66 protein-coding genes, 3 tRNA genes, 1 other RNA gene and 1 pseudogene (1 of these 71 cut by a window edge) are annotated in these 55272 nt (G+C 50.5%); 56 read left to right on the forward strand and 15 right to left on the reverse strand.

Annotated elements, in window-relative coordinates; genetic code table 11:
- The 4 genes from AYI96_RS05575 to gltX form a co-directional block, all read right to left on the reverse strand.
- Nucleotides 1–76, reverse strand: a tRNA-Glu gene (locus AYI96_RS05575).
- A gap of 60 nt (nucleotides 77–136) precedes the next feature.
- Nucleotides 137–212 (reverse strand) — tRNA-Glu (locus AYI96_RS05580).
- A gap of 51 nt (nucleotides 213–263) precedes the next feature.
- Nucleotides 264–339, reverse strand: a tRNA-Ala gene (locus AYI96_RS05585).
- A 106-nt stretch (nucleotides 340–445) separates the two neighbouring features.
- Nucleotides 446–1855 (reverse strand): glutamate--tRNA ligase, encoded by a 1410-nt coding sequence (gltX, locus tag AYI96_RS05590; RefSeq protein ID WP_071476245.1) that lies wholly within the window; start codon nucleotides 1853–1855, stop codon nucleotides 446–448.
- A gap of 266 nt (nucleotides 1856–2121) precedes the next feature.
- Between gltX and AYI96_RS05595 the strand changes: the two genes are divergently transcribed.
- From AYI96_RS05595 to AYI96_RS05615, 5 genes are all read left to right on the forward strand, one after another.
- Entirely contained in the window at nucleotides 2122–2349 is a 228-nt protein-coding gene (locus tag AYI96_RS05595) for a hypothetical protein (RefSeq protein ID WP_025890110.1), read from the forward strand.
- A 261-nt stretch (nucleotides 2350–2610) separates the two neighbouring features.
- Complete coding sequence (locus AYI96_RS05600; RefSeq protein WP_039033792.1) at nucleotides 2611–3630, forward strand: TRAP transporter substrate-binding protein; 1020 nt, start codon at nucleotides 2611–2613, stop codon at nucleotides 3628–3630.
- A 45-nt stretch (nucleotides 3631–3675) separates the two neighbouring features.
- Entirely contained in the window at nucleotides 3676–4314 is a 639-nt protein-coding gene (locus AYI96_RS05605) for a TRAP transporter small permease (RefSeq protein ID WP_025012078.1), read from the forward strand.
- Between the two features lie 8 nt (nucleotides 4315–4322).
- Nucleotides 4323–5720 (forward strand): TRAP transporter large permease, encoded by a 1398-nt coding sequence (locus tag AYI96_RS05610; protein ID WP_039033791.1) that lies wholly within the window; start codon nucleotides 4323–4325, stop codon nucleotides 5718–5720.
- An 88-nt stretch (nucleotides 5721–5808) separates the two neighbouring features.
- The gene (locus AYI96_RS05615) at nucleotides 5809–6720 is read left to right on the forward strand and encodes a cache domain-containing protein (protein ID WP_144361146.1); all 912 of its coding nucleotides are present in this window, start codon (nucleotides 5809–5811) and stop codon (nucleotides 6718–6720) included.
- Nucleotides 6721–6974: 254 nt separating this feature from the next.
- On the opposite strand, the gene AYI96_RS20460 is transcribed toward AYI96_RS05615, so the two are convergent.
- The gene (locus AYI96_RS20460; RefSeq protein WP_260852953.1) at nucleotides 6975–7748 is read right to left on the reverse strand and encodes a helix-turn-helix transcriptional regulator; all 774 of its coding nucleotides are present in this window, start codon (nucleotides 7746–7748) and stop codon (nucleotides 6975–6977) included.
- A 131-nt stretch (nucleotides 7749–7879) separates the two neighbouring features.
- Between AYI96_RS20460 and AYI96_RS05625 the strand changes: the two genes are divergently transcribed.
- The 50 genes and pseudogenes from AYI96_RS05625 to AYI96_RS05870 all read left to right on the forward strand — a co-directional run bounded on the left by AYI96_RS05625 (nucleotide 7880) and on the right by AYI96_RS05870 (nucleotide 42178).
- Nucleotides 7880–8137, forward strand: coding sequence for a helix-turn-helix domain-containing protein (locus AYI96_RS05625; protein WP_144361147.1), 258 nt, complete (start codon nucleotides 7880–7882; stop codon nucleotides 8135–8137).
- Between the two features lie 11 nt (nucleotides 8138–8148).
- On the forward strand, nucleotides 8149–10155 hold the full coding sequence (locus tag AYI96_RS05630) for a transposase domain-containing protein (RefSeq protein WP_144361148.1): 2007 nt from the start codon (nucleotides 8149–8151) through the stop codon (nucleotides 10153–10155).
- Between the two features lie 24 nt (nucleotides 10156–10179).
- On the forward strand, nucleotides 10180–11124 hold the full coding sequence (locus tag AYI96_RS05635) for an AAA family ATPase (protein ID WP_144361149.1): 945 nt from the start codon (nucleotides 10180–10182) through the stop codon (nucleotides 11122–11124).
- 182 nt (nucleotides 11125–11306) lie between these two features.
- Complete coding sequence (locus tag AYI96_RS05640; protein ID WP_144361150.1) at nucleotides 11307–11624, forward strand: hypothetical protein; 318 nt, start codon at nucleotides 11307–11309, stop codon at nucleotides 11622–11624.
- Between the two features lie 8 nt (nucleotides 11625–11632).
- Entirely contained in the window at nucleotides 11633–11977 is a 345-nt protein-coding gene (locus AYI96_RS05645; protein WP_144361151.1) for a hypothetical protein, read from the forward strand.
- A 13-nt stretch (nucleotides 11978–11990) separates the two neighbouring features.
- On the forward strand, nucleotides 11991–12350 hold the full coding sequence (locus AYI96_RS05650; RefSeq protein WP_144361152.1) for a hypothetical protein: 360 nt from the start codon (nucleotides 11991–11993) through the stop codon (nucleotides 12348–12350).
- 16 nt (nucleotides 12351–12366) lie between these two features.
- On the forward strand, nucleotides 12367–12987 hold the full coding sequence (locus AYI96_RS05655; protein WP_144361153.1) for a DUF3164 family protein: 621 nt from the start codon (nucleotides 12367–12369) through the stop codon (nucleotides 12985–12987).
- A gap of 10 nt (nucleotides 12988–12997) precedes the next feature.
- Nucleotides 12998–13276, forward strand: a complete 279-nt coding sequence (locus tag AYI96_RS05660) for a hypothetical protein (protein WP_144361154.1) — start codon at nucleotides 12998–13000, stop codon at nucleotides 13274–13276.
- Entirely contained in the window at nucleotides 13266–13505 is a 240-nt protein-coding gene (locus tag AYI96_RS05665) for a hypothetical protein (protein ID WP_144361155.1), read from the forward strand. Before AYI96_RS05660 ends, AYI96_RS05665 begins: the two co-directional genes overlap by 11 nt.
- Nucleotides 13480–13665, forward strand: coding sequence for a hypothetical protein (locus AYI96_RS05670; RefSeq protein WP_144361156.1), 186 nt, complete (start codon nucleotides 13480–13482; stop codon nucleotides 13663–13665). Before AYI96_RS05665 ends, AYI96_RS05670 begins: the two co-directional genes overlap by 26 nt.
- A complete protein-coding gene (locus AYI96_RS05675; RefSeq protein WP_144361157.1) occupies nucleotides 13658–14116 on the forward strand; it encodes a hypothetical protein in 459 nt (152 codons plus the stop codon). Before AYI96_RS05670 ends, AYI96_RS05675 begins: the two co-directional genes overlap by 8 nt.
- Nucleotides 14117–14126: 10 nt before the next feature.
- Nucleotides 14127–14199: hammerhead ribozyme type II (locus AYI96_RS05680), an RNA gene on the forward strand.
- An 11-nt stretch (nucleotides 14200–14210) separates the two neighbouring features.
- Nucleotides 14211–14480 carry a hypothetical protein gene (locus AYI96_RS05685; protein WP_144361158.1) on the forward strand — a complete coding sequence of 90 codons (270 nt, stop codon included), beginning with the start codon at nucleotides 14211–14213 and terminating at the stop codon, nucleotides 14478–14480.
- A 28-nt stretch (nucleotides 14481–14508) separates the two neighbouring features.
- Nucleotides 14509–14763 (forward strand): hypothetical protein, encoded by a 255-nt coding sequence (locus tag AYI96_RS05690; RefSeq protein WP_144361159.1) that lies wholly within the window; start codon nucleotides 14509–14511, stop codon nucleotides 14761–14763.
- A gap of 273 nt (nucleotides 14764–15036) precedes the next feature.
- The gene (locus tag AYI96_RS05695; protein ID WP_144361160.1) at nucleotides 15037–15537 is read left to right on the forward strand and encodes a gp16 family protein; all 501 of its coding nucleotides are present in this window, start codon (nucleotides 15037–15039) and stop codon (nucleotides 15535–15537) included.
- Between the two features lie 84 nt (nucleotides 15538–15621).
- The gene (locus AYI96_RS05700; protein WP_144361161.1) at nucleotides 15622–16047 is read left to right on the forward strand and encodes a Mor transcription activator family protein; all 426 of its coding nucleotides are present in this window, start codon (nucleotides 15622–15624) and stop codon (nucleotides 16045–16047) included.
- A gap of 9 nt (nucleotides 16048–16056) precedes the next feature.
- Nucleotides 16057–16506 carry a hypothetical protein gene (locus AYI96_RS05705; RefSeq protein ID WP_144361162.1) on the forward strand — a complete coding sequence of 150 codons (450 nt, stop codon included), beginning with the start codon at nucleotides 16057–16059 and terminating at the stop codon, nucleotides 16504–16506.
- Nucleotides 16507–16584: 78 nt separating this feature from the next.
- Nucleotides 16585–17133 carry a glycoside hydrolase family 108 protein gene (locus tag AYI96_RS05710; protein ID WP_144361163.1) on the forward strand — a complete coding sequence of 183 codons (549 nt, stop codon included), beginning with the start codon at nucleotides 16585–16587 and terminating at the stop codon, nucleotides 17131–17133.
- Nucleotides 17133–17411: a hypothetical protein gene (locus AYI96_RS05715; RefSeq protein ID WP_144361164.1), complete on the forward strand. Its 279-nt coding sequence runs from the start codon at nucleotides 17133–17135 to the stop codon at nucleotides 17409–17411. Before AYI96_RS05710 ends, AYI96_RS05715 begins: the two co-directional genes overlap by 1 nt.
- The gene (locus AYI96_RS05720) at nucleotides 17396–17995 is read left to right on the forward strand and encodes a hypothetical protein (RefSeq protein ID WP_144361165.1); all 600 of its coding nucleotides are present in this window, start codon (nucleotides 17396–17398) and stop codon (nucleotides 17993–17995) included. Before AYI96_RS05715 ends, AYI96_RS05720 begins: the two co-directional genes overlap by 16 nt.
- On the forward strand, nucleotides 17992–18225 hold the full coding sequence (locus AYI96_RS05725) for a TraR/DksA C4-type zinc finger protein (RefSeq protein WP_260852954.1): 234 nt from the start codon (nucleotides 17992–17994) through the stop codon (nucleotides 18223–18225). The genes AYI96_RS05720 and AYI96_RS05725 overlap by 4 nt, the downstream gene beginning before the upstream one ends.
- Nucleotides 18225–18527 (forward strand): DUF2730 family protein, encoded by a 303-nt coding sequence (locus AYI96_RS05730; RefSeq protein WP_144361166.1) that lies wholly within the window; start codon nucleotides 18225–18227, stop codon nucleotides 18525–18527. The genes AYI96_RS05725 and AYI96_RS05730 overlap by 1 nt, the downstream gene beginning before the upstream one ends.
- An 8-nt stretch (nucleotides 18528–18535) precedes the next feature.
- On the forward strand, nucleotides 18536–18826 hold the full coding sequence (locus AYI96_RS05735; protein WP_144361167.1) for an ArsR family transcriptional regulator: 291 nt from the start codon (nucleotides 18536–18538) through the stop codon (nucleotides 18824–18826).
- Between the two features lie 9 nt (nucleotides 18827–18835).
- Nucleotides 18836–19417 (forward strand): DUF3486 family protein, encoded by a 582-nt coding sequence (locus tag AYI96_RS05740; RefSeq protein ID WP_144361168.1) that lies wholly within the window; start codon nucleotides 18836–18838, stop codon nucleotides 19415–19417.
- Nucleotides 19417–19608, forward strand: a complete 192-nt coding sequence (locus AYI96_RS05745; protein ID WP_144361169.1) for a hypothetical protein — start codon at nucleotides 19417–19419, stop codon at nucleotides 19606–19608. Before AYI96_RS05740 ends, AYI96_RS05745 begins: the two co-directional genes overlap by 1 nt.
- Before the next feature lie 5 nt (nucleotides 19609–19613).
- The gene (locus tag AYI96_RS05750; RefSeq protein ID WP_144361170.1) at nucleotides 19614–21173 is read left to right on the forward strand and encodes a terminase large subunit domain-containing protein; all 1560 of its coding nucleotides are present in this window, start codon (nucleotides 19614–19616) and stop codon (nucleotides 21171–21173) included.
- Entirely contained in the window at nucleotides 21170–22753 is a 1584-nt protein-coding gene (locus AYI96_RS05755) for a DUF935 domain-containing protein (protein ID WP_144361171.1), read from the forward strand. Before AYI96_RS05750 ends, AYI96_RS05755 begins: the two co-directional genes overlap by 4 nt.
- On the forward strand, nucleotides 22746–23519 hold the full coding sequence (locus AYI96_RS05760) for a phage minor head protein (RefSeq protein ID WP_144361172.1): 774 nt from the start codon (nucleotides 22746–22748) through the stop codon (nucleotides 23517–23519). Before AYI96_RS05755 ends, AYI96_RS05760 begins: the two co-directional genes overlap by 8 nt.
- 313 nt (nucleotides 23520–23832) lie before the next feature.
- Nucleotides 23833–24804 (forward strand): phage protease, encoded by a 972-nt coding sequence (locus tag AYI96_RS05765; RefSeq protein WP_144361173.1) that lies wholly within the window; start codon nucleotides 23833–23835, stop codon nucleotides 24802–24804.
- Complete coding sequence (locus AYI96_RS05770) at nucleotides 24804–25703, forward strand: Mu-like prophage major head subunit gpT family protein (protein WP_144361174.1); 900 nt, start codon at nucleotides 24804–24806, stop codon at nucleotides 25701–25703. Before AYI96_RS05765 ends, AYI96_RS05770 begins: the two co-directional genes overlap by 1 nt.
- A gap of 64 nt (nucleotides 25704–25767) precedes the next feature.
- Entirely contained in the window at nucleotides 25768–26025 is a 258-nt protein-coding gene (locus AYI96_RS05775) for a hypothetical protein (protein ID WP_144361175.1), read from the forward strand.
- 2 nt (nucleotides 26026–26027) lie between these two features.
- Entirely contained in the window at nucleotides 26028–26564 is a 537-nt protein-coding gene (locus tag AYI96_RS05780; protein ID WP_144361176.1) for a hypothetical protein, read from the forward strand.
- Nucleotides 26565–26602: 38 nt separating this feature from the next.
- A complete protein-coding gene (locus AYI96_RS20275) occupies nucleotides 26603–27256 on the forward strand; it encodes a hypothetical protein (protein WP_186300020.1) in 654 nt (217 codons plus the stop codon).
- A 10-nt stretch (nucleotides 27257–27266) separates the two neighbouring features.
- Entirely contained in the window at nucleotides 27267–27701 is a 435-nt protein-coding gene (locus AYI96_RS05790) for a gp436 family protein (protein ID WP_144361177.1), read from the forward strand.
- Complete coding sequence (locus AYI96_RS05795) at nucleotides 27701–28240, forward strand: phage virion morphogenesis protein (protein WP_144361178.1); 540 nt, start codon at nucleotides 27701–27703, stop codon at nucleotides 28238–28240. The genes AYI96_RS05790 and AYI96_RS05795 overlap by 1 nt, the downstream gene beginning before the upstream one ends.
- Nucleotides 28237–28830: a hypothetical protein gene (locus tag AYI96_RS05800; RefSeq protein ID WP_144361179.1), complete on the forward strand. Its 594-nt coding sequence runs from the start codon at nucleotides 28237–28239 to the stop codon at nucleotides 28828–28830. The genes AYI96_RS05795 and AYI96_RS05800 overlap by 4 nt, the downstream gene beginning before the upstream one ends.
- 24 nt (nucleotides 28831–28854) lie before the next feature.
- A complete protein-coding gene (locus AYI96_RS05805; RefSeq protein ID WP_144361180.1) occupies nucleotides 28855–29037 on the forward strand; it encodes a DUF2635 domain-containing protein in 183 nt (60 codons plus the stop codon).
- A gap of 2 nt (nucleotides 29038–29039) precedes the next feature.
- Nucleotides 29040–30518, forward strand: a complete 1479-nt coding sequence (locus AYI96_RS05810) for a phage tail sheath subtilisin-like domain-containing protein (protein ID WP_144361181.1) — start codon at nucleotides 29040–29042, stop codon at nucleotides 30516–30518.
- Nucleotides 30519–30534: 16 nt separating this feature from the next.
- On the forward strand, nucleotides 30535–30888 hold the full coding sequence (locus AYI96_RS05815; RefSeq protein WP_144361182.1) for a phage tail tube protein: 354 nt from the start codon (nucleotides 30535–30537) through the stop codon (nucleotides 30886–30888).
- Nucleotides 30888–31241 carry a phage tail assembly protein gene (locus AYI96_RS05820; protein WP_144361183.1) on the forward strand — a complete coding sequence of 118 codons (354 nt, stop codon included), beginning with the start codon at nucleotides 30888–30890 and terminating at the stop codon, nucleotides 31239–31241. Before AYI96_RS05815 ends, AYI96_RS05820 begins: the two co-directional genes overlap by 1 nt.
- Before the next feature lie 209 nt (nucleotides 31242–31450).
- Entirely contained in the window at nucleotides 31451–33121 is a 1671-nt protein-coding gene (locus AYI96_RS05825) for a hypothetical protein (RefSeq protein WP_222116201.1), read from the forward strand.
- 11 nt (nucleotides 33122–33132) lie between these two features.
- Entirely contained in the window at nucleotides 33133–34455 is a 1323-nt protein-coding gene (locus tag AYI96_RS05830; protein ID WP_144361185.1) for a DNA circularization protein, read from the forward strand.
- A gap of 6 nt (nucleotides 34456–34461) precedes the next feature.
- A complete protein-coding gene (locus AYI96_RS05835; protein WP_144361186.1) occupies nucleotides 34462–35541 on the forward strand; it encodes a phage baseplate assembly protein in 1080 nt (359 codons plus the stop codon).
- A gap of 4 nt (nucleotides 35542–35545) precedes the next feature.
- Nucleotides 35546–36154, forward strand: a complete 609-nt coding sequence (locus AYI96_RS05840; protein WP_144361187.1) for a phage baseplate assembly protein V — start codon at nucleotides 35546–35548, stop codon at nucleotides 36152–36154.
- 7 nt (nucleotides 36155–36161) lie between these two features.
- Complete coding sequence (locus AYI96_RS05845; RefSeq protein WP_144361188.1) at nucleotides 36162–36614, forward strand: phage GP46 family protein; 453 nt, start codon at nucleotides 36162–36164, stop codon at nucleotides 36612–36614.
- On the forward strand, nucleotides 36604–37671 hold the full coding sequence (locus AYI96_RS05850; RefSeq protein ID WP_144361189.1) for a baseplate J/gp47 family protein: 1068 nt from the start codon (nucleotides 36604–36606) through the stop codon (nucleotides 37669–37671). Before AYI96_RS05845 ends, AYI96_RS05850 begins: the two co-directional genes overlap by 11 nt.
- 20 nt (nucleotides 37672–37691) lie before the next feature.
- On the forward strand, nucleotides 37692–38240 hold the full coding sequence (locus tag AYI96_RS05855; protein WP_260852956.1) for a YmfQ family protein: 549 nt from the start codon (nucleotides 37692–37694) through the stop codon (nucleotides 38238–38240).
- A 63-nt stretch (nucleotides 38241–38303) separates the two neighbouring features.
- Nucleotides 38304–39806 carry a hypothetical protein gene (locus AYI96_RS20280; protein WP_186300022.1) on the forward strand — a complete coding sequence of 501 codons (1503 nt, stop codon included), beginning with the start codon at nucleotides 38304–38306 and terminating at the stop codon, nucleotides 39804–39806.
- A gap of 90 nt (nucleotides 39807–39896) precedes the next feature.
- Nucleotides 39897–40814 (forward strand): annotated as a pseudogene (locus tag AYI96_RS05865) (sensor histidine kinase); the annotation flags it as partial.
- The gene (locus tag AYI96_RS05870) at nucleotides 40811–42178 is read left to right on the forward strand and encodes a sigma-54-dependent transcriptional regulator (protein ID WP_144361191.1); all 1368 of its coding nucleotides are present in this window, start codon (nucleotides 40811–40813) and stop codon (nucleotides 42176–42178) included. The pseudogene AYI96_RS05865 and the gene AYI96_RS05870, both read left to right, overlap by 4 nt.
- Here AYI96_RS05870 and AYI96_RS05875 read toward each other — a convergent pair.
- A complete protein-coding gene (locus AYI96_RS05875) occupies nucleotides 42157–43419 on the reverse strand; it encodes an MFS transporter (protein ID WP_071239202.1) in 1263 nt (420 codons plus the stop codon). The genes AYI96_RS05870 and AYI96_RS05875 overlap by 22 nt on opposite strands.
- 145 nt (nucleotides 43420–43564) lie before the next feature.
- Here AYI96_RS05875 and AYI96_RS05880 point away from each other — a divergent pair, with 145 nt between their 5' ends.
- Nucleotides 43565–44446, forward strand: coding sequence for a LysR family transcriptional regulator (locus tag AYI96_RS05880; protein WP_039033787.1), 882 nt, complete (start codon nucleotides 43565–43567; stop codon nucleotides 44444–44446).
- Nucleotides 44447–44499: 53 nt separating this feature from the next.
- On the opposite strand, the gene AYI96_RS05885 is transcribed toward AYI96_RS05880, so the two are convergent.
- From AYI96_RS05885 to phhA, 9 genes are all read right to left on the reverse strand, one after another.
- The gene (locus AYI96_RS05885; RefSeq protein WP_144361192.1) at nucleotides 44500–44961 is read right to left on the reverse strand and encodes a hypothetical protein; all 462 of its coding nucleotides are present in this window, start codon (nucleotides 44959–44961) and stop codon (nucleotides 44500–44502) included.
- A gap of 10 nt (nucleotides 44962–44971) precedes the next feature.
- Nucleotides 44972–47089, reverse strand: a complete 2118-nt coding sequence (locus AYI96_RS05890) for a S8 family serine peptidase (protein ID WP_039033785.1) — start codon at nucleotides 47087–47089, stop codon at nucleotides 44972–44974.
- 703 nt (nucleotides 47090–47792) lie between these two features.
- Nucleotides 47793–48239 carry a hypothetical protein gene (locus tag AYI96_RS05895; RefSeq protein ID WP_039033784.1) on the reverse strand — a complete coding sequence of 149 codons (447 nt, stop codon included), beginning with the start codon at nucleotides 48237–48239 and terminating at the stop codon, nucleotides 47793–47795.
- A gap of 12 nt (nucleotides 48240–48251) precedes the next feature.
- The gene (locus AYI96_RS05900; RefSeq protein ID WP_144361193.1) at nucleotides 48252–50363 is read right to left on the reverse strand and encodes a S8 family peptidase; all 2112 of its coding nucleotides are present in this window, start codon (nucleotides 50361–50363) and stop codon (nucleotides 48252–48254) included.
- Between the two features lie 460 nt (nucleotides 50364–50823).
- Nucleotides 50824–51483, reverse strand: coding sequence for a maleylacetoacetate isomerase (maiA, locus tag AYI96_RS05905; RefSeq protein ID WP_144361241.1), 660 nt, complete (start codon nucleotides 51481–51483; stop codon nucleotides 50824–50826).
- 165 nt (nucleotides 51484–51648) lie between these two features.
- Nucleotides 51649–52638 carry a fumarylacetoacetate hydrolase family protein gene (locus AYI96_RS05910; protein WP_144361194.1) on the reverse strand — a complete coding sequence of 330 codons (990 nt, stop codon included), beginning with the start codon at nucleotides 52636–52638 and terminating at the stop codon, nucleotides 51649–51651.
- Nucleotides 52639–52899: 261 nt separating this feature from the next.
- On the reverse strand, nucleotides 52900–54438 hold the full coding sequence (gene tyrR / locus AYI96_RS05915; protein ID WP_144361195.1) for a transcriptional regulator TyrR: 1539 nt from the start codon (nucleotides 54436–54438) through the stop codon (nucleotides 52900–52902).
- Nucleotides 54439–54636: 198 nt separating this feature from the next.
- Nucleotides 54637–54975: a 4a-hydroxytetrahydrobiopterin dehydratase gene (locus tag AYI96_RS05920; protein ID WP_025010903.1), complete on the reverse strand. Its 339-nt coding sequence runs from the start codon at nucleotides 54973–54975 to the stop codon at nucleotides 54637–54639.
- Between the two features lie 54 nt (nucleotides 54976–55029).
- Nucleotides 55030–55272: the 3' portion of a phenylalanine 4-monooxygenase gene (phhA, locus tag AYI96_RS05925; RefSeq protein WP_039033780.1), read on the reverse strand. The gene runs 549 nt beyond the window's last position; only the last 243 of its 792 coding nucleotides appear in the window; the start codon falls outside the window, past its right edge; its stop codon occupies nucleotides 55030–55032.

Below are 55272 nucleotides of genomic sequence, written 5' to 3' on the forward strand. Positions count from 1 at the left end.
TGGCATCCCCTAGGGGATTCGAACCCCTGTTACCGCCGTGAAAGGGCGGTGTCCTAGGCCTCTAGACGAAGGGGACCCCGGACTCACGCTTTAGACTCTGTGATAAGAGTACAGGTTTTACTAAACACTGCAAAATTGGCATCCCCTAGGGGATTCGAACCCCTGTTACCGCCGTGAAAGGGCGGTGTCCTAGGCCTCTAGACGAAGGGGACCCCGGACTTAAGCATTTAAACTCTGCTTAAAAAGAGCTGATTGAGAGTAGTTGGTGGAGCTAGACGGGATCGAACCGTCGACCTCTTGCATGCCATGCAAGCGCTCTCCCAGCTGAGCTATAGCCCCAAGCTATCTCTCATTACATTTGAGTGTACTGCCAGCAACTTGCTGCCCTGTGTCTCAACTGCGAGGCGCATTCTATGCAGCACACCCAAATGTGTCAACGCCTTTTTTAGGAATTTATTCTGGCTGCTACAAATTCAACCGCTTTGGAGATTCTTTGCTCGCAACGAGCTTTCCCAATGAGAAATAAGGTTAAATCCACAGCAGGAGATTGGCCCGCACCAGTTACGGCAACCCGTAAAGGCATACCGACTTTACCCATTCCCACCTCAAGCTCGGCCGCTGTTGACTCAATGGCATTGTGAATCGCTTCCACGGTCCACTCAGGCAAAGCCGCCAACTTCTGCTGCACCAGTTGCAAGGGCTCCAATGCGACCCCGCGCAAGTGCTTCTTGGCCTGCGCTTCATCAAACGCCTCGAAGTCTTCATAGAAGTAGCGGCTGGAAGCAGCCATCTCTTTAAGTGTCTTGCTGCGCTCTGCCAATGCAGTAACGATTTCAGCCAGGGCCGGGCCATTACTGGTATCTATCTGCTGATCACGCATATGCCATTCAAGGAAACCGGCCACATATTCTGGATCCAGCGACTTCATATAGTGCTGGTTCAACCAAATCAGCTTCTCGGTATTGAATGCCGAAGCCGCCTTATTGATATCGTCCAATTTGAAGAACTGCTTCATCTCCTCCAGTGAGAAGATCTCCTGATCGCCATGGGACCAGCCCAAACGCACCAGATAGTTCAGCAATGCTTCCGGCAAATAACCGTCATCACGATACTGCATTACGCTCACTGCGCCGTGACGCTTGGAAAGCTTGGCACCATCGTCACCCAGGATCATGGATACGTGGGCATACTCAGGAACAGGTGCACCCAGGGCCTTAAGAATGTTGATCTGTCTTGGAGTGTTGTTGATATGGTCTTCACCGCGAACCACGCAAGTGATACCCATATCCCAGTCATCAACCACCACACAGAAGTTATAGGTAGGTGTACCGTCGCTGCGGGCAATGATCAGATCATCCAGTTCTTCGTTGGCAATTTCAATCCGGCCGCGAACATGATCATCAAAAACCACGCTGCCTTCCTGGGGATTTTTGAAACGTACTACATATGGTTCATCTGTATCACGGGGAGCGGCATCACGGCAGCAGCCATCATACTTCTGACGTTCACCCTTGGAGGCCTGCTCTTCACGCAGAGCTTCAATGCGCTCACGAGAGCAATAACACTTGTAAGCCGTGCCCTCTTTCAGCATCTGAGCAATGATCTCGTTGTAACGATCGAAGCGCTTGGTCTGATAGTAAGGACCTTCGTCCCAATTCAGGCCCAACCATTCCATCCCTTCCAGAATGGCATCAACCGCCTCCTGAGTAGAACGCTCAAGATCCGTATCTTCGATACGCAGCACAAACTCGCCATTATTGGCACGGGCGTGCAACCAGGAGTATAGAGCCGTACGGGCACCGCCCACATGAAGAAAGCCGGTAGGGCTGGGAGCAAAACGCGTCTTGGTGGTCATAATTGAACACTAACCTTAAGAATAAACGCCTGCCAGGCAGGCAAATGAAAAGTGCGCATATTCTAGCAGCCTAACCCTACAAGGGAAAAGGGCTCTGGCCGACAGTCACAAGATAGATATTGCGGTCCTGACTTGCTCAGCTGTGACATGACATGGACAAGGCAGGCTCAGATCATCACCCTAGGCTGTAATACCATTGCTTCTTTCACACTGACTAAATTTTCAACTACGCTTCAGGGAAGCATCTTTTTTGTGGAGCAGAGGCTATGACAGGAATCAGTCAATCGGCTTCCCTCGCCAGCATTGCGGCCTATTTGAAGCACACCAACGACTATGACGAACAAACCGCACAAAAAGAAGCCAGAGAAGTGATGCATAACCTGGTGACCATGCGTCAGAAAGGCTTTATTACCGGCTGGTACTTTGACGAACAGGGTCACCTGGAACTGCTGCCCAGTGACGCCGTCCTCAAGCGCATAGATCCCCCCAAGTAAATCAAAATCACAATAGGCGGTTTTCCACCCACAACCGACGACAGAGTGAGCAAGATCTCACTCAAACAGCAAAAAGACGTGACAAACATCAAATAAACTACACTTTAGCAACCAATGAGTTACAAAAAAGTGATCAAATTGGCGCGCTACTTGCCTTACCCAATACAGACCTTAGGGAAAATCGGCTGTATTCCCGCTGGAAATACGCACTTTGGGGTACGTATTTTTCAATAACTCAAGAGCATATAAAAAGGACACATCATGAGTGCATTCAATCCATCCAAACTCTTTACCCGGCCGCTGAGAACCCTTGCCAAAGTGACGGCTTTAGCCGGCGCCTTGGCGAGCTTCTCGGTTCTGGCAGAACCGGTAGAGATAAAGTTTTCCCACGTTGTGGCAGAAAACACCCCCAAGGGCCAGATGGCACTGAAATTCAAGGCCTTGGTCGAAGAACGCCTGCCAGGTGAATATCAGGTCAGTGTGTTCCCCAACTCACAACTCTTCGGAGACAACAATGAACTGGCCGCGCTGCTGCTCAACGATGTGCAGTTGGTTGCGCCATCACTTTCCAAGTTCGAGCGTTACACCAAAAAACTGCAGCTGTTCGATCTGCCGTTTCTGTTCAAAGACATGGCCGCTGTCGACAAGTTCCAACAGAGTGAAGCCGGGCAAAAGCTGCTGAACTCCATGAAGCGAAAAGGCGTTGTTGGTCTCGGTTATCTGCACAATGGTATGAAGCAGTTCTCTGCCAATGAGCCGTTGCTGTTGCCAAAAGACGCCAGCGGCAAAAAATTCCGGGTTATGGCCTCTGACGTACTGGCAGCCCAGTTTGCCGCCGTCGATGCAACTGCAGTGAAAAAGCCCTTCTCCGAGGTGTTCACCTTGCTGCAAACCCGCGCTATAGATGGTCAGGAAAACACCTGGTCCAATATCTACTCCAAAAAATTCTTCGAGGTGCAGAGCCATATCACCGAAAGTAACCATGGTGTGCTCGACTACATGGTGGTGACCTCCAACACCTTCTGGAAGAGCTTGCCCGGCGATAAGCGGAAAATCATCAAAGAAGCGCTCGATGAAGCCATTGCCTATGGCAACAAAATTGCCGGTGACAAGAATGACCAGGACCGCCAGTTGATCATCGACTCAAAACGTTCTTTGGTAGTTGAGCTCACCCCTGAGCAACGCCAGGCCTGGGTTGATGCAATGAAACCGGTATGGGCCAAATTTGAAGACCAAATCGGCAAAGACGTGATAGATGCCGCCGTGGCCGCCAACCAGTAAGTCAGTATGGGGGCTCCGGCCCCCGCAATTTCTGCGGAGAGCAATATGATTTCACGCGCCTTGGGCTACTTTGAGGAAGGCTTTCTCAACTTATTGATCACCCTGATGACGGTACTTGTCTTTGTCGAAGTCGTTGCCCGCTTCTTTTTCAATACAGGATTTCTCTGGATGCAGGAGCTGACATTGACCCTCTGTGGTTGGTTTGTCCTCTTTGGCATGTCATACGGCGTTAAAGTCGGTGCCCATATAGGTGTCGATGCCTTCGTCAAAAAGCTCCCCAGGACAGGCCGCAAATACGCCGCCATGCTGGCTGCGGTCATCTGTTTGATCTATTGCGGCCTGTTCCTTAAAGGCAGTTGGGATTATCTCAGCCAGATGTATCAGATTGGAATACCCATGGAAGATATCGACTTCCCCCATGCCCTGGTTGCCAAACTGGACCCCGATTTTGCCTGGGAAACCCTGCGCATAGATGTTGAAGATCCTGCTGTGCCGCTGTGGATCTCCCAAAGCATTCTGATAATCGGTTTTGCCATGTTGACCTGGCGTTTCATTGAACTGTTTTTTGCCATTCTGACCAACCGCTCACAAGGATTCAGCTTCCACGATGAAGCCAAGGAAAGCATGCACCTGGCAGATGAAAACGAAGCCGGCGAAGACAAAAACAACTCCAAGCATGAGTAGGTAACGCCATGACAATAGCTACCCTCTTTATCGTCTTATTTGTTTGTATGCTGCTCGGCATGCCCATTGCCATTGCACTGGGTTTCTCCAGCATGCTGACTATTTTACTGTTTTCCAACGATTCGCTGGCCTCTGTGGCCCTGAAACTCTATGAGTCCACTTCAGAGCACTACACTTTGCTGGCGATCCCTTTCTTTATTCTGTCCTCGGCCTTTCTCTCCACCGGCGGCGTCGCCAGACGGATCATCGACTTCGCCATGGACAGTGTCGGCCATATCCGCGGCGGTTTAGCCATGGCCTCGGTCATGGCCTGTATGTTGTTTGCCGCCGTCTCCGGCTCTTCTCCGGCCACAGTGGCAGCTATCGGCTCGATAGTTATCGTCGGCATGATCCGCGCCGGATATCCACAAAAATTTGCCGCCGGGGTTATTACCACCTCAGGTACCCTGGGAATACTGATCCCACCATCGATTGTGATGCTGGTGTATTCGGCAGCCACTGAAGTGTCCGCAGCGCGGATGTTTATGGCCGGACTGATCCCTGGGTTACTGGCGGGGATGCTGATCATGCTGGCCATCTATATAGTGGCCCGAATCAAGGGATTACCTTCCCTGCCCTTCCCCGGCATTCGCAAGCTCTCTATCTCAACGGCCAAGGCCATGGGTGGCCTGATGCTGATTGTCATAGTGCTGGGTTCCATTTACGGCGGGGTCGCCAGCCCCACAGAAGCCTCGGCGGTCGCTTGCGTCTATGCCTATTTCATTGCCGTCTTCGGCTATCGAGATATCGGGCCACTGAAAAATGTCGCCTGGCGCAATCCTGGTGAGCCGGTAATCAAAGCCATAGGTCGCAATCTGGGGTACAGCCTGCTGGGATTACTCAAAACACCGGCCGACAAAGAGATACGCGCCGTCGTCAGGGATGGCGCCAAAGTCAGTATCATGCTGCTGTTTATCATAGGCAACGCCATGCTGTTCGCCCATGTGTTGACCACAGAGCGGATCCCTCACATGATTGCCGAAAACATAGTCGGCATGGGCCTGCCGGCCTGGGGCTTTCTCATCATAGTCAACCTGTTGTTGCTGGCCGCAGGTAACTTTATGGAGCCATCAGCCATTTTGCTTATCATGGCGCCCATCCTCTTCCCCATCGCCACCCAGTTGGGGATCGACCCCATTCACCTTGGGATCATCATGGTAGTCAATATGGAGATAGGAATGCTGACGCCGCCGGTGGGGCTTAATCTGTTTGTGACCTCGGGGATCACAGGCAAGAGCATAGGTTGGGTAATCCACGCTTGCCTGCCTTGGCTGCTGCTGTTACTGGGGTTCCTTATTCTGATCACCTATGTTCCTCAAGTATCTCTGTTCCTGCCTGAGTATCTGGATTCACTGCGGGGCTTTTAATCCTTGAAATCAACAGGGCTATCGGCGAGTCTAAGACTCGCCGATTTCTTACGCCGGAATTACACCGCAATAACGCCGGGACAATAAGATGCCGCTCAACAACAAGACCCGAAAGCGCCTGCTTATCACCACCATGCTGGTGACGGGTCTGTTTATTACCCTCAAACTGACCTACTGGTACCATCTGGATAAGGGATTCACCCAATACCAATCCCTGGCAGACAAACAGCTCAGCGAAGTCATAGGCTTTATAGAAGGCGCACTCATTCGCTATGAGAGTATTCCCCATGTGCTGTCCACCAACCCCATGCTGGCCCGGGTAATCAAGAGTAGCGCAGACAAGCGCGAAATCAGCAAAATCAACAAGTACTTTGAAGAGATACAGCATGTCACCGAAGCCTCTGATATCTATCTGCTCAACAGCCAAGGGGATGCCATTGCCGCCAGTAACTGGCAACAAGCCTATTCGTTTATCGGTCAGAATTATGCCTTTCGCCCCTACTACACAGAAGCCATCGCCGGCAGACTGGGCAGCTATTACGCCGTCGGTACCTCGTCCAACACCAGAGGGTTTTATTTCTCTTACCCGATTTACGATCAGGGTAAGGTGCTCGGTGTCATAGTGGTCAAGGTCGATATTGCCGATATTGAAGAGCAGATGACGGGGCTGGCCAAGGCGGGCCAGTATGAACTGGCCATCAGCGGTGAGGATGAAATCATCTTTCTCGCCAGTATTGCCAATTGGCGCCTGAGGTCACTGCAACCCCTGGCTGCGGAAAGGTTACAGCAGATAACCCTTAGCCGCCGTTATGCCAACCGTAAGCTGCAGGAACTCAGGATAGATCCGCCCTACCGGCAGGAAACTCTCCCCCACAGGGCACTGTATCGGATAGAAAACGATCAGGGCCGGGCCCAATATCTGGATACCCGCAATGAAATGATCAAGGTAGGCTGGTATGTGCATGTGCTGACACCTGTTGCCCCTTTGTATAGGGTCTAGGTAAATGAACAATAACCAGAGATCCGGGATCAAGTGGGAAGTCGCTGGATCAAATGGGATCGCAATGTGGTTGAAAGCCAGATGTGGCAAGGGGCTTTGAGTTTGTAATGACTCAAAGCCCCTTACTCATTTGGTGCGCTTGTCAGTTTTACCTAATTTGAGCAATCCTCTCTGATGTCGCTGGTTTGGCCTAGTAAAGTGAGCACTGAACAAAGCCAATGAAAGCTGCTTTAAAAAACCTTTAAACCTTTAAATCAATCGCCGATGTCTTTGGCAATGTGAACCACCTGACCTACTACCTCGAACTGATGCTGATCTTGCTTGGTGATATCGAGCGGACTATATAAAGCGTTATCACTTATCAGGCGCCAGGTCCCAAGCATGCTTTGGTACCGCTTCACGAACAGCTCATCACCGTTCCTGAATATATAGATATGGCCATCGGCCGGTTTGTTGCGGCCAAGGTGAACTACCAGTGTGTCGTTATTGCTGATAGTCGGCTCCATGCTATCGCCTTTGGCCCATACGATCGCCAGGTCTTTTTCATTGAAGCCTCTGAACTTCAACCATTTACGTCTGAACGCCAAATGCCGTACCGGCTCTCTTTGGTCTGGATTCAGTGAACCATTCCCAGCCGACACCTGAATTCTATATCCGGGTATCAAAGCGAACTCATCTAAGAAGTCACTAACCATAGGCACTGCGCTGTAAACCTTTGGCGCTTCACCTATGCAATCAATATCATCGCCTAGCAGGCTTCTCTGGGTATCAGCTGGGAACAGGCTGATATGATATTCCATCGCCTTGGTGCCTTTTCTCTTGCGTGCCAGGTGTTCTTTACCTGCCGCCAATTCCTTCAAATGATCTCTTGTCCATCTATCGGATGTTGGAAAACTTCCGTGCCCTGCCACTTCGGATGCAATAAACCACATCGTCCGTTTCTCATTGGAGGCAACGGATCTTGCATCCGTTTCCTGTTCTTCAGGATCCGTTCCGCTTAAGATGCTGTTTACTAAGTCTTTATTCATATTTAAATCCATTCTTTAAAAAAAACACAAACGGATGCAAAGGAAAGATATTCATCCGTTGCTATTGACCGTTAAGTCCGTTTGATCAATTATTAAGTTACTAAGTCGAGCAACACACTGGAGTAACCAAGATGAATAACGAGAGAGTGTCTCAAAAAAGTTCAAATGAGGGAAGCGATTGGCATCGTGCCGACATCGTTGCTGCTTTAAAAAAGCGCGGATTGTCCGTTCGTCAGTTATCAAGGGACGCTGGCCTCGGCGAAAACACTCTTGCAAATGCGCTTCGTTCACCATGGCCAAAAGGGGAACGGATTATTGCCAAGGCATTGGATCTGCAACCCGATGAAATATGGCCAAGCCGTTACCGTTCACTGCGAGCAGCTAGCTAAGGAGTCTCAATATGTGGCTAATAGCAAGCGAACTCGCGGGCGTGGTTGGGTTACCTGGCTCAGAAAGAAATGTCAGAGAGCAATTGAAACGGCTGGCTGAGTCAGCGCCTCACCTGTCAAGAAAGAGACAAGGGACAAAAGGGATTGAATATCACATCAGCCTTTTGCCTCCTGCCACTCAAACCGCCATCTACAAAAGAGAAGGTAAAATCAAAGTCGGGGATCAGGTTCTGGATCTGCCGAAGAAGAAAAGCCAACAACATGCCTATTGCAGCGAAGCATTATGGGGCCGTTGGAACCAAGCCAGCAATACAGCACGCGACAAAGCCCAGCAAGCCCTGACCTCAGTTAAAGCTGTGTTTGCCCTGCGCAATAACGGCATACAGATGATGGATGCCTATGAGTCAGTAAGCGAAGAATACGGCATTGCTGTCAGTACCCTGCGGCGCCACTGCGCCAAAGTGAAAGGCATTGAAGAAGCTGACTGGGCACCGGCCTTGCTGCCGCGCCACTTTGAAGTTGCCGACAGCAAGAAAAAGAACCAGTTCGCCTACGTCACCCCTGCCGCCTGGGAGTTTTTCAAAGCCGACTACCTGCGGCTTGAACAACCGAATATGACGGTATGTTACGAGCGCCTGAAAGATGCTGCCACGCATAACGGCTGGGAGATACCCAGTTTAAAAAGCCTCAGCCGCCGTCTTGACCACGAAGTTACCGCACAACAAAAAGTGTTGTTGCGCGAAGGCGAGCACGCACTGCACCAACTTTACCCACCACAGGAACGCACGGTTGAAGGTCTGCACGCCCTTGAATGGATCAACGGTGACGGCTACCAGCACAACGTATTTGTGAAGTGGTTCAACGGCGAAATCCTGCGTCCGAAAACCTGGTTCTGGCAAGACATCTACAGCCGCAAAATTGTGGGCTGGCGTTGTGACATCAGCGAGAACACCGACAGCATCCGCCTGTCGCTAATGGACGTATGCAAGAAGTACGGTATCCCGAAAGAGATCACCATAGATAACACCCGCGCTGCAGCCAACAAATGGATGACCGGCGGGGTACCCAACCGCTACCGCTTTAAAGTGAAGGAAGATGACCCGCTGGGCATTATCCCCATGCTTGGGATCAAGCTGCATTGGACAAGCGTAATTCTGGGCAAAGGCCACGGCCAGGCCAAACCGATAGAACGCGCTTTTGGCGTTGGTGGTCTTGAAGAGTACGTCGATAAACATCCATCACTTACGGGTGCTTATACCGGCCCCAACCCCATGGCCAAGCCTGATAACTACGGCAGCAAAGCCATTGCCGCCGAAGACTTCCTTAAAGCCATAGCCAAAGGCGTTGAAATGTATAACGCCAAAGCAGGACGCAATACCGAAATCTGCAAAGGCTTTATGTCGTTCAACCAAGCCTTTGACGCCAGCTACCAGAACGCTGCCATTCGCAAAGCCACCACCGCCCAATTGCAACTGATGATGCTGCAAGCCGAAGCGGTGCGGGTATCCAAACATGGCAACATAGTGCTGGAGTCCGGTGGCAGCTTGCGTGGCCGCAAGAACCGCTACTTCAACGAAATGCTGATGAACTATGTCGGCCAAAAGCTGGTAGCACGTTTCGACCCACAAGCACTGCATGACTCAATTGAAATATACGCCCTCAATGGCGTGCACATTTGCACCGCCGACTGCCTTGAAAAAACGGCCTTCCCTGATACCCAAGCCGCCCGCGAACACAAGCGCAAACGTACCCAGTTTACCAAAGCCAACAAGCTGGCCGCTCAGGCGCAGATCAGTGTCGATTCAATGGAGCTGGCCGCCATGATGGCGCCGGTAGAAGAAGAGGTTATCCCCGAAACCAAAGTGGTCACCATGGCCCGCCCTGCTGCCATAGGCAATACGGCCACCGCCGTGGCCTATGAGGAAGAAACCGACATAGACCACAAAGCCAAGTGCGAAATCAACTTCAGTGAAAGCGTGGCCTACCTGCGTGAACTGAAACAAAAGAACCGCCTTTAAACCCACTGTAAAAGAGGATTGATTATGGAAAACGTAGTGAGCCTGGCGAAGACAGAAACCAGCAAAACAGATGTACTGATGCGCGTAAGCAGCTTGATTGAATCCAAGCGGGTTACCTCATCACAAATAGCCCAGGAAATAAGCGTATCGCCCTCCACCCTGAGCCAGATATTGAACGACCAATACAAGGCCAACCCGGCAAAGATTATTGAAAAGCTTGGCAACTGGTTACGTATGCGTGACCAGCGCGACGCCAACCCCAGCGTAGACCCAGGCTTTGTGATGACTCAAACCGCCAAGCAGATTATGGATGACCTCAGCTACGCGCAAATCACCGAGTCGATTGTGGTGTTGTATGGCGCCTCCGGTGTGGGCAAAAGCAAAACCCTGGATGAGTACCAGCGCACCAATAACAACGTGTGGAAGGTTACCGCCAGCCCCAGCCGCTCAACCCTTACCGAATGCCTGTACGAAATTGCCATGGAACTGGGCATGGACCAGGCACCGCGTACCAAAGGCCCACTGTCCCGCGTTATCCGCCAGCGCCTGAAAGGCAGTGAAGGACTGGTGATTGTGGATGAAGCCGACCACCTGGATTACCCCACGCTGGAAGAGCTGCGCATTTTGCAGGAAGAAACCGGCATTGGTATGGCGCTGGTAGGTAACAACAAGGTTTACACCCAGCTGACCGGTGGCCGCCGCAATGAAGACTTTGCCCGCCTGTTTTCGCGCATTGCCAAAAAGCGCGGCATTCACAAAACCAAGCAGGCCGATGTCAAGGCTGTGGCCGCCGCCTGGAACATTGCCGGCGAGACTGAAATTAACTTGATGATTCAAATCAGCGAGCGACCCGGCGGCCTGCGTCTGCTGAGTAAAACACTCAAATTGGCGGCGATGTTTGCCAAGCGTGGCGCCATTACCGAGAAGCTGCTGCGCACTGCGTTCGCAGAACTCGAAACCAATGAGTGAGGTGAGTATGGAATACCTAAAAGTTTACCTATATCTAACGGCCATTTCAGGGGGCATATACCTGGGCCGATTCGCCAGCCGCTGGATAGTTAACAAATGGCTGGTTGGTTGGAAGGTAATCGTCGTTAAGCCCAATGGTGATAACCGGGTTTGGTACTTCGATAGAAAGGAGTGAGGTGAATATGGAAAAGCTCGCGTTGATTTATGCAGCCTGCATTGGAGTCGCCATCTACGTGGTGATTGCGAAATCTATCCGTTGGGCGCTGCAACCTAAAAGCCAGATGCCGGTTAGTGAGACTGGCAACAACTCAACCGTAAACGTGCAGCTGTGTGACGGCAGCGTCACCCAGGCTAAGCGCCTAATCACAGGCAATGATGGCAAACAATACGTTTTTAATCGGCCTGTAAACCGGCTTTATGGCGACATCTGTTTGGACGACCTGAGCCAAAGCGAAATCGTAATCGCTCCTGGGCTTATCTACCAATCAATCAGCAAGTGAGGTGTGGCATGAAAACCAAACAGCAAAAACAAGCATTGTCTCTTACCGCCGTAGGCCGGTTGCAGATGTCCGGTTGCACTGTGGTCGCTATCAACGACAACCAGCCAACGCCGGTTATTGATATCGAAAAGCCCAAGTTCGACATGCGCAACAAAACCACATTAAAGCTGCGCAGTAAGGCCACCCGAATTACCCAGGTTCACCGGGGTGTAGACAGCAAGATTTGTGTTGCCCAGTTCAACGGCTGCCTGGTGCGCTGGGTAGATGATGAACTGCCACTGATTGCCGAGATATGCCAAACCCTTAACCCCTATTCACCTGAGTTAATCAGCGTGTGGCCACGTAATTTTTAAAGGAGGTATGAGTATGAAATGCCCTACATGTCAAGGTGCTGGCCATATTTCTTGTTTCGTAAATACAGGTAATGACTGGAGAAAACACAAATCTAATTTAATGAAATGTATTCCATGCAATGGGAAAGGTGAAGTTAATGGTGAACAAGAAGAGTGGATAAAGAGGGGAGCCTCAATGCGGAAAATGATGAATCAATGTGGGTACACAGTGCAAAGTCTAGCTCACGAATTTGATGTCGATTCATCTCAAATCTGCGCAATTATTTTCGGCAGAGTTTCCCCTGATACAACTCCTGGGCTGGAAACGTGGTTGGTAAAACAGGCAGCAAATGAGGCAACAAATGATAAGCAATTTCCAACAATCGGAATATGAAAGAAGGAATCCAAAAATGACCGCAACCACTAACACCATCCCTGCCGGTTTCCGCAAAAACGCCCAGGGGCATCTGGTGCCTGAAAGCCAAATCAAAGAGATAGACAAACTGCGCGATGAGGTGGTGATGTCCATCGTCATGTTCGCCGAAGATTTGCAGGCAAAGATGAGCCTATTCAAGGCCAACTCTATGGCTCAGGTAGCCGACTTTGTGGACGTATCAGCCGCCGAGCACGATGTGAAATACGGCGGTGCCAAAGGCAACGTCACCCTAATTTCGTTCGACGGCAAATACAAGGTGACACGCTCAATTGGCGAGCACCGTATTTTTGATGAACGGATACAAGCGGCCAAAGCCAAGATTGATGAATGCATCAAGCGCTGGAGCGTGGGTTCAAACGACCAAATCAAAGCACTGGTTAACTCGGCATTCCGGGTGGATAAGCAGGGCAATATCGACGTTAACCAAGTGCTGAGCCTGCGCCAACTCAACATCACGGATCCTGACTGGCACCAAGCAATGGATGCCATTGGTGACTCCATCAAAGTCACAGGCACCACGCCTTACCTGCGTGTATACGAACGCCAGGATGACGGCGCCTATAAACAGATTTCTCTCGATATCGCCAAGCTGTAGCGAGGCGCTGATGCCATTGCTACTGCATACCCGATACGGAGAAATCAATGTCAGTCGTCATGCAGTGGACAGATGGCGCCAGCGAACCGGGCGCAACTTGCCGCAATTGGTTGAGGCGGTAGCAACTGCCAGCCGCCCAACCAAACAGCAACTGCGCCGCATACATAAGCAAGATGGCTGGCGCCCAAAACGAATACTGGAATGTGAATGCGCCTACTTCATCATCCAGAACCGCAACATAGTGACTGTGTACGACAAGAAAAAACGGAGTCAATACGATGACCGCTGAACTGAAAAAGCTGTTTCTCTGCGCCCTCAGCCGCCGCGAGATAGAACATGAAATCAGCATGGCTGAAACCATGATTGAAATTGAGGGCAGCTGTTTCCCTGATTGCACCTTTGAAGACGGCTACATAGCTGCACTGAACTATGTGCTTGGCCGCCAGGGTTCGAACGTGCGTGAAGAATATGAGCAATTGATAAGTGAACGCCATGACGCTGAAACGGAAACGGCATAAGGAACTTATCGCCTACATCGCGCAGCACAACCGCTGCACCCAGGCAGACGCCGAAGCCTGGGCCGACAACAACCTTGGTAACTGGCGCCAGCGGAGGGCCCAAAGAGTGAAAAGAGTAACTGTTCAGGACAGTAACGAAAAGGAGTGGGACGATGAGTAAAGCAATCAGCAAAGAGCTATGGCAAGACATTGAAACCGAAATGACGGCAATGTTTGTCAACATCACCTTTACCTACAAAGGTTATGAATTATCTGTTCGCCGCGAGCGAGTTGGTGAATCAAAGACAGCTCTATTTGTTTATATCGATGGTGTTATGAAAGCCAAATGGATGCATTTAAAAGACCTGGTCGACGATGATGCACCGGCAATATTAAATGATGTTTGGTGTCAAAAAAGCAAAGCTGTTTACAGCGCCAAAGATATTGCTGCGATCGAAAAAATATGGGGTAAGCGCCGTGCAAAGGAACAACATCCTCGCCTCCATGAAAAGCTTGTTTGGCATGAGCCATGTTTCACAAAAGCCTCGGTGCTCTGCCGCAAGTTCAAAAAGCTAGAGGGGCTGGAGCTAATCCATGCCGCCTGCATGCAATACAGCAACCCAACAGGATGAGCCCACACCAAAGCGAAACAGCAAGGCCTTGCGCCTTGTCTGTCTGCCAGGTGTGGTTGCCTGGCACTGATGAGCAGCCGAGGAGTGATTTGAAATGAAAGTATTTGCAATGAACGAATGTGAATGGTGGGTTGGGGAATCTCTTGAATCTTGTATCGCTGACTATATCGAAGAATATGGTGATTCTGATTATTTAGATGAACCATACGAATTAACAGCATCAAATCTTGATTCATTAACATTTTTTGTTGATGAGCGACAAGAAGGTGGCGAACTTTTAAAAAGAACTTTTAAAGAACAGCTTGAGGTTGAAATTGCTCAAGGTGGTGTATTTCCACGTCTGTTTGCATCAACAGAATATTGATTAAGTGTGGTTTAAATGGGGGTTGATTATGTTTGGTGAATACACACCCATTATGAATCAGATGCTGATGCAGCGCAGGCTGGCCAATGGCAAAGCAATCATAGACGACGAAGTTGGATTGCAGAAACTGTGCCCCCGCTGCAAAGAGTACTGGCCCCAGGATACGCTTTTCTGGTCGCCATCTGCCAGGGAACCTGACGGCCTGCAGTGCAGATGTAAGGCGTGTCAGGCTGAGCATCGTAATGAGCGCAACTTAAGCAACAACAGCCGCAGCGCGGCATAGGAGAAAGATATGTCAAACACCAGATTGTCCCAATACCAGGCATGGTTGGAATCCGTTACCGATGCTGGGTTTAACGTGATTGAATTTAAAACACCATGCTGTGATAGCAGCCTAAAAACAATCGCACCAGAGAAAGGCGGTTGCATGTGGGATAGTTTCGCCGTATGCCCACATTGTTCAGAGCCTTTTTTTAAAGAAGTTTATTCTGACCGGGTTGTAGTGAAACGCATTAACCATCCATCAACCAACCTAAAAACGGCATAGGTGAAAGAGATGTCTAACTCACTAAAGCTGGTTCAAATCGGTAAGCGGGAATTGTTGCTGGATGATGACATGTACCGCAACCTGCTTGAAAAGGTCACCGGCAAACGCAGTGCCAAGGAACTTGATGAGGCGCAGCTCAAAGCGGTAATCGCTGAAATGAAAGCCCAGGGATTTAAGCCAAAGAGCAAGCGCCGGGATCGTGCGCCTGAGGTTGCCAAGATACGCGCCATTTGGCTGACCATGTTTGCCCAGGGGTTTGTCCGCAGCAATACCGAGGTGGCGCTTAATACCTATGTTAAACGCATGACCAAGACAGACAACGGCCAAGGGGTGGACCGGGTAAACTGGCTGCGTTCTGAACAGGCGGCGCAGGTTCTTGAAGCGTTGAAGAAGTGGCACTACAGGGAAATGGCCCAGGCGATAATCGCCAGTGGTGGCAGCCCGGGCAGAGCCGGGTATGAAAAACTGGCAAACTTCTACGCCAAGCGATATCAAAACCCAACTCCATGACCAGTAGAGCCCCCATGCCTTATACTGAAAACACCTCGCTATGCGGGGTGTTTTTTCATCTTGATAGAGCGACCGGGGGCGACTATGACCGCTGCAAACAAACCAAGTGCTGCCAGCAATGACAACAGTGATCTCTTTGGCTATGACAATGTTAGCCTGGAAGATATTGAACGCATAGCCGATGGTGAAGACTCACAGCGCTGGCCGGAAGCGATGCGTCAAATCTATGCCATGTTCAAGCATGAGTTGGAGCAGCATGGCGCCGACAGTAAAATTGCCATCCCTATGCTTAACCGTATCTGCCGCGAGTTCGGCGGCGTGCAGCTGTATCTGCCAAGGGGTCGGCAACTGGAAGCTGAGATAATGAACCTGTCGATATGGCATGAGTTCACCGGCGACAACGTAGAAGCCCTGTCGCGCAAATACGATAAGAGTATGCAGCATATCTACCGTGTAATTGCTAAGATGCGCAAACGCGAAGTGAAGAACCGACAACCGGATTTGTTTTAAGGGACGAGTATGAAGAAGTTACTTTTATTGGCTGCTATTTTTTCAGTAAACGTTTCGGCTGCAAAGATTGATGACTTGATCCAATCTTTCGAAATGTCTAATGTATATGCGGCTGACTGGTACAAGAAAGGCGATAGCCATATTGCTGAATCAAGCAATCAATATCGTGATATGAAAATAAGCCTATCAGAAAAAAGTGGATCTATAACGGTTTCTCTGCCAGAGTCAAAAAAGTTTGACATCATATCAATAATGCCTTGCTATAAGCTCACAGCTTTCATTGATTACAACAAAGCAGAAACTTGGAATGACCCTGAGACGCAAGACGAAAAAGTGATAAAAAGCGTATTCAGTGAAAAGATTAAAGTCGGCCAATCAAATGAAGCTATTCTAAATGGTTGGAAGTTAAGAATGAAAAGATATCCAAATAAGTTCAGCTGCGAAGTTTACGAGCAATAGCAACAATCCACATTAATTAATCCATCCTCTTTATAAAAAGCACAATCGAATTAAGATACTTAATCTGGTTGTGCTTTCATGTTTTCAGACTTCCCGTTTTCAACCAAAGGCTACACGCCTGAATTTTGCCATGCCGTTTACTTCATTCTGAAAATGGAAGGCGGCTTGCGTGCCAATGGTGGCTATGTCAACGACCCCAAGGATCCAGGCGGTGAAACCAAGTTCGGTATCAGCAAACGCGCCTTCCCCGGCATAGATATCGCTGCGCTTACCATTGATGCCGCCGTGCGCATTTACCACAGGAACTATTGGCTGGCGGCTCATTGTAATGACTGGTCAGCCCCGGTGGCGTTATACATGCTCGACAGTGCCGTGCAGCATGGGGCTGTTACCGCCATCCGAATGCTGCAGGAAATATGCGGCAGCAAAGCAGACGGAAAGGTTGGGCCCAATACCCGCAAGGCGGTAAATGGCTGCGACGTTGAATATCTGTGCGCCCGCTATGGCCTGCGCCGTGCCAGGCTGTATGCGCGTATTATCAAGAATAACCACACTCAGGTGCGCTTCATTGAGGGCTGGCATAACCGCTTGGTGCATCTAACCGATGCCGCGTGGGAGATGCAGTAATGGGCAAAAACTGGGACTACTCAAAAGTCAGGGGGCGTGAGCTGCGCCTCGATGCTGAACTGAAAGCCTATCAAACCGGCGCTGCTGTTCCTGCTGTCGCGCCGTTCTTCAGCCACTGCGGCACCATGCAATCATTCTTCAACAGAGGCTGGCATGGCGTAAGTCAGTGCGACATCCGTGTGCATATAGACCAGGCCACAGCAAATAAACCTAATGCGCCCAGTGGCGCCGACAAACTTTCAAAAATCAGGAGTATAAGACAATGTCACTCTCTCTAATACTGGGTGCGGCCAAGCTGGCAATGGAAGTGGGACCTGCTGCCATAAGGGGTATTTCTTCTATGTTCGGTGGCAGTGAAACCGCCAACAAAGTGGCCGACATGGTAGAACAGGTTGATGGTGCCCTGGGTGTCACCGCCAGCCAGAAGGAAGCAGCACTTGCCCGTGAACTGCAAAAAATGCCACCGGATGCGCTGGTTGATTTAGAACGGCTCAAGGTAGAAATGGAGCGTGAAATTACCCGCCGCCAGGAGCTGACATTTAAAGATGCCCAGTCTCAACATCTGCAAACTCAAGAGACCATTCGCGCCGGCGACAAAGCCGAGGATCCCTACATACGCAAAACCCGCCCGCTGATGGCGCGGCAGTCAATGTGGGCCACCATATTCTACTGCTTTGTAATGGAAGGCCTGGCCGCATTCAACTACGGCAGCGGTATTGATGTGGCGGTAGCCGCGATGTTGTCTACCCCGGCATGGGCTTACCTTGGTTTGCGCACGCTGGACGGCTTTGCACCGCACCCCAAGGGCAGCGGTGCCAAGATGACCAATGCATTATTAAACGTGGTTAAGGGACGTCAATGACAGGATCTTCTATGACAGAGTTGGTTGACCAGGCGCAGGACGCAGAGCAAAAGTTCCGCGAGCAGGCAATCGCCAGGCAGTTGTCACGTGATGTTGAAACGCCGGACATTGACGAGGATGGCAACCGCTGGTGCCTGGATTGTGGTGACCAGATAGCAGCAGAGCGCCTTGCTGTAAATAGCAGCGCAGTACGTTGCGTGCCATGTCAAGCAGCCAGGGAGCCACGTTGATGGATATATGGTTTAAAACCTATTGGCCCATGGTGTGGGCAGGGCTAAGCACCATTGGCATGTTGGTTCTGGCACTGCTTTCAAAAACGTATGCCAAGCGCGACGACCTGGAAAAGATAGATAAAAAGGTGGATGAGCTGAGCGCCAGGGTAGACAGCCTGCCTACCCAAAAGCAGCTTACTGAACTGATGGTGGAAATGGCCGAAACCCGGGGCGAAATGAAAGAGCTCAGGGCGCAGATAAAACCGGTTGAACACTTGGCTCAACTGCTGTTGGAACAACGTTTAAAGGACGATAAGTAGAGGATCATATGTCATTTAAAACACTGCTAATTGAAGATCAGCGCCTGGTGATCCTGCGCTCTCTGCGCGAAATGCACGGTTATGAAGCCAACGAGTCGATTATCGATTCTTGCCTTGATGCTTATGGCCATAACATTAGCCGCGACAATGTACGCAATCATCTTGCCTGGCTTGAAGAACAGGGGCTTATCACCTTGCGCAATATCCAGGATTGCCAAATCGCCAGGCTCACTGGACGTGGTGAAGATGTTGCCACTGGCCAAGCAACCGTGCCAGGTGTTAAGCGCCCTCGGGCTTAAGGGGTCATCATGCAAGTAGCCAGTAACCGCAAGAGCAAAATCCAACTGCTGCCGGAGGAGATACGTTCATCGCTGAATGTGCTCATTCGCAGTGGCGACATGACGCAGGAAGATATCCGCGATGCCGTCAATCAGATGATTGAAGAAGCGGGCTTACCGGATGATGCAAAGATAAGCCGCTCAAGCTTTAATCGCTACGCCAAGCGCATGGAAGACATGGGTCAACGCCTGAGGCAGTCGCGTGAAGTGGCCGAAGTCTGGATCAGCAAACTCGGCCAGGCTCCCACGTCAGACGTGGGCAAGCTGCTGCAGGAGTTCGTGCGCACCATGGCCTTTGAAACTTCGATGAAGATGATGGAAGCCGCGGAAGGTGAAGAAGGCGAAGTGATATCGCCCAAGGCTTTGGGGCAACTGGCCCTGGTTGTACAGCGTATTGAGCAGGCATCGATGTCGAGCCTTAAGGTGGAGAAAGAAATCCGCTCAGCCTTTGCCGCAGAGGCTGCTGATGCTGCAGAGAAGATTGTCAAGCAAGCTGGTATCTCAGCTGATACTGCCAATGACATCAAAAATCAGATACTGGGGATAGCCTAATGCAACGTTCGCAGATAATGAAATTCTTCACCTATCAGCACTTGCCTGATCATCTAAAGGTAATCAGCAAACCTATTGCTGATCTGGCCGAAAAGATGGTGAAAGAATTGCCGGAAAATGAAGAAAGCTACATGGCATTGAGAAAACTGCTTGAGGCCAAAGACTGCGCTGTTAGAGCTGCAGGAGTATAACGGCCATGACTTATGAATTCGTCGAACAAGATGTACTGCTGCCTTATCAGAAACATTGGATTGCCGATGACTCGCCGCTGAAAATAGCTGAGAAAAGTCGCCGAACAGGTATCACCTGGGCAGAGGCTGCAGATGCGGCATTGATTGCGTCTAAGTCAAAAGCGGCTGGCGGTACCAACCATTTCTATGTTGGCTCAAACAAAGAGATGGCGAGGGAATTCATTGATGCCGTGGCCATGTGGGCGAAAGCATTCAACCATGCAGCCGGTGATGTACAGGAAGAGGTGTTTCTGGATCAGGATGGCGATAAGGAGATCCTGACATTCGTTGTCTACTTCGCGTCTGGATTCAAGGTGCAGGCACTGTCATCCAATCCTTCTAACCTGCGGGGGATGCAAGGTAACGTAACCATTGACGAAGCAGCCTTCCATGAACGCTTGGCTGAGGTACTGAAAGCTGCTCTGGCATTGACAATGTGGGGCGCCAAGGTACGGCTGATATCAACCCACAATGGCATTGAGAACTTATTTAACCAACTGATCCAAGACAGCCGTGCCGGCAAGAAGCGTTATTCGATACACACAATTACCCTTGATGATGCGTGTAATGGTGGCCTTTATAAGCGCATCTGTCAGGTGAAAGGAATGCAGTGGTCGCAGGAGGCAGAAGACAAATGGAAGTCTGATCTACTGCGCGATACAGCAACTGAAGAAGACGCCCTGGAAGAATACTACTGTGTTCCAAAAAGTGGTGGCGGATCTTACATACCAAGAAGCTTGCGTGAGCGTGCAGCCAAATTGGATAGCCCGGTGCTGCGCTTTACCGGAAGCGCTGCATTCAACCAAGCAGGTGAGGCCGAACGAATTAACGAAATGCAGGAGTGGCTGGATAAGGAAGTGGCACCGCAGCTGCTGCTGTTGCCCAAGCACTTGCGCCATGCCTTCGGCGAAGACTTTGCCCGCAACGGCGACCTGACAGTCATGGCACCGGTCACAGTCAACGACAACACCAAGCGCGAAGTACCTTTCCTGGTGGAGCTGGCAAACGTGCCTTTCAAACAGCAGGAGCAGACCCTGTATTTCATCTGCGATCGCCTGCCTCGCCGTGACGGTATCAAGCTCGATGCCAGAGGTAACGGTCAGTACCTGGCCGAACAGGCCCGCTATAAATACGGCGCTGAAGTTGAAGAGGTCATGTTGTCGCAGTCCTATTACCGCGAGAACATGCCACGCTTTAAAGCCGCTTTTGAAGATGACGAACTGAGTCTTCCCAAGCATGAAGATGTGATCACCGACCTGGGACAGATTCAACTCTACCGTGGTGTGCCTGGCATAGATGACAGTCGCACTACAGGAAGCGATGGCAATAAACGCCACGGCGATAGTGCGATAGCAATATTCCTTGGCTTCCTGGCATCGAAAGAAGACATCACCCGCTACGAACTGCACACCATCAAAGCCGATGCCGATGAAACCCATCGCCGGTTTTTTGGTACCGCTCAGGAAAACAACCGATTCGATGATATGCCGCAGGATGACTTGCGCGGCAGAGGTATAAGACTATGACGCAAATTTTGGACGCACGCGGCAACCCAATTAAAGCCGACAAAGAAGTGCTCAGTGATGATATCGCCCGTGCATATACCACGGGCGTTCGTAACCCAAGGCCTGCCAGTGTTGCCTCAACTATCACCCCGCAACGGCTGGCGGGGATCCTGCGCAGTGTGATTGACGGCAACGACCCAGAGGCGTACATGACTCTGGCCGAAGAAATGGAAGAACGTGATCTGCATTACGCCGCGCAGCTGCGTACCCGCAAGCTAGCAGTGGCAGCAATTGAACCTTCGGTAGAAGCCTACAGCGAAGACCCACAAGATGTGCTGATGGCCGAGCGCGTTCGTGAATTGATGACCGATGACATGATCCCCGAACTCTTCTTCGACTTGCTCGATGGCTTGGGCAAGGGGCTGGCCGTGGTGCAGATACTGTGGAACACACGCGCCATGCCGTGGAAACCGGCCGATTACAAATGGGTGGACCCACGCTATCTGCGCCAGGATGAAGAAACCCTGGAACAGATATTGCTGATATCAGAAGACGCACCACAGGGGGCAGCACTTGAGCCATATAAATTTATGGTGCACACCCCGCGTTCAAAAAGCGGCAGCGTCTGGCGCAATGGCTTGGCGCGGCTGGTTGCCGTGATGTACATGCTCAAGTCGTTCACTGTGCGCGATTGGTGGGCCTTTGCCGAAGTATTCGGTATCCCGGTGCGCGTGGGTAAATACGGTGCCAATGCCAGCGAGGACGATATCAAAACCCTGGTCAACGCCATTGGCCGTATCGCCTCTGATGCCGGCGCGGTGATCCCCGAGTCGATGAAGATAGACTTGATTGAAACCGCCAAAGGCAATGGCGGTAACACCCTGTTTGAGAACATGGCGCGCTGGTGTGATGAGCAGATATCAAAAGCCGTGCTTGGCCAAACCATGACAGCGGATGATGGCAGTTCGCAGTCTCAGGCCAATGTGCACAATGATGTGCGTATCGATATTGCCAAGTGGGATGCGCGGCAACTGGCTGCATGCGTCAATGAGTACCTGGTGAAGCCCTTCATCATTTTGAACTGGGGCGTACAACCGCATTACCCCAAAGTGCGCATAGATGTGCCCGAGCCGGAAGATTTAAAGATGTTAGTTGATAGCATTACGCCATTGATTGATCGCGGCCTGCGGGTATCGGCGGCGGCTATGCGCGATAAATTCTCTCTGGTAGAACCTGAAGATGATGAAGAGGTACTGGCTCCAAGCACAGTGGTTGGCATGAATAGTATCGACCAATCGCTGGGCATGAACTCTCGCCTGCAGGGAATTGGTCACAACCACATGCTGGCAATTAACCGGGTACGCAACACACCGGAAGCCGAAATTGACAACATGACCAACGAGGCCATGGGCGACTGGGTAGAAATGGCTGACGAGTTTATGAATCCGATCCTGAAACTCGCCAATGAGTCTGACAGCTATGAGCAGTTCCTGGCGGCGTTACCTCAGCTGCAGGAGCAGCTCGGCGCGGAGCAGTTCGTGGAACAGATGGCGCAGTATATGTTCCAGGCCAGGGGAATGGGAGACGCCACCGATGCCTGAGAACATCGTACCCAAGGAGGCATTGGATTGGTTCAAGCGCAAGGGCATTGAACCTGGCTTTGATTACCGCGATGTGTGGAAGCAGGAACACAACAATGCATTCACGGTAGCCAAGATGCTGAACTCAGATCTATTGGTTGACGTTAAGCAGCTGGTTGAGCAGGCTATTGAAGAGGGCCAAACCTTTGCGCAGTTCAAAAGCGTACTCAAACCCTTGCTTGTAAAATCAGGTTGGTGGGGGGTGCAATTGATGGATGACCCGTTAACCGGTGAAACAAAGCCGGTGCAACTGGGCAGTGAAGGCCGTTTGAAAACCATCTATCGCACCAACATGCGCACCGCCAGAGCCGCAGGCCAGTGGGAACGCATAGAACGCACCAAACGTGCCATGCCGTATTTGCTGTATCAGTTGGGGCCATCGCAGGAGCACCGGCTTGAACACGTGAAATGGAATAACACCCTATTGCCAGCTGATCATCCATGGTGGCAAGTGCATATGCCACCCAATGGCTGGGGCTGTCAGTGCTGGATACGTCAGGTTTCAAACTACGAAGCCCAGCAGTTGATTGCCGCAGGCAAAGTCAGTACCGAGTCACCGGACAGCCAAGACAGGCGTTGGGTTAACAAGCGAACAGGTGAAGTTGAAACCCTGCCAGAGGGCATTGAACCAGGCTGGAACTATAACCCGGGGCAAAGGCGTGAACAGGCACTGGCAAATGACCTGGCCGAAAAAGAGCAGCGAATGCGCCAAACGCTCTCAGATTAACGCTAACAGCATACTAGCTACAAAGTTACTCAGAAAAAAGTTTAAACGCTTGTGAGTTGATTTAAACGGTGTTTAAACATGGTTGCGCCATAAGTTTTAAGTGGCTTTGTGTTTCGCTGCTTGATCCGCTGTTTTTTTCGGGTAATCTTTAAGCGCTGCCGAAACCTCAACCGGCATACTCGCACCCACCCCAATAGAGCAACTGACGTTATTTATCGCCAGTTGCTTTTTTTATGCATCCTGACTCCTGTTCATATCAACCGTCCATCAACAAACGGAGGTTGTTATGTAGTGCTTAATGAACGGAGCAAGTATGAAATCCTTCCTGGCAGTGTGCTTTAACTTATCGAAAACCATGATAGATGGTCTTGGCGAAGAGCAAGGAGCCAATACCATTTGGTTGCCGATGATCCCAGCCGGTGACGTAGTGGGCCGCGATGGCCGTTCCTGGAAGAACTCAAACCCGGATGGCATTGTTGCCGCTTTCGATTCAAAGCTGCCTTTTGATATTGAACACTCAACAGAACTCAGAGGCCCTAAAGGCAAGGAAGCCGACGCCGCAGGCTGGATTGTGGCATTGGAAAACCGCAATGGTGAAATCTGGGCGCAGGTTGAGTGGACGTATCTAGGCCGCTACAAAATCACCGACAAGCTTTATAGCTACTACTCTCCGGCATTCGAATTTAACAGTGAAGGCGTAATCACTTCCATGAGCAGCGCCGGCCTGACCAACAAACCCAATTTTTATGTTCCCGCCCTTAACCGACAAGAGGACAACCCCATGAAGCTGCCACAGCTCATTGCGGCTGCACTCGGCCTTGCCGAAACAGCAACCGAAGAACAGGCGGTTACTGCGATTAACTCACTCAAGAGTGAAAAAGAAGTCGCATTGAACCGTGCCGCCCAACCAGATCTGACGCTTTACGTGCCCAAGGACACTCACCAGATTGCCCTGAACCGCGCCGAAAGCGCCGAAGCCAAACTGGCCGAAATCCATGAGCAGGAGATTGATGCTCTGGTTCAGTCAGCGATTGATGAGGGCAAGGTGGCGCCGGCGAACAAGGATATGTATGTCGGCCTGTGTCGTATGGAAGACGGTGTCGAAAAGTTCAAAGCCTTTGTTGGCTCCGCACCTGTGATTGCCACCAACTCGCAGAAGAAGGCGCCAAAAACTAACGGCGATGCCGAGCTCGAAGAACACGAGCTGGCGATGTGTCGCAAGATGGGTGTCAGTAAGGAAGAGTTCCTGGCAGCCAAAAACCAACTGAACGTAGGAGCTAACTAATGGCTACTGAAGCACAAGTATTGGAAGCACTGCAGGCCACTATGTCAGCGGCCTATACCCGAGGGCTGTCTGCTGCACAACCGCAGTGGCAGATGATTGCTACTGAAGTGCCAAGCTCCGGCGCGGCTAACTTTTATGGCTGGCTGAAAGACTTGCCAGGCATTGTTGAGTGGACCGGTGCTCGCCAGTTGGCCGATATGGGCAAACACGGCTACTCGATCGAGAACAAAACGTTCGAAAGTTCTATCTCTGTATCACGTGAAGATGTAGACGATGACCAAATCGGCCATTACAGCGTGGTTGCTCAGAACTACGGTGATCAAGTGGCGTACTTCCCTGACACCCTGGCGTATCCATTGTTGGCCGCAGGCTTTAGCACCCTGTGTTATGACGGTCAGAACTACTTCGATACTGATCACCCACTGGAAACCACGCCGGCGACAACCTTCTCCAACGTGGTTGGTGATCCGCTTACCGATACCGGTGAGCCCTGGTTCCTGATTGACGATACCAAGGTGCTCAAGCCTGTGGTGTTCCAGAACCGTCGCCCGTTCGTGTTCAAGAACATGAACCCCAGCGAAGAGTACACCTGGTTCAACAACAAGTACGCCGCCGGTGTTGATGGCCGCTGTAACGTTGGCTTCTCGTTCCCTCAATTGGCGATTGGTTCTAAGGCCGCGCTCACCGAAGCCAACTACGAGGCGGCCAAGAAGCTGTTGCAGAAGATGAAAAAAGTAGACGGCACCCCAATTGGTACCCGTGCAACCAAGCTGGTTGTCGGACCCGACAATGAAGCGGCAGCCAAGAAGCTGATTGCCCGCATGCTCATCGAAGGTGGCGATACCAACATCTACTACAACGATGTTGAGATCGTGGTGTCACCGCTGATTACAGCATAACCACAAGCAGCAACCAGGACGGATACCGGCGCAAGGACGCGCCACCCTTTAACCGGAGATCAAGATGGCCAGTCAAATAGTTACGGTACAAGGTGACGATTGGACGCAACTCAGTGCTGCCGAGAAAGGCTGCTTTGAAAACCAAGCAGGTGCCACCTTGCTGTACTGGGTATCAGACGTTAAGCCTGATGCAGCGCAAACAGTCGGCCATAACTTAAGGCATCTGGGGGATGTTGGCTTTCAGGTGAACACCTCGCTGTCAATGAAAGTCTGGGGCCGCACCTTGTCCAATTCCGGCAACGTCATTGTGACGGAGTACTGAGCATGTTTGGCGACTGTTGTCCGTTCGTTGTTCCCAAAGTACTGCTGCGAGCCAGCTTTGTTACCCAGGATGCGAACGATGCCAAGCAGTCTCTGACAGTGGATTATCAGCCAGAGACCATTCTGTTTAATCAGGTCACATTAACCGAACCATCCATTGATGTTGACCTGGTTACCGGTGAGATAACAGCGCTCAAACGCTTCTCTGGAATGGTGAGTTTGAGCCTGAGTTGCTTGCGTGAACAAACCGGTACCGCCGTGATTGACTGGGGCGTGTTCATTGAAGTTGAGGACGGCCAGGGAAACTGGGTTCCGTATGAGGGTTCGCTGCGTCCCATCACCCTTAACACCCAAACAACCAATGAGAAGCGCACCATAGATTACACCATTGCTGTTGATATCAATGCTTTGCAGAAGTTCAGGTTCAGGCATTACACCTCGGACGCCGCCAAGCAAGTGTCTGTTATCTCCTTTGCTGCCGCCAACGGTTTGCCGGCATCTTCCGGAGTGATCTTAAGCATGTGGGGCGTTAAACCATAACCACAGGTTCTTCAAACTGAGTTTAAAAGGAGCTCAACGTGAGTGGAACGAAAACAACTAAAGGCGCTGGTCGCCCCCGGAAAACTGCAGCAACTGCAACCGGGCAAACAGTGGCAGAGAATTCTGCCATCAAAGAGGCGCAAGCCAAATCGGACGAAGCTTTAGCCGAAATAGAAGCCAAGGCCAAGGCTGAAGCAGAGGCACAAGCCAAAGCCGATGAAGAAGCCAAATCCAAGGCCGAAGCAGAGGCGCAAGCCAAAGCCGATGAAGAAGCCAAAGCCAAGGCCGAAGCAGAGGCGCAAGCCAAAGCTGATGAAGAAGCCAAGGCCAAGGCCGAAGCAGAGGCGCAAGCCAAACAAAACGGGAGTAAAGATGAAAGCGTGGATCTATCGCAAGGTGATGCTGGGGCTGCTAAACCTGGCGCTGATGCTTGCACCCTTCTTGGTGCTTTCGAAGTACGTGCTAAGTCGGACGCTGGCTTTTGGCGTAGCGGCGTGCAGTTTCATCGTCTCAAGAAAACGCTGGTGCTCATGGTTGAGCATGAAGCGGATGCGGCTGCGGGAGTTCATGCGCAGGGTTATGAGTCAGAGCAGGTGGTATTGCTCACTAAAGAAAAAGCGCAGCGAGTATACCGGGAACCCAACTTGATTGTTGAACCCGTTGAACTCGAAGACTTAGTCGACCAGGCATGAGGTAACGCGGATGGCAACTTATGCAACCAAGCAAGACCTAATTGATCGCGATGAGTCAATGCTGTGGAACTTCGCCATCGACAGGGATACCGGCGAACTGAACGATACCTATATCAACCAGGCGCTTGAACAAGCGGATGAAGAGATAGACTCGTTCCTGGGGCGTCGTTACGTGCTGCCACTGCCGTCTGTACCCGGGATCTTGAATAAGATTGCCATCCTCATTGCGTTCTACTGGTTGGCTGATAGGGATAACCAAGCCACGAATCTTCTTGAAGATCGCTACAAGATGCAACTGGAAACGTTGCGCGAGATAGCATCCGGCAAGCGGGAACTCGGCCTGCCAACCATTGAAGCGCCCGCTGAAAGCAGCGTTGGCAAGGTGGAGCTGGTACAGGACAACGAGCGCCTGTTTACCCGGAACAACTTACGGGGCGTTCTCTGATGTCTATCAGTATGCAGGTCACAGGTACCGAGCAGCTACAGCGCTATCAGCAGCTGCTGGAAACCCTGGGCAACCCCAAGCATAAAATGGCGCTGCTCGACACCCTGGGCGCCGTGGTTGAAAGCCAGACCAGGAGACGTATCGCCGATGAGAAGCAAGCGCCTGATGGCAGCAGTTGGCCCGATTGGTCTGCTCCGTACGCCAAGACTCGCCACGGTAATCAGTCATTGCTGCAGGGTGAAGGTGATCTGCTCGACTCCATTCAGTATCTGGTTGAACGTGACCAGGTTCGAGTGGGCTCACCATTGCCTTATGCGGCTGTGCATCAAGATGGCTTTGCAGGTTCGGTACAAGTTGATGCTCATACTCGTGTTGTCAGTCAGGCATTTGGCATGGCTATCGCGCCGCGCACGCAATTTATTTCAGCATTCAGCCGGGTGATGAATATTCCTCAGCGCCAGTTCCTGGGGTTGAGCCGTGATAATCAAACCGAGGTGTATGCCGTGATTGGTGACTTCTGGCAGGAGCTTATGCAATGACCACTAGACCTGATTTCAACCTTGTCGGCTCTACCGTGTACGCCTGTAACAAGGTGGTGGAGTACCTGAAACCCCTGCTCGAAGGTAGCGAACGGGATCTCGATAAGGTGGAAACTGTTGAGCGGCATATTGGCCGCTTCAACACCGCACAGGATGTGAAGCGCTGGCTGTCAAAACGTGATGGCGGTATCCGTATTGCCGCCCTGAGCGTAGCCAATTACCAGCGCATTGGTGGGCGAATTGTCGGTACCGTCAATATGGCGGCCTATGTATTTACCGCCGAACGCTTTGCCTACCCCAAGGACACACTGGCCGAAGTCATCGCCGGCAAGCTGGTTGCCGCCATGATGAATAAGTTGTCACCACCGGAGGCGTATTCGAAGGCCGACAATTTCCGTGCCGACAACTTGTACAGCACAGGTATCGATGAGCTGGGCATTGCGTGCTGGGCCGTGAGCTGGTCACAGCAGTGGTATCTCGATGAAGCCATCGACCAGGCTTCGCTGGATGACTTCCTCCGCTTTGGCCTCTCCGGTGAGCTGGCAGACGGTGCACCAACCATTGACGGCGTAGTAGACCTGCCGCAATAGCGGTATCAAAACAGGAAATGGATCATGTTGATTAACGTAAAACCTGCAAACAAAGCCGTGCCGGTGCGCAAGCCGGACGGCAGCTATCTCGCCGAAGAAGGCGAAAACGTTACCCGTTCATCATTCTGGGTTCGCAGACTCAAAGATGGTGATGTGGTGCAACAGAAAGCCACGGCCAAGCCAAAGGCTAAAGCGAAAGGAGAATAACCATGGCGTTAGGCAATATCCCCAACGATATCAAGGTGCCGCTGGTCTATATCGATATCGATAACAGTCAGGCGCTGTCCGGTACCCCGGCACTGGCACAAAAGGTGCTGGTGATTGGTCAGCAGTTGGCCCCTGGTACGGCGACAGCATTGACACTGAACCGGATAACAACCAGTGAAAGCCAAATGGATTCGCTCTATGGCTATGGTTCAATGCTGTCACGGATGCTGAAAACGTTTCGTCAGTCCAATGGCTATACCGATGTTTACGCCCTGGGCGTGGCCGACCTTGGCGGCAGTGCGGCCAAAGGTGAGATTACTGTCGCAGCGGTAACGGCCAAGGCAGGTGTTATTGCACTGCTCATCGCCGGCGAATCTGTGCAGGTTACGGTCAACGATGCAGATGATGCAGACACCATCGCGGCGGCAATCATCGCCAAGGTAAATGCCAACGTGCACTTGCCGGTAACTGCTGCGTTGAAAGCAGCGACTACCGATACCGTTGAGCTCACCTGCAAATGGACCGGAACCACTGGTGATGACATCGATATCCGCTACAACTACTACGACGGTGAAGTGTTGCCAACAGGCGTCACCCTCACCCTGGTCGAAATGACCGGCGGCGCAGGTACCCCGGATATGGATGCGGTGATCGCCGCCATTCCAAACGAGTGGTACAACCATATTGTGATGCCGTTCAACGATACCCAGAGCCTCAACAAGCTGCGTGACGAACTGGTGACCCGATGGGGGCCGCTGAAGATGATTGAGGGCATAGCCTACACCGCATTCCGTGGCACCTTTGCCGAGACCGGTGCATTCGGTACCGCCCGCAACGACTACCTTTTCACTTGCATGGGTACCAACAAAGCGCCCCACTCGCCCTATGAGTTTGCCGCGGCTTATGCTGGCCAGGCGTCTTACTCCTTGGGGATAGATCCGGCGCGGCCATTGCAGACCTTGGTGATGACAGGCTTGCTGCCACCCGCCAAAGATGTGCAGTGGGACAGCACTGAACGCAACCTGCTGCTGGGTGATGGTATTGCCACCTACATGGTGACCCCGGGCGGCGAAGTGGCCATTGAGCGCGAAGTCAGCATGTATCGTGAGAACGCCTTTGGGGATCCTGATCCAAGCTACTTGGATATCACTACTCCGGCCACGCTGGGCTACCTGCGTTACTCACTGCGCACCATGGTGACCAATCGCTTTCCGCGCCACAAGCTGGCCAATGATGACGTGCTGGAGCGCCTTGACCCAGGCCAACCTGTGGTGACGCCCAAGATTATGCGCGCCGCCATTCTGGAACTGGCCAATAACGACTGGGTACCCAAGGCGCTGATGGAAGACTTTGAGGCGTTCAAGGACAGCCTGGAAGTATACCGCGATGCCGGCGACCAGAACCGCCTTAACTGCGTGTTCCACCCAGACATCGTCAATCAGCTGCGTATCTTCGCCGCATTGATGCAGTTCAAACTCTAATTAGGGAGCTATCACAATGGGACAAATCCTTGGTGAAGTGATTATTCGTGCCAACAGCAAACAGCTGAAAACGAAAAAGGGTTCCACTCTTAGCCCGGGCGGCTATACCCGTACTCCCCATGTGGGCCCAGGCCGCGTATGGGGGCAGTCGAACGAGTACACGGTACCCACCATTGCCGTGGTAATCGCTGCTGATGAAGATGTGGATGTGCTGGAGATCAACAATATTACCAATGCCACCCTCACTTGGGAGGGTGATAACGGCGTTGACTATATGATGACCGACTGTGCTCCGCAGGCTCCATTTACCGTGTCTGACTCAGGGGAAATTACAGGTACGTTCCAGGGCAACCGGGTGGAGCGTATCTGATGGCAATAATGACCTTTGAACTGGAGCACGGTATCGAGTCAGACGGTGATAACGGTAAGGTCATTCACAAGGAGGTCGGCTTGCGAGAGCTGGCCTCCGGTGACTATATCGATGCGCAACTCGCCGCTGAGAAAGTGGTGGTTCAAGACGGCAAGGCCATTGCTTATACCAGTGATGTGCTCTATGGCTTGGAGTTACTGGTGCGCCAGGTCGAATACATTGGCCGTATCCAAGGGCCAATCAATATCAAGACCCTGCGCAAGTTACATCAGGATGACTTTAATTTGCTGCAGCACAAAGCCTCTGAGCTGGATCAGCTTATTGCCGAGGAGCTGAAAAAGCGGGGGCGATAATAAGGCGCTGGCGGAACTTTGCGAAGGCCTGCAGTTGGCGTTGTCTTCAAGGATCCCGCTTAGCGTCTCATCTTCAATGTCATTCCGTCAGCTTTGGCGCAGTTTTTCAACGTTAAGAGATATGATTCATGGCCCAGCAACTTAAAACCGACATCATATTGAACTTGGCCGGCAACCTTGCCGCCAAGGCGCGTCAATATGGCAACTCCATGAGCGACTTTGCCAAGCGAAATGAAAAGGCAATGACCCTGGTTCGCCGTAGTACCGATGCTGCTGGCCGGGGTATTGATGCGATTGGTAACCGCTATGTGGGTTTGGCTGCCGGGCTGGTAACTGGTGCTACTGTGCGCAACATAGGTAACTTCTCTGAACAGATGACCCGCATAGGTACCAACGCCAAGCTGACAGATGAGCAAGTATCGCAGTTAAAAGGCAATATCTTGTCGTTGGCCAATCAGGCCGATATCCGCATTGATACCACGGCATTCGCGGCGGCTGTTGATGAACTGCTGGGAAAAACAGGTGACTTTGAATTTGTCCTTAATAACCTGGAAAACATGGGGCTGTTCATGCAGGCCTTTGGCGCAGATGCTAAATCAAGCGGTGCGCTGTTTGCCCAGTTCCGCGAGAAAGGTATTAAAGACGCCAAGCAGGTAATGAATACCATTGACGACTTATACAGTCAGTTCGCCATCGGTAGCGTTAACGTAAAAGACCTGGCATCTATTTCAGAGCAATTGTTCGCGACATATCAAAGCAAAGGTACCCAGGCAATAACGCAAATGTCGGCATTGGTACAGCTGTTTGCCAAGGCCAAGGGTAATGCGAATGAATCATTGACATCTATTCAAGCCGTATTCGCGACCTTCTCTGATAAGAAAAAGGTGGAATTTTTAAATAGGCAGGGAATAGAGGTATTCAAAAAAGGTACCAAGGAACTGCGCCAGCCTGTTGAGTTGTTGCTGGAGGTTTTGGATAAAGCAAAGAATGACCCATTGAAGCTAGGTGATGTATTCGACCAAACAGCCATTCAAGGTTTGTCGTCATTATATTCGCAAGAGAATAAAGAGTTGTTGCAGAAGATGACAACATCATCAGGTGAATATGGCGAAACCCAAAAAGCCGCAGCAAAGAATGCTGCCGAGTTTAATAACGCAATAAAGGCGCTCAATACATCATTCAATAATTTTGCCGAGAGCCGCCTCTCTCAACCTATTAAAGACCTCGCCGATGCTATTAACGGTGTTGACCAGGAAACCATTGATAACTGGCTCAAATGGGGGGAAACCGCTCTGTGGGTTGTTGGTGGTTTGGTTGCCGCCAAAAAAGGCCTTGAGGTTGCAAGCGATATCAAGAATATCTTCGGCAGCAAAGGTAAAGGCGCGGCAAGCGGTAAAGGTGGCTTTTCGGATTTGGGCGTAATGCCTGTGTATGTGGTGAATATGGGACAGGGCGGCATGGGCGGCGGTATGCCGGATGTTGCCGGTGGTTCCAACCAAAAAGGAAAGGCTGGCGGCGGTGCCAAATTATTCAGCATGCAAAATCTTGTGGCGCTTGGCACAGTCGGTTTTGGCCTGAGCCAGGCGGAGAACTTTCCCCTGCTTAAGATAGGACGTACCAGCGAAGAAGAAAAAGCCCTGGCTAAATCCTATGGCCTTGTGGCTGAACCTGGTTTGATGGACGCCATTGACGGCATTAAAAAATGGTTGGCCGGTGAAATGAAAACGGTTGCCGACCCTAATGCTGACATCCGCAATATGGTTAACGGTATTGGTGGCCAGTTGAACCTCAAGTTGGACTTATCAGATAACAGACCAAGGTTAACGGTAGAAAAAGCGCCACCGGGTATTACTGTGGATCCCGATACAGGTATCAATTAAAGGGGCTGTAAATGGCATTTGAAGATCGTTTGTCAGCATCCTTCAGGGGTGTTGAGTTTTTACTGGAAGAGGCCGACGGTGAAAGTGGCCGCCGCGCCGTTCCCCATTCATATCCCAAGAAAGAACTTGGCTATACCGAAGACAACGGCAAGGTGTTAACCCGGGAAAACATTACCGGACGGGTGCTGGGTGATGACTATTTTCAGCAGCTTGATGCGATACTGACTGCGCTAAACCAACCCGGCCCGGGTGAACTTGTTCATCCCTGGTTTGGTATTCGTAAGGTGCAGATAGGCCGGGTTAGCCACAAGTTGGTTAATCGAATTGATGGTACCGCTACGTTTAGCTTTGAGGTGTTTGAGGTGGGTGAAAACCTGTTCCCCAATGCCACCTCAGACACAGCCACAGAAGTTAATACCGAGGCGCAAAGTACCCAAGTTGCGATTGAACAGACCTTCGCCAACGAGTTTGATACCGATGCCCTGGATGGCGTCGGCGATATGGTGGACTTGTTCCTTGATGATATGGACGAACTGGCGCGGGGCTTGCCTTCGCTGCCGGATGAACTTCGCCAGTGGACAGACAGACTTGTTCGCACCAAGGACTCTATTGGCAACTTATTGGCACAGCCTGGCGAACTGGCCCGCGAAACCATGGGTTTGTTGGAAGACATTAAAGGCGTAGTCACCGACCCAATCCGGTCACTTGAGGTATACAGAAACGTACAGAACCGCTGGCAAGGTACCCGTGCAGAGCTGGCAGTAACCGGTGGCCTGGCCAGAGATATCAGCAGCGATGGCGGCATGGCAGCATCGGTACCTAAAGTATCCAATCCGACCAAGCAGGAAGCCATTCTTGCCAATGCCGCGGCATTCAAAACGCTGGTGCTCAATAGTGCTGCAGTATCTCAGTGTTCGGCTTTGGCAGAGGCCGACATAGTGCAGAAACTGGATGATCAACCAGAGATTGTTGAAAGCCTTTCCGGGGCCGAGCGTAATGCGATTCTTACCGGGCAACAGCTTAAGTCGATAGGATACGGTATCGCAGAACAACTGGCTGATTACGCAGCAGCTGCGGTTGAGTCAGGGAGCTCTGCGGTTTGGCGCCAGATGCGCAGGTTACGTCAGGCGGTGTTGGCTGATACCAGAGCTAGGGCGGAACTGCTGCCGCAGGTAAGTATCTACCGTGCAACGACTACTGTTCCCGTTGCTTTGGTGGCATGGCAGGAAACCGGCAATACAGAACGGCGCGATAGCATAGTGAAAAGAAATGGGTTTTCAAACCCGGCTTTTATTTTGCCAACTGATGATGTTGAAGTTATTTCAGGGAGTTAATTGATAATGGCAGAAAACATTATATTGAAAGCCGGTGGTAATATTTATCAAGGGTGGACAAAAATATCAGTTACCCGTTCGCTTGAAGCTATGTCTGGCACATTCGATTTGGAATTAACGTGGAAATGGCAAGGGCGTCAAGGGCAATATGAAAAGTTCATGGAGCCAATAAAGCAGGGGCAGCAATGCACAGTTGATATCGGCAGCGAGCGAGTAATTACAGGTTATGTTGACGACTGGATCCCAAGCTACGATGAAACAACCGTCACTATTGCGGTGTCTGGCCGTGATAAAACTGCCGATCTTGTTGATTGTTCAGTCGACTACCCAAGTGGTCAGTTCAACAATCAAACTCTGACCCAAATAGCCAATGCGGTGTGTAAGCCATTTGGCATTGAAGTGATTGTAAATACCGATATTGGCGAACCATTCCAACGCATTCAAATTGAACAGGGTGAGACCCCGCACGAGCTGCTTTCACGCCTGGCCAAGCAACGAGGCGTGCTGCTAACCAGTGACACCTTTGGCAACCTGGTGATCACCCGCGCCAGTAAAGATAGAGCCGGTGTTGCCCTTAGACTTGGGGACAATATCAAGGCAGGCCGAGGGCGCTTTAGTTGGCGGCAACGGTATAGCAATTTCAAGATTAAATCAGTTGGTGGTTCATGGGGTGAACAACTAGATTCTGCTGCTATTTCAACTGTTGGAGGAGTGGAAGCAGAAATTAAGGATGGAGATATAGGCCGTTATAGACCGTTAATTATTATCAATGAAGAAATAACAACTGCAGAGGGAGCTGCCCTGCGCGGAAAGTGGGAACGTCAGCGTAGTGTTGCGAAGTCAAACAGCGTTGAATATACGGTGACTGGCTGGCGGATACCGCAAACAGGCAAGTTGTGGAACATCAATCAGGTTGTGCCTATTACTGATGAGATTATGGGATTGGCTGAGGATATGTTGATTGCTTCGGTGATGTTCAGTGAAGACGATAATGGCCGTTTAGCGATAATCAGTTTGGTGAGACCAGAGGTTTTTGATATTCCAGCCAAGCTACCTGCCAAATTGAAATCTGATTGGAAGACCTGACACTATGAATCAATTAACAGTTCGTTACATTGATAAGCTGCTGGCACCCATACGCCGCAGGATAACCGGCATGCTCACTCGTGCACTGGTAACCGGGATTGTTGAAGACTTGCAGCGGCAGAACCTGCAGCTGAAGATGCACGCCGATGAGTCAGGTGACAATATCGAACGCTTCCAGAACTACGGCATGAGCTCATATCCACCAGTGGGTGCTGAGGCGATTGTGGCGGCCCTAGGTGGTAGTTTATCTGGACTGGTAGCCATTGCCGTTGAAGATAAAAAATATCGGCCCCATGGTGAAAATGGTGATGTTTTTATATACCATCTTGAGGGTCACAAAATCCGCTTGACCCAGGCAGGCCAGATAATCGTTACAGCAACCGACGTTATTTTCGAAGCGGCCAACTCCTTCACTATTATTTCCCCTGAAACATTAATTCAAGGCCCGTTACATGTGACAGGTGGAATATCAACAGACCTGGGGATTTTCGCTTCAGGTGGTATCACATCAGATAGCGTAGTAACCGGCTTAGACTTGTCGGCCAATAACATCTCGTATCTTGGGCATATTCATCAGGACGCAGAAAGCAGGCCGACATCGCCACCGGAATAGGTTTGTTATGAGCGTTAGCATCGTGCTGGACATGGTGAAAAATGCAGGTGTCATCATCGAGGGAGGAAATATCAATGGCGAAATTTCCTCCCTCGTTTTGATCTCATTGTTTACCGATGCCAGAGCTGAAGACTCAGATACGCTGCCTGATGGTTCAGGAGACCAGCGAGGATGGCCTGGCGATACTTTCTATGATGCACCTTGGGGCTCAAAAATATGGTTGCTGTATCGCGAAAAGCTGACCGACGAGGTGCGCAACAGGGCTGTTAAATATGCACAAGACGCTCTCGCATGGATGTTGGCTGACCAAGGCAATGGTGTCTTGGCTAAGTCTGTTGTGGTGACCGGCTCCATTCCACGGTTTCAGACCCTGGCCTTGAAGATTGTGATCACTAAGCCTGATGGTGAGGTGATCTCATTTACAGCGTCGAAGAAATGGGAGTCTCAACGTGCCATTTAATGTACCTACACTGCGCAGCCTGGTAGAAAGTGGCTTAATTGATATTGAAGCCTCGTTGGATACCGTTTTGCCTAAGTTCGGTATCGAACAGGCACTGAACGCCGCAGTAAGCGGCAGCATTCGCGATCTCTATGATTATCAAAGTTGGATAGTTCGCCAAATCATTCCGTCTTCTGAATCAGAAGATCAAACCATTATCGATACCGCCCGTTATGAGGGTGTGATCCAGAAACTGGCCACCAGTGCCGCAGGCTCTGTGACCTTTACCGGTAATGTGCCTATTCCCGTTGACACTGTGATGACACATTCAGATGGCCGCCTGTATCGGGTGACGCTATCGAATGCGCCATCCGGTGGCTCTGTGGAAGTTCAGGTTGAGGCGGAGGAAACCGGAGCAGCCGGCAACTTACTTGCCGGGACGGTATTAACTCTGGTTTCTACCGTGCCAGGTATTCAACCAAATGGTATTACCAGCGACATAACGGGTGGCGCAGATCTTGAACCCGTTGCCCAGGTGCTGGAGCGTTTGCTATTCCGTAAGCGCAATCCGCCAATGGGCGGCGCTGTTCACGACTATGTGGCCTGGTGCCGCGAAGTTCCCGGGGTAAATCGTGCCTGGGCCGTGGACAACTACCAGGGCCCGGCGACAGTAGGCTATGCGTTTGTTTTTGATGATCGCCCCGATATCCTGCCAACTTATCAAGACCAAGTGGCCATGGCTGACTACATCTACCGCCATCCTGATCCTGCAACTGGTGCTGACGTTGGACGGCCTGGTGGTATTGAAGCCGTATACATTCCACTGGTGCTGAAAACCACCGATTTGGATATCACTTTGACGCCGGATACCGCCGAACTGCGCCAAAGCGTTATGACCAGTGTTAATAGCTATTACAACACTCTCAGCCCAGGCGAAACACTGCTTCTTGCCGGTGTTCGCACGGCTATTGGGGCAACTGTAGGTGTAAATAATTACCTGCTGGATCTAAATGCAGATGTCACCGCTTTATCAAACGAACTGCATGCACTGGGGGCCGTGACATGGGGCACTCCGTAGAGCAATGGACTAACTCAATAATGGCTCAGATGCCTCGCGGCATTCTGTGGCCAAGAGAAGTGCAGCTGGACCTGAGCAAGTATGCAGCTGGATATGCACCACGTCTGGAAGGCGCGGAGCTAAGTGCTGATGAGCTGCTTAATGAAATGCGGCCAGAGACGACTACCAAGTTATTGGATGAGTGGGAAGAGTATCTTGGTCTCCCTGAGTGTAAAACTGACCTTGGGAACAACATTGAATACCGTCGCTATGCAGTAATCGAAAAATACCACCGCAAAGGCGGCTTGCAAGCATGGAACGTTCAGAAGTTAGCGACAGATTTGGGGTTCACGGTAGAAGTTGATGAGACATTCCCGCATCACTGCCTGCGTTCCTGCGTTTACCCATTATGGGAACAGAAATACCGGCACATTATGCGTGTGACCGTATACGGCATTCCTGGGGCCTATATGACGTGCTTGGATGATGTATTGACACCGCTACTGACGTCCGATGCCGGCGTGCTTGAGTGCACGTTGAATCGCTACAAGCTCGCAGGCTTGTACTACGAGTTTTACTACGCCGTATAGGCAAGATTTTTACTAGAAAGCCGCTTTGAATAGCGTTTAAACAGGTTTAATTGGAGAGTTACCATGCATCCGTTACAGAATGGTTCACAAGCCGAACAGCGCCCAGCCAGCAAGCCACTAACAGGCCTAGCAGGCTGGTTTACTGAGTCAGGTGAAAACAATGTTCCCAGTTACCCTGGTGCTGATTGGTTCAACCACAATATTGCCGAGTTTAAGAATCTCCTAGACTCTCAAGGTATAGTTTTTGATCCTTCTAGAGAAGACCATCTTAAACAAGTTATTCAGTATATTGCATATCATCAATTTGGGTCTGACCAACTCACTCGCCAACTGGCCGTTGACATTAACGGTAAGAATTCCTTTATTGATGACGGTTTTAAAGTAGTCCCACGTGGCGCGATAAACACTTTTGGCGTTTTACCAGGAGCTGCTTATGTAGGTGGTCTCCGCGTAGAGCTAGATGAAGAGCAAATAGTAACAACAGAGTCTTATCCTAAAAATGTTTATGTAGACGCTTATTTTGATGGTGATGTCTCAAACGTTTGGGAAACAAAACAAACGCTAATAATTACCGATGATGTGCTTGACGACTACATTGACAACAATGGCACCGCTCATTACGTAGTGAAAATCGCTATTATTACAGCATCGAATCAAGTAGAAGATTTGCGCAGTTACTTTGGAGTGGTCAAGCAATTAAAAGTAATTAACGACGATGATAGTTACTTATCATCATCTTATGCTACGGAGGTTTACGGTCGCACGAAAACTGAACGAAATGAATCAGAAGTAAGTTCTAATAGGCCTGTAGCTTGGTCGTATCAATTCCATATATCACCACCGACTAAGCCAAACCAAACTACCGACTTTCACGGAATGGACATTTACGGTGATGTCGGTGAATCGTCAAATTCATTAGACTTATCTAACGTTAGGAATTATTTATTTGAGTCAAAAGCGAGTTACACTGGAAGTGGAAAATTAGCGGCCAATTACGGCGGATTTTTTGAGGCTAATAATTACGGTCCTGGCGATCTTGGGCGTGCTGTTGCTTTACGTCTGTGGGCGAGAAACCAAGGGATAGGGAATGTCGGATCTCTGTACGGCATAGATATTACGGCCCCTATAAATAACGGAAGCGTCACAGACTCATATGGCATTTACATAGGTGACTTCCGGGTCGGAAGCGGTAACAACTACGCTTTGTTTAGTGAAGGAGGTGACGTTAGATTTGATAATGGCGATCTTTTTTCTGGCGGTAGCATATCGCTTCCATACAAAAGCGATGATTCAAACAGGTTAATCCAAAAGGTCTCCGGCTTTTCTGGCGAGATCACCCTTTTATCAGTAGATGGCTGTACGGCCTTTAATCTTAATTACACTTTCCCTGATCCTAATTCTTTAGCTTATAAATTTAAGCTGAACGAAACGACCATCATGAGCATCACTAGTGAAGGTAAGATCAACGCTAAGTCTATCAACTTTAGTAACATCCCAACCTCGTCCGCGGGGTTAAGTGTAGGCGATGTGTGGAGCGACGGAGGCATATTAAAAATAGTTGAGTAAAGGTTTTCAATACGGGATAGTAGGAGGAAAGACTGCTAAAGTTAGCAAAGATACAGCTGCTCAACTTAATAGTCTTTTTTGCTCACTTTTCTCGGCTCGCTACACCCTTTGTATCGTTCACTGCCCCCTGTGATGCTGCTGTCCGCCAGTATCTTTCTGTTGCTGGCATTGGGTCTGCTGTTCAGTCTCGAGCGGCGCCGTAACCTAAGACGCATGCGCCAAGCCCAGAGCCAGCTGGAACATAGGGTCAAAGAACGTACCCGGGAGCTGGAAGATGCCAACACCCAACTGAAACAAACCCAGGATGAACTGATCCAGGCCGCCAAGCTGACTGTCATCGGCAGTCTGTCTGCCAGCATCAACCATGAAATCAATCAACCATTGGCGGCGCTGCGCAGTTATGCCCAAAACACTCAAACCTTTCTTGGTCGGGGCATGCATGACAAGGCGCAGGAAAACCTGGTCACCATCATCAGCCTGACCGACCGCTTGGCGGAAATAGTTGCCCAGTTCAAGAGCTTCACCCGTAAGAGCCAGGGCCAGGACAAGCCCACCAGTATCAATGAAACCGTGCAGGAGGCGCTGACCATAGTGCATCCGGAAATCGACAAACAGGGTATCCGGCTCGAACTGCAGCTCCCGGGTAAGCCCTGGTGTTTCTACGGCGATAAAATACGCCTGCAACAGGTACTGGTGAACCTTATCAGCAATGCCATAGTCGCCATGCAACGAGTCGATGAGCGTTTGTTGATCATCAGCATCAGCGTAGAAGATATGCTGTGTATCCGAATTCAAGATTCCGGCCCCGGCGTCAACGAAAGCCAGATGGAGAAAATTTTCGAACCCTATTTTACCACCAGCCAACGACAGGGATTGGGTCTGGGACTCTCCATCTCCCGCCGAATTGTCGAGTCCATGCAGGGCTCCATCAGCGTCGCCAACGCCGCAGAAGGCGGCGCTGTATTTCAGATCCTGTTGCCTCTGTACCACGGCGAGGAAACCCAATGAGCGAACAAGAATACACTGTCCTGATCCTGGACGACGAACCCCATATAGGCACAGTGCTGAGCCAGTTATTTGAACTCGAAGGCATCAGTGCCAAAGCATCGACTCAACCGAAAGAGATCTTGCGCCACCTCAGCCGTGACTGGATGGGAGTAGTCATTACCGATGTCAATATGCCCGGCATGGATGGCATCAGTGTTATGCAGCAAATCAAACAGCTGGATGCCGATCTGCCGGTAATACTGATCACCGGCTTTGGCGATATCGCCATGGCGGTCAGCGCCGTTAAACAGGGCGCCTACGACTTTCTGGAAAAACCCTTCAACAATGAACATATATTGGACGTCGTCAAGCGGGCACTGGAAAAGCGCAGCCTGACGCTGGAGAACCGCAAGCTCAAGCAGGAGCTGGAATCCCAGAGCCTGCCAGGCCCCAGGATCCTCGGCAACAGTCCGGGGATCCGTCAGATGCGCCATCTCATCCACCAGGTGCTGGATACTCCGGCCGATATCCTGATCGAGGGTGAAACCGGCACTGGCAAAGAGTTGGTTGCCCGTTACCTGCACGATCACAGCCCCAGGCACGGCGCCAACTTTGTCGCCATCAACTGTGGTGCTATCCCGGAAAACATCATAGAGAGTGAGCTGTTTGGTGCAGAAGCAGGAGCCTTTACCGGCGCCGACAAGACCCGGATAGGCAAATTTGAGTACGCCAACGGCGGCACCCTGTTCCTCGATGAAATTGAGAGCACACCTATGGCATTGCAGGTCAAGCTGCTGCGTGTACTGGAAGACAGAAGAGTCGAGCGTCTGGGCTCCAATAAATCCATAGCGCTGGACATCAGGGTGATTGCCGCGACCAAGGTCGACCTCAAAGAACTGTGCCGCCAGGGCAGCTTTCGCGAAGATCTCTTCTATCGTCTCAATCTGGTGACTGTAGCCATTCCGCCGCTGAGGGAGCGACGGGAAGATATTCCCTTGCTGTTTCTGCACTTTGCCCGTATCGCTTCAGCCCGTTACCACAAGGCGCTGATTGCCCTTGGCGGTGAACAGCAGGCCCGTATCAGTACCCATGAATGGCCCGGCAATGTGCGCGAATTGAGAAATCTGGCGGAACGTTATGTTCTGCTTGGTGCCGAGGCTGCCTTTGCCGGCGCCATAGGCAGCAGTGACAGTCTGCAAAGCGGCATGTCACTGACTCAAAGGGTGGAGTTTTTCGAAAGACTGCTGATTGAAGAAGCCCTGGCGCACAACAAGGGCTCCATCAAGCTGACCATGGAACAGTTGGAGCTACCGCGCAAGACCCTCTACGACAAGATGCGCAAATATGCTCTTGAGCGTAAAGACTACCTCAACGATGCCCCCTGAGGCGTATCCATCTCCTGGCTGAGCGGCTGTTTTTGCCGCCAGCCAAGGCGCCAGACCGCCAGCGAAGTCAAAAACAGCAAAACCATGGATCCCATCACCACACCCTGCCACTCTCCCCGCTGCCAGAACAGCATCAAAAAAGGGCCTCCCATTGCGGCGCCAAGGTAATAGCAGCACAGATACAATGAAGTGGCCTTGGCCCTGTGGCTGCTGGCGCGCATGGCCACAAAGGAGTTACAGCAACTGTGGGTAATAAAGAAACCGCAGGAGGTGAGCAAAAAGCCCACGCAGATCCACACCTGGGTATCCAACACAGTCAGCAGGCTGCCGCACAACATCAGCAGCAAGGAAATTCTGAACAGAGGCAACTGCCCGTAACGGGCAATCCACCTGGCGGTATAATACGATGCCAGTGTACCGCTCGAATAGCAGAGGAAGATCAGCGTCGCCTCAAACCGGCTCCAATCATAAGGCGGTGCCATCAAGTGCAACTGAATAAAGCTGTACTGGTTGACCATCATCATAAATGCCAGCCCACCAATAAGGTAAGCCAGTCGCATTTGACTATCCTTGAGGTGATGTACAAAGCCCCGTAAGTCTTCACTGCCACCGCGCCAGAAACGCCACTGTTTCGGCAACCGTTCTCGCTTGGCAGCGCTGACGGCATTGGGCAGCAAATAACTGACCAATGCCACCCCAAACAGACTCACCGCCAGCAGCAGCCACATGGCATCCTGCCACAATAGATGTTGCGACATCAGCCCGCCAAACAGCCGACCGATAATGCCACCGAAACTGTTGGCGGTAATGTAAACCGCTGCGGCTTTGAGCATGGTCTCAGGTCTGAGTTGCTCCTTGAAATAAGCCATGGCGATAGCCGGCACAGCCGCCAGCAATATCCCCTGAAGCAACCTAACCGCCACCAGCGCATTGAAGTCTTTAACAAATACCAACAAGATATTGGACAGCGCCAAAGCCCAAAGGCTGATAATAATCGGCTTGTGACGGCCAATCCTGTCCGAGACTATGGCATAGCCAAGCAAGGAAAATGCCAGCGTAAAGCTGGTGACAGACAGCACCAGAGTCGACTTGGCCGCCGTTACCTGAAAATGCTCGGCAATCAAGGGCAGCATCCCTTGCATCAAATACAGATTGATATAAACCACCACTGATGCCACGCACAGTGCCCAAATCAAACGGGTATCACGCGCATGCCGGCCAACGGCTTTGACCTTAGTCACTCCGACCTCTTAAATTAGCAAAGGATTCACCAAACAAGATTAGCACCGGGCGGCGCATAACAATAATAGATAAATAATATCGATTTTATCAATTTTTGTTATGATTAATAACTTCCTCAGGATTATCGCAAGAGTAAGGCGTGACGTGGACATCAGACAACTAAAACACCTGGATCACCTGGTTAAGTACGGCAGTTTTACCCGGGCGGCAGAGAAGCTGAATTTGGCCCAACCCGCCCTCAGTCAAAGTATCAAGCGGCTGGAGCAATCGCTCGGCGTCACTCTGGTCAATCGCAGCGGCAGTCGCCAGGAAAGCGGCATTCGCCTCACTGCCGAAGGGCTGGCGCTGCATCAACACGCGGTATTGATCCTCAAGCAACTGAATCAGGCAGAAGCCCATATCCGAGCCATGGCCGAGCTGGCAAAGGGCGAAGTGCGAATTGCCGTGCCCGGTATGTTGGGCTCATTCTACCTGCCGTCACGGGTGATGGCCTTTCGCCATCAGTATCCGGATTTGAAACTGTCGCTGTTTGAGGGAGGCACCCGCGATGCCCTGAGGATGCTGGAACAGGAAGAGGTGGATATAGCGATTATCACGGCCCAGGACCTCAAGCCCGAGTTCGAGTCCTGTTTGTTAATTAGAGAACAGATGGTGGTAGCTTCAAGCCCTGAACACCCCTTGGCCACAAACGAGGCCGTAACGCTGGAGCAGTTTTTCGCCCATGAGTTGGTGATGTTCAAACCCGGTTATTTTCATCGTGAATGGATGCTGAGCCGAGCCAGAGAGCTGCAACTCGAACCTAAGATCGCCTTTGAAACCAATCTGATAAACCTAATAAAACAGATTGTAAGTCAAGGATTTGCCGTCACCAGCGTGTTGGAAATGGTGGTCAATGAAAGAGATGACATCATCGCCCTGCCCTTCGCACCGCCAGTGTATCTCGACTTGCATATTGCCTGGAAGAAACAGCGCCCGGTAAGCCAGGCCGACCGGGCCTTTGTGGAGTTTTTGCTGGCCAATAAGTAACAGGCCCGGTGGGACCCGGGCCTGTTTGTGTTTTAGTGGATCATCTCAGCGGCTCACATAGGCTCTTGTTTAAGTACCGCCCTATCCAGCTTGACTCTCATCACTTGCGGATCCCGCTTCAGCTTTTCGAGCACAGCCAGGAGATCGCTGCCTTCTCTAGCGGCCAACACCATCAGTTGAGTGTCATTTTGCCAATCCAACCTCAGGCCTGAATCGGCAGCAAAGGTCGCGGCATCAACACCTGGCTTAAGTTTGACCACCAACTTTCCGGTCACGGTCGCAAAAGGCTCGCCGGCCTCTGTCACCAGTTGCTCTCCCTGACTCAACCTGCTGGCTTTCTGCACACCTTTGTCTGTCTTGATATAAAAGGTATCCTTAAGCCCAAGGAAGTCAGCTCTACTGCCCTGTTGCCGATACTGCTCGCCGTTATCTTCAAAAGGATTTTTATCATGCGCCATCGCAGGAGTCGCCAAAAGTGTCAGTCCCATGACTATCATTACTGTTGAAATCTTCATCTGTTACTCCTTAAGATGCTGCCTTGGCCTTGTGGCCATGAAAACGAATGGACCAGCCCTTCAACATACCGTTACTCTCATTGGGAATACTGATATAGCCCTTATCATATTTGATAAACCGATATTCACCGCTGTTCACATCTATCAGCTTAATGGTCCACACGCCTTTGGTGTTTTCACCATAGAAAGCATTTGAGAGCATAGGTGTCTTATCATAGCCTTTGACCAGATCATTCGGATTATTGGGATCCATCACGCCCTGATACACCATGCCGTTGAAAGGCGTCATCAACACACTTCGGGTACCTGCCGGAGACACCAGCTCAACCGCCAGATCAGGAAGACGCAGGTGATCGGCGCTGAGCTCAATCTGCACCGCTTCCACCACCATATCCTCGGCAACCTCAAGAGAGTCTGACACCCCGGCAATATTGGCGTCCGGAATCGCCTTATCAAGCTCCATTTCACTGGCAATCCAGTCTGTCAACAGATACTCACCCAAGTCTGCCTTGTAGTCCTTGGCCATAGCGACAGCTGCACTAACATCTACCCGACCAAAGCCATACTCATTGTGGAAATGAAATCCTGCGGCATTGTCCTGCCAGCCTGAGATAGCCTCATAAACAGGCGCGTCGTCGCCCTCACCGATAGCAACCGTCTTGGCGGGTATATCGGCATCCACCTTGGTGGCAGTTGCAGCCAGGATATGGCGAATATCACGCCAGGAAAGAGAGGGATTGGCACTCATAATCATGGCGACCGCACCACTGGTATTGGGCGCCGCAGACGATGTTCCGTTCATACTAGACGTGTAATCACATTCCAAATTGAGTGGATGCTGACCACCATCAAACGGTGTTGCCGGGCGCTTCTGAATAACTGACCAGCCCTTGTCACAGCTGGCTCTGTCCGCGGTCACAATGGCGGGATCATCATCACCATATTCCCCACCCGGCGCAGTAACGAACACATTGGAGCCTACAGAAGAATAGCTTGAGCGCTTACCGGCTGCATTGATTGCCGAAACCACTAAATTAAATACGTTGGCGTTGTCGGTAGACATATTGGAATTATGGAAGGGCAAACCTTGGTTGGGCACTTTACCTTCCTTTGGCGCGCTGAAATAATCTCCGGGGATCCAGTAAGTATTGAATGCTCTATAATATGCATAGCCATTACCGGCAGACTTGACGAAGATGCTGCCCTTGCCGTCAAAACTGTCTTTGGTAATAGCACCATAGACCTCATATTCATCTTCATCGAATCCATGGGGGAAAGGCACTGAATAACCATAGCTCTGGTTAAACACCCTGGCATTGTCACTGTAAGCACTGGCGCCATGGGACTTGGCGAAATTTTCAAAGGTTTGTACGCTCTTGACCTTACCGCTGGGATCCCAATCCAGGAAGTTAAAGCCGATAAGACTGGCTTCAGGCGCAACACCGCGCCCCCCTATGCTATTCCAACCGGCAGCGGCTATGATCCCACCCACCGCAGTACCATGCGCAGCACTATCGGCAAATGGCGTCGGGTCAATAGTGCCAGTGATCAGATTATAGGATCCGCCCGCAATCACATTGGCACTGAGATCCGGGTGACTGATCTCCAGACCATCATCCACCACAGCAACAATAACGCCTTTACCGGTAACACCTGAGGCAATGGCATCACTGACATTCATGTCTTCACCGGCCACACCGCGATTCTTGGCGAAGGCATTTTGGCCTGTGTTTTTCAAATGCCATTGATGTTGATACAGAGGGTCGCCACCGTCAATACGCAATGTCAGCGTTGAGATAGACTCGCTCTTGCCGTCACTGACTTTGAAGCGCACGACTTCTGTGCCTTCCAACGCATCTGTCTGGTAGCTGAAGTTGCCCTTGGCCGCGTCATTGATGGTCAAAGTCCCTAACTTGACTTCGCCGGGATCCACTAACGAAAAGGTTATCCCTCCTTCGGCATCTCTTCCTTCCAGTTGTCCATTGAGGCGTACCGACTGACGAACGTCATAGGTTACATCCCGGCTTTCCGGAGGTGTATTAACCGGCTCAGGCGCTTTCTTGCTGTCACTGCCACAACCCGCCAATAGGGCTGCAGCTATGCTCAGTGAAATAATCGACTTATGCATGCTTCTTTTCCTTTTGATAATAAAACGTCATATCGCTGAAAACTGGTTTTCGGAAACAGCTAGTTAATAGGTATGACGTACTTCTTATTGTTATAACCTGAGAGAAACCAGGCGTTAACATGAGTAACACACAATAGAGTCGTTTCAATAGCAAAGGCAGAGGTTGGGAAAAGTCCTACACAAAATTAGAATTAATCCGTTTTTATCGATTTGTAAAAAATGATGAAAAATCAAGCCTCGAAATACTTTTTAAAACTACAACAATAATTAAAATGAACATTACTTAACCAAGGATTTAAACAGATAAAAAGTGGATTAAAGACAATACTAAAACTATCAAACACACCATTAAAAACATTACCATATGAAAATATGGCAATTAAAAATAGCTTTAATTATAAATTGCCAGCCATCTTAATGCTCATCCCACTTAATGAAGTTATTTGTTAAACATACAGATTTCCGCTACCATAAAAAGCTCTTTTACAACACTATTCAATCCCAGCATTAAACCTGTAACTTACACTGTACACTTAAAAAGATATACCCTGCAGGGTTCTAATCCTTTACAAGAATCAGAACCTGCAGGTACGTCTATAACCCAGCATGTCACAACAGCGGCTATCAATATCAACCTATTTTAATAGGATTCAGTATATCTGCTCTGTGCTAGCCAAGAATGTCACTAGTGGTTATTTATACTTTACCAAGGTTGATAGAAGTCCTGTGCCAGATCCAATTCTGCTCTGAGAACCTGTGGATTCTGTTTTATTGAACCCAAAACCTTTAATAAATCGCTTCCATCCGGTGCGGATAACAGAAGGAGGTTGTTATCACTTCGCCAATCCAAATGCAAATTATGCTGTTGAGAAAATTCGGTAGCCGAGACACCTTCTGCCAATTTTACAATGAATTTTCCTGTTGGAATTGCAATAACATCACCAGCAGAATCAACCAAAGGCTGTCCCTTTGATAAAGTTTCTGCCTTTACAACTCTATCATTAATTTTCACCAATGGAGTATCCACGTCATAAACTTCGGGAGCTACTTTATCCAACAAAGAATCATCACTCAAAAATGGTCTAGCCTGTACTGTCATAGACATGGCAGAAATAAGTAACGAAACAACTATCACTGTAATATTTTTCATACTACCCTCTCCTTAAGAAGCGCTTACGGCTTGGTGACCATGGATACGTAAAGACCAGGACTTGAGTACTCCATTAGCCTCATTTTCCAATAGCTTTTCTTCTACATTCACCTTTCCTACTCGGAAAATATATCCCTGTTCGCCACTATTTACATCGATAACCTTCAAAGTCCAATTTCCTCTGGCATTTTCACCATAAAAAGCATTGGACAACATGGGAGTATTTGTATATCCAGAGTTTCGAGTGGGAACAAATCCATTATAGGGAGTCATAATAACGCTACGGGTACCCGAAGGTGAAATTAACTCAACAGCCAGATCAGCCAAACGCTTATGCTCTACCGTAAGATTAATTTGTACCCCTTCAACAATCCAATCTGAATCGAACTTCTGCACATCACTTACCCCCTCCAAGGAAGCATCCGGTATTGCCCCATTCAGTTCGGTACGAGACAAGTTATCACTTATCTGATATTCGCCTAAGTTCACCTTATAATTTCTAGCCATGGCAACAGCTTTACTGACATCAATGCGTCCGAAACCATAAAAATCATGGAATTTAAACCCAGCAGCATTGGTAAACCAAGCAGGCACAGCTTCATAAAGCTGACTAGCATCCGTATTTAAAGGAACTCTGATAGGCTGAATATTGGCATCTACCTGCTTGGACGTCATGGCCAGAATATGCCGGATATCACGCCAGGAGAGTGATGGATTGACACTCATTATCATGGCAATCGCACCACTGACATTCGGGGCTGCTGCCGATGTCCCGTTCATGGTAGAACGATAGTCACACTCAAGATTGAGTGGATGCTGGCCCCCATTAAAAGGGGTTCTGGGGCGCTCTTCGGTAACCGAACTGCCTTTGTCACAACCGGCTCTGTCCGTAGTCACAATTGCAGGGTTCTGAGTACCATACTCCCCCCCGGGAGCGTTAACAAAAACATTGGCCCCCACAGATGAATAACTGCTACGTTTACCATTTGCACTTCCTGCGCTGACCACAAGGTTATAGAGGTTGGTATTATTGGGAGACATGTTGGCATTGTGATAGGGTAATCCTTTATTGGCTGGCCTATTTTCACCTCTGGCTGTAAAGAAGTCTCTTGGTAATAGATATTCAGGTTGCCCTGTGGCGTTGTACCCCAAAAAATTATAATTATATCCATTACCGGCAGACTTGACGAAAATACTGCCCTTGCCATTAAAACTCTTGGTAGTCACCTGCTGATAAACTTCAAACTCATTTTCTCTCATTGAGCCCGGAATCATTGGTTGGTTTCCATAGCTTTGGTTAAACACCCTGGCTCGGTCGCTATAAGCACTTGCGCCATGGGACTTGGTGAAATTTTCAAAGGTTTGTACATTGCGGATCTCACGGCTAGGGTCGCTATCCAGGAAGTTAAAACCGATAAGCTTGGCTTCAGGTGCAACTCCCCGGCCACCTATACCATTCCACCCGGCAGCAGCAATGATTCCTGCAACCGAAGTCCCATGTGAAGCACTATTGGAAAATGGTGTCGGGTCAACTGTACCTGTGATTAGATTATAGGATCCGCCCGCGATCACATTGGCACTGAGATCCGGGTGACTGATCTCCAGACCATCATCTACCACAGCAACAATGACATCTTTACCGGTAACACCCGAGGCTATGGCATCGCTGACATTGATGTCTTCACCGAGCACACCACGGTTTCTGGCAAAGGCATTTTGGCCGGTGTTTTTCAAATGCCACTGATGTTGATACAAGGGATCGCCTCCCTTTATTCTCAAGGTTAATGCCGAAATAGATTCACTCTTGCCGTCACTGACTTTGAAGCGCACGACTTCTGTGCCTTCCAATGCATTTGTCTGATAGCTGAAACTCCCCTTGGCCGCATCATTGATGCTCAAAGTCCCGAACTTCACTTCGCCGGGATCCACTAACGAAAAGGTTATCCCTCCTTCGGCATCTCTTCCTTCCAGTTGTCCATTGAGGCGTACCGACTGACGAACGTCATAGGTTACATCTCGGCTTTCCGGAGGTGTATTAACCGGCTCAGGCGCTTTCTTGCTGTCGCTGCCACAACCCGCCAATAGGGCTGCAGCTATGCTCAGTGAAATAATCGACTTATGCATGCTTCTTTTCCTTTTGATAATAAAACGCCATACCGCCGAAAACTGGGTTTCAGAAGCAAATCTTTAATAGGTATGGCGTATTTTTTATTGTTATAGCTTAGCCAAAACAAGCATTAACATATGTATCATATGTAACAGCGAGTTCAATGGGAGAAAAACGACAAGCAGGAAAAATCCTACATACGATACGAGATGCGTTATTTTAAGCATGTTATAAAAGACTAAATAAAGAAATGATAAACCTATAAATCTAAAAATAATTTCCTGTATAAACCTAAACGAAAACGCAATAAAAACAGCATATTGTTTAAATAATTAGTTACAAATTGCCGGGAAGATTTTATTTTTAAAAGCCTGTTATTAACAGAAAGGTATCATTTTATAAGAAAGGTTTTTCAAGCGCTGGGAATTTTGGAGGTTATTTTATAGTCACCGCATAGATGACTATAAAATAATAAACCTACTGGGCATCATGTTGATTTTCAGGGGCAGCATCAATAAAGGCTGGCAGAATCAGGCACTCATCATTAATACGGCAAATGTTGGGGTATGGAGACAAGTCAATATTAAAACGCTTGGCATTATAAACCTGAGGAACCAGACAGATATCCACCAGGCTGACCTGGTCGCCGAAACAATACCGGCCCGAGTACTGCTGCAGCTGTTGCTCCAATGCACCAAAGCCCTGCTCGACCCAGTGGCGATACCAATCATTCTTGGCCGCATCATCCAACTTGAGCGTCCCGGTCAGATACTGCAACACTCGCAAGTTGTTCAAAGGATGTATCTCACAAGCAATACCCATCGCCATAGCCCTGACCAGCGCCCGCTGCTCAATATCACCCGGCAACAGCGCCTCACCGCCAAAGGCTTCATCCAGATATTCAATGATCGCCAGCGATTGGGACAGCACCAACTCGGCGCGCTCGTCGTTGTCATCCGTCACCACCAAAGCCGGCACCAACTCCTGCGGGTTTAGCGCCTTGAAAGCGGCCTGATGCTGCTCGCCGCCATTGCGCACCAGATGAACCGAGAGCTGCTCGGCGCAAAGCCCCTTGAGGTTGAGCGCAATCCGCACCCGATAAGCGGCGCTGGAGCGCCAGTAACCATATAATTTCAACATAAGTTGTTCTCCCAAAGCTCGCTAACCTTAGATTGCGACTCTGCCCTGGTGATGTTTTATCCAAAGCCTTAACGCTGACACATTCGAAGGCAATACCAAGCCGGTATTAAAACCAACGGGGCTTCATCTTTATTGAGAGCCCCGTTTTGTTATCAAGTTATTTTACTCGGCTATATACTCAACTACCTGCTGATCTATCGTGCCGAAGATGCTGTGCCCGGCATCATCCAGCATTTCGATTCTGACCCTGTCTCCAAAGCCCATAAATGGCGTCACCGCCTTGCCCTCGGCAATCACTTCCAGCATGCGCTTTTCGGCCAAACAGCTGGAACCTGCGCTTCTGTCATAGTTGGAAATGGTGCCCGAACCTATGATGGCACCGGCGCCCAGGGGGCGAGTCTTGGTGACATGGGCGATCAGCTCGGCAAAGTTGAAGGTCATATCCACCCCGGCATTGGGCTTGCCGAACAGTTCGTTGTTGAGATGGGTGATCAGCGGCAGATGAACCCGGGTATCCTGCCATTTATCTCCCAGCTCATCCGGTGTGATTGCCACCGGTGAGAAACTGCTGGAAGGTTTGGACTGGAAAAAGCCAAAGCCCTTGGCCAGCTCGGCCGGGATCAGGTTACGCAGCGACACATCGTTAACCAACATCAACAGCTTGATATGAGAGGCGGCGTTTTCAGCGCTCACCCCCATGGGCACATCATCTGTGACCACGGCAATTTCCGACTCGAAATCTATGCCCCAATCTTCGCTTGCCAGCGGGATATTGGCTCTGGGAGCGATAAAACTGTCTGAACCGCCCTGATAGACCAAGGGATCTGTCCAGAAAGACTCCGGCATTTCGGCGCCGCGGGCCTTGCGCACCAGCTCAACATGATTGACATAAGCGCTGCCGTCGGCCCACTGGTAAGCGCGGGGAAAAGGTGACAAACAACGGCTCTCGTCAAAATCCTGGGTGTTATCCAACATGCCGGCATTCAGGGCATCGGAAAGCTCTCTGAGCTGAGGTTCCAGCAGTGACCAACTGTCGAGCAATTGCTGCATGGTCTGAGCTATGGCGGGAACAGCCACTGTCTGCTTCAAATCTCGACTGACCAACATGAGTTGACCATCGCGGCGTCCATTGTCATATGTCGCTAATTTCATACCTGCTCCTTCCTGTCTCTGTCCGGATTAATGGTTTTCATCAGGCAATCTGCCCGGCTCAATCCGTTTCTGTTATCCCGCCAGTAATACCTCATGCCGCGGGCAATGAAAACTCTGTGACTCACTTCACATTTAACCGCTTTGAGAACGGGTTTGTAAACTTTCACTGACACTTATCACCAGCAAGCGCCGGCAAAGGCTTTGCGTTCAAGGAATGGCTAAATATCAGCCATTCCGGCGGCAAATCCGCTTTACAGGGTTTCAGCGCTTCTTGCTGATCTCATATTCCCTGAGTTTATTGGCAATGGCGGTGTGGGATACCCCCAACTTTTTCGCCAATTGGCGGGTACTGGGGTACGCCGGATAGAGACGCCGCAGCAAACCGGCTTCAAACTGCTTCATGGCCTGATCCAAGGTGCCTTCAAACTCCTTGTCGAAATAGCCAAATCCTTCGGCATAGGAAGGCAGTTTCAACTGTTCTATAGTCAATTCGGCCGAACCGTCCCACATGGATACCGCTCTGAACACGGCGTTTTTCAGTTGCCGCACGTTACCGGGCCAGGCATAGGTCAACAGGTGATCGCGGCAGGACGCCGAGATCCGCCGCACCGGGCTGGAAAGCTGCTGGCTGTAGTGTTCAAGGAACATTTCCGTCAGCGGGATAATATCGACCCTGCGTTCACGCAGCGCCGGCATATGGAAACTCAGTACATGAATTCGGTAGTAGAGATCTTCACGGAACTCGCCGGTCTGACACAGCTCCGCCAAATTCTTCTGAGTCGAACAGATGATACGGACATCGGCGCGCACCTCTACATCACCGCCGATACGGCGGAAGCTGCCATCCTGCAGTAAACGCAACAATTTGACCTGAGCGGCCTTGGACATCTCGGCTATTTCATCGAGGAAGACGGTGCCGCCCTTGGCCTCTTCGAAGAAACCCCGTTTAACCACTTCTCCGTTGCTGACATAACCAAACAGCTCCTCTTCCGCGGCGCTGTCGGGCATGGCGGCGCAGTTGATGGCGATAAAGGGTTTCTCCCTTCGCATGCTGGCATCGTGACAGGCTCTGGCCATCAGCTCTTTGCCTGTGCCGGTTTCCCCAGTGATCAACAAAGGCGCATCCAGCTGCGCCATACGCTTGGCTTGCTTGAGTACCTCTTTCATCTTGTCGCTGACGGCCAGCACTGAATCGAAGCCGCTGCTCTGGCTCTGCAGCGCGTTGAACTGTTTGCCCACCCGTGCTGGCGACTTGAGTGCCACCACGGCGCCGGCGAGAATACTCTCGTCGTTTTCATCCGGCAGATAGATAGGCAGCATTTCGGCCAGATACTCGTTGCTGCCAATAGCAACCCGGGTAGCCTGCGCCAACACCTTGGGCTCACTGAGCCAGCGACCAAAATTAAAACCTTGCACCCAGTGATTGAGGGATTCATCTATTACTTCATGTTCGGCCATTTCCAGAATAAGCAAGGCGGACTCGTTGACGATACGAATTCGCCCCTTTCCGTCGAGGGAGAACACGGCATCCGGCAGGGTTTTCAAGAGGGTTTTTAGGGCGTAATGCTCCTGCTCCGAGGGCATAAAGGAAACGGTTCTGACGTCGTGCACCCCTTCCACCTTACGGATTTGGGGCATCAACTCACTCAAGGTCTCAAAGCCGACCTCGGCAAACTGCAAATATAAGAATCCCTTGTTACTGGCGTCGATAGCGATAAGGTTAATCCCGTATCGCTCCAGCACCATTAAAATATCCTTGGCTAAACCAACGCGATCCTGACAACTGACTTCCAAGCGCATAACTGTCATTCCCTTTTATAATTCAGATTTTTTGGGATTATCGCCTGCATGAAGAGGTCTGCAAGCGATGTAAAAATGCGCCCTATACGTTAGAAGGTTCTGACACAAGTGGCAAGCTCGCTTTACAGCAGATTTGTAACAAAGGGAAAGGATTCAGTGTGAAGATACAATCAACACACTGAATATATTAGGAAAAGATTAATCCAGCAACTGGTCTGTCTTGGCAGCCATGATAAAGTCGTTACGGTGCAACCCCTTAATGGAATGCGACCACCAGGTCACAGTCACCTTGCCCCATTCAGTCAGGATCCCCGGGTGGTGAAACTCTTCTTCAGCCAAGTCCGCCAGCTTATTGCTAAAGGCCATCGCCTGCCGGAAATTTTTAAACTTGTAAACCCGCTCCAGCTGCATGATGCCATCGCGCACCTGCACGCCCCAATCCGGGATCATCCGAATAAGCTCGGCAAGCTCGGCATCTGTCACCTTGGGAGCATCGGCGCGGCATGCTTCGCACTTCATATTGGCCAGTTCAGTCATAACATCTCCTTGAAAGTGGCCTGCACTTTTGCACACAGGCCATTACCGCCAGTATCAGCTGGCTTTGGGTTGAAATTTGGGGGTAAAGAGTCCCAATCGTTTGGCTTGAGTAACCGCCTTCATAATGTCCATGCGGGCGATTTCATCCAGAAAATCTATATGCTCTATCTCGTAATAGATGGGCTGCATAATGTCTATCCGATAGGGAGTGCGCAACACATCCAGCAGTTCAAAAGGTCTGCGCTCCGGAGTGTCACTGAAGGCGTACAGCGTCTCGCCCGGCGAGCTCAAAATGCC

The organism is Shewanella sp. MSW (genome assembly GCF_007636515.1).
GTDB classification, from domain to species: Bacteria; Pseudomonadota; Gammaproteobacteria; order Enterobacterales; family Shewanellaceae; genus Shewanella; species Shewanella indica.

What these genes read in the sequence shown, in the direction of transcription:
- gltX (WP_071476245.1), bottom strand. Translation starts at nt 1,855, where the DNA reads ATGACCACCAAGACGCGTTTTGCTCCCAGCCCTACCGGCTTTCTTCAT.
- AYI96_RS05595 (WP_025890110.1), top strand. Translation starts at nt 2,122, where the DNA reads ATGACAGGAATCAGTCAATCGGCTTCCCTCGCCAGCATTGCGGCCTAT.
- AYI96_RS05600 (WP_039033792.1), top strand. Translation starts at nt 2,611, where the DNA reads ATGAGTGCATTCAATCCATCCAAACTCTTTACCCGGCCGCTGAGAACC.
- AYI96_RS05605 (WP_025012078.1), top strand. Translation starts at nt 3,676, where the DNA reads ATGATTTCACGCGCCTTGGGCTACTTTGAGGAAGGCTTTCTCAACTTA.
- AYI96_RS05610 (WP_039033791.1), top strand. Translation starts at nt 4,323, where the DNA reads ATGACAATAGCTACCCTCTTTATCGTCTTATTTGTTTGTATGCTGCTC.
- AYI96_RS05615 (WP_144361146.1), top strand. Translation starts at nt 5,809, where the DNA reads ATGCCGCTCAACAACAAGACCCGAAAGCGCCTGCTTATCACCACCATG.
- AYI96_RS20460 (WP_260852953.1), bottom strand. Translation starts at nt 7,748, where the DNA reads ATGAATAAAGACTTAGTAAACAGCATCTTAAGCGGAACGGATCCTGAA.
- AYI96_RS05625 (WP_144361147.1), top strand. Translation starts at nt 7,880, where the DNA reads ATGAATAACGAGAGAGTGTCTCAAAAAAGTTCAAATGAGGGAAGCGAT.
- AYI96_RS05630 (WP_144361148.1), top strand. Translation starts at nt 8,149, where the DNA reads ATGTGGCTAATAGCAAGCGAACTCGCGGGCGTGGTTGGGTTACCTGGC.
- AYI96_RS05635 (WP_144361149.1), top strand. Translation starts at nt 10,180, where the DNA reads ATGGAAAACGTAGTGAGCCTGGCGAAGACAGAAACCAGCAAAACAGAT.
- AYI96_RS05640 (WP_144361150.1), top strand. Translation starts at nt 11,307, where the DNA reads ATGGAAAAGCTCGCGTTGATTTATGCAGCCTGCATTGGAGTCGCCATC.
- AYI96_RS05645 (WP_144361151.1), top strand. Translation starts at nt 11,633, where the DNA reads ATGAAAACCAAACAGCAAAAACAAGCATTGTCTCTTACCGCCGTAGGC.
- AYI96_RS05650 (WP_144361152.1), top strand. Translation starts at nt 11,991, where the DNA reads ATGAAATGCCCTACATGTCAAGGTGCTGGCCATATTTCTTGTTTCGTA.
- AYI96_RS05655 (WP_144361153.1), top strand. Translation starts at nt 12,367, where the DNA reads ATGACCGCAACCACTAACACCATCCCTGCCGGTTTCCGCAAAAACGCC.
- AYI96_RS05660 (WP_144361154.1), top strand. Translation starts at nt 12,998, where the DNA reads ATGCCATTGCTACTGCATACCCGATACGGAGAAATCAATGTCAGTCGT.
- AYI96_RS05665 (WP_144361155.1), top strand. Translation starts at nt 13,266, where the DNA reads ATGACCGCTGAACTGAAAAAGCTGTTTCTCTGCGCCCTCAGCCGCCGC.
- AYI96_RS05670 (WP_144361156.1), top strand. Translation starts at nt 13,480, where the DNA reads ATGACGCTGAAACGGAAACGGCATAAGGAACTTATCGCCTACATCGCG.
- AYI96_RS05675 (WP_144361157.1), top strand. Translation starts at nt 13,658, where the DNA reads ATGAGTAAAGCAATCAGCAAAGAGCTATGGCAAGACATTGAAACCGAA.
- AYI96_RS05685 (WP_144361158.1), top strand. Translation starts at nt 14,211, where the DNA reads ATGAAAGTATTTGCAATGAACGAATGTGAATGGTGGGTTGGGGAATCT.
- AYI96_RS05690 (WP_144361159.1), top strand. Translation starts at nt 14,509, where the DNA reads ATGTTTGGTGAATACACACCCATTATGAATCAGATGCTGATGCAGCGC.
- AYI96_RS05695 (WP_144361160.1), top strand. Translation starts at nt 15,037, where the DNA reads ATGTCTAACTCACTAAAGCTGGTTCAAATCGGTAAGCGGGAATTGTTG.
- AYI96_RS05700 (WP_144361161.1), top strand. Translation starts at nt 15,622, where the DNA reads ATGACCGCTGCAAACAAACCAAGTGCTGCCAGCAATGACAACAGTGAT.
- AYI96_RS05705 (WP_144361162.1), top strand. Translation starts at nt 16,057, where the DNA reads ATGAAGAAGTTACTTTTATTGGCTGCTATTTTTTCAGTAAACGTTTCG.
- AYI96_RS05710 (WP_144361163.1), top strand. Translation starts at nt 16,585, where the DNA reads ATGTTTTCAGACTTCCCGTTTTCAACCAAAGGCTACACGCCTGAATTT.
- AYI96_RS05715 (WP_144361164.1), top strand. Translation starts at nt 17,133, where the DNA reads ATGGGCAAAAACTGGGACTACTCAAAAGTCAGGGGGCGTGAGCTGCGC.
- AYI96_RS05720 (WP_144361165.1), top strand. Translation starts at nt 17,396, where the DNA reads ATGTCACTCTCTCTAATACTGGGTGCGGCCAAGCTGGCAATGGAAGTG.
- AYI96_RS05725 (WP_260852954.1), top strand. Translation starts at nt 17,992, where the DNA reads ATGACAGGATCTTCTATGACAGAGTTGGTTGACCAGGCGCAGGACGCA.
- AYI96_RS05730 (WP_144361166.1), top strand. Translation starts at nt 18,225, where the DNA reads ATGGATATATGGTTTAAAACCTATTGGCCCATGGTGTGGGCAGGGCTA.
- AYI96_RS05735 (WP_144361167.1), top strand. Translation starts at nt 18,536, where the DNA reads ATGTCATTTAAAACACTGCTAATTGAAGATCAGCGCCTGGTGATCCTG.
- AYI96_RS05740 (WP_144361168.1), top strand. Translation starts at nt 18,836, where the DNA reads ATGCAAGTAGCCAGTAACCGCAAGAGCAAAATCCAACTGCTGCCGGAG.
- AYI96_RS05745 (WP_144361169.1), top strand. Translation starts at nt 19,417, where the DNA reads ATGCAACGTTCGCAGATAATGAAATTCTTCACCTATCAGCACTTGCCT.
- AYI96_RS05750 (WP_144361170.1), top strand. Translation starts at nt 19,614, where the DNA reads ATGACTTATGAATTCGTCGAACAAGATGTACTGCTGCCTTATCAGAAA.
- AYI96_RS05755 (WP_144361171.1), top strand. Translation starts at nt 21,170, where the DNA reads ATGACGCAAATTTTGGACGCACGCGGCAACCCAATTAAAGCCGACAAA.
- AYI96_RS05760 (WP_144361172.1), top strand. Translation starts at nt 22,746, where the DNA reads ATGCCTGAGAACATCGTACCCAAGGAGGCATTGGATTGGTTCAAGCGC.
- AYI96_RS05765 (WP_144361173.1), top strand. Translation starts at nt 23,833, where the DNA reads ATGAAATCCTTCCTGGCAGTGTGCTTTAACTTATCGAAAACCATGATA.
- AYI96_RS05770 (WP_144361174.1), top strand. Translation starts at nt 24,804, where the DNA reads ATGGCTACTGAAGCACAAGTATTGGAAGCACTGCAGGCCACTATGTCA.
- AYI96_RS05775 (WP_144361175.1), top strand. Translation starts at nt 25,768, where the DNA reads ATGGCCAGTCAAATAGTTACGGTACAAGGTGACGATTGGACGCAACTC.
- AYI96_RS05780 (WP_144361176.1), top strand. Translation starts at nt 26,028, where the DNA reads ATGTTTGGCGACTGTTGTCCGTTCGTTGTTCCCAAAGTACTGCTGCGA.
- AYI96_RS05790 (WP_144361177.1), top strand. Translation starts at nt 27,267, where the DNA reads ATGGCAACTTATGCAACCAAGCAAGACCTAATTGATCGCGATGAGTCA.
- AYI96_RS05795 (WP_144361178.1), top strand. Translation starts at nt 27,701, where the DNA reads ATGTCTATCAGTATGCAGGTCACAGGTACCGAGCAGCTACAGCGCTAT.
- AYI96_RS05800 (WP_144361179.1), top strand. Translation starts at nt 28,237, where the DNA reads ATGACCACTAGACCTGATTTCAACCTTGTCGGCTCTACCGTGTACGCC.
- AYI96_RS05805 (WP_144361180.1), top strand. Translation starts at nt 28,855, where the DNA reads ATGTTGATTAACGTAAAACCTGCAAACAAAGCCGTGCCGGTGCGCAAG.
- AYI96_RS05810 (WP_144361181.1), top strand. Translation starts at nt 29,040, where the DNA reads ATGGCGTTAGGCAATATCCCCAACGATATCAAGGTGCCGCTGGTCTAT.
- AYI96_RS05815 (WP_144361182.1), top strand. Translation starts at nt 30,535, where the DNA reads ATGGGACAAATCCTTGGTGAAGTGATTATTCGTGCCAACAGCAAACAG.
- AYI96_RS05820 (WP_144361183.1), top strand. Translation starts at nt 30,888, where the DNA reads ATGGCAATAATGACCTTTGAACTGGAGCACGGTATCGAGTCAGACGGT.
- AYI96_RS05825 (WP_222116201.1), top strand. Translation starts at nt 31,451, where the DNA reads ATGAGCGACTTTGCCAAGCGAAATGAAAAGGCAATGACCCTGGTTCGC.
- AYI96_RS05830 (WP_144361185.1), top strand. Translation starts at nt 33,133, where the DNA reads ATGGCATTTGAAGATCGTTTGTCAGCATCCTTCAGGGGTGTTGAGTTT.
- AYI96_RS05835 (WP_144361186.1), top strand. Translation starts at nt 34,462, where the DNA reads ATGGCAGAAAACATTATATTGAAAGCCGGTGGTAATATTTATCAAGGG.
- AYI96_RS05840 (WP_144361187.1), top strand. Translation starts at nt 35,546, where the DNA reads ATGAATCAATTAACAGTTCGTTACATTGATAAGCTGCTGGCACCCATA.
- AYI96_RS05845 (WP_144361188.1), top strand. Translation starts at nt 36,162, where the DNA reads ATGAGCGTTAGCATCGTGCTGGACATGGTGAAAAATGCAGGTGTCATC.
- AYI96_RS05855 (WP_260852956.1), top strand. Translation starts at nt 37,692, where the DNA reads ATGGCTCAGATGCCTCGCGGCATTCTGTGGCCAAGAGAAGTGCAGCTG.
- AYI96_RS20280 (WP_186300022.1), top strand. Translation starts at nt 38,304, where the DNA reads ATGCATCCGTTACAGAATGGTTCACAAGCCGAACAGCGCCCAGCCAGC.
- AYI96_RS05870 (WP_144361191.1), top strand. Translation starts at nt 40,811, where the DNA reads ATGAGCGAACAAGAATACACTGTCCTGATCCTGGACGACGAACCCCAT.
- AYI96_RS05885 (WP_144361192.1), bottom strand. Translation starts at nt 44,961, where the DNA reads ATGAAGATTTCAACAGTAATGATAGTCATGGGACTGACACTTTTGGCG.
- AYI96_RS05890 (WP_039033785.1), bottom strand. Translation starts at nt 47,089, where the DNA reads ATGCATAAGTCGATTATTTCACTGAGCATAGCTGCAGCCCTATTGGCG.
- AYI96_RS05895 (WP_039033784.1), bottom strand. Translation starts at nt 48,239, where the DNA reads ATGAAAAATATTACAGTGATAGTTGTTTCGTTACTTATTTCTGCCATG.
- AYI96_RS05900 (WP_144361193.1), bottom strand. Translation starts at nt 50,363, where the DNA reads ATGCATAAGTCGATTATTTCACTGAGCATAGCTGCAGCCCTATTGGCG.
- AYI96_RS05910 (WP_144361194.1), bottom strand. Translation starts at nt 52,638, where the DNA reads ATGAAATTAGCGACATATGACAATGGACGCCGCGATGGTCAACTCATG.
- tyrR (WP_144361195.1), bottom strand. Translation starts at nt 54,438, where the DNA reads ATGCGCTTGGAAGTCAGTTGTCAGGATCGCGTTGGTTTAGCCAAGGAT.
- AYI96_RS05920 (WP_025010903.1), bottom strand. Translation starts at nt 54,975, where the DNA reads ATGACTGAACTGGCCAATATGAAGTGCGAAGCATGCCGCGCCGATGCT.